The following is a 57498-nucleotide window of genomic DNA, read 5'->3' as shown; positions in this document are numbered from 1 at the left end:
CCACGACAGGCTGCGACGCTTCGGGCTGCCCCTGGAACAACCGGCTGGCGGGACGGAAATCGTCCGCTTCCGGTTGCGTGGCGAATTCCGATTCGGCACGGGCAATGGCTGAAGCCACGGGATCGACCTGTGCCTGCCGCGGCGCTTGTGCGGCCGCCGGCTGCGGACGAACCTGCGGCTGCGGTGCAGGTGCCTGGGTCGGCGCAGCAGCAGCCGGCTGCTGAACCGGCCGCGCCATGGTGCGAACCTCGTTCGGCAGTGCCTTTGCTGTACCAGCCGTATTCTCGATACCGGTCGCGACGACCGAAACACGAATCACGCCTTCCAGATCCTCGTCAAACGTGGCGCCCAGAATGATGTTGGCGTCTTGGTCGACCTCCTCGCGGATGCGGGTTGCCGCCTCGTCGACCTCGTAGAGCGTCAGGTCGCGGCCGCCTGTGATGGAGATGAGAAGCCCCTGGGCGCCCTTCATCGACGATTCATCGAGCAGCGGGTTTGCAATCGCCGCCTCTGCGGCGGCCATCGCCCTGCCCTCACCGGACGCCTCGCCGGTGCCCATCATCGCCTTGCCCATCTCGCGCATGACCGAGCGAACGTCGGCAAAATCGAGGTTGATGAGACCTTCCTTCACCATCAGGTCGGTGATGCAGGCCACGCCGGAATAGAGCACCTGATCCGCCATCGCGAAAGCGTCGGCGAACGTGGTCTTCTCGTTGGCGATGCGGAACAGGTTCTGGTTCGGAATGACGATCAGGGTATCGACGCATTTCTGCAACTCCTCGATACCGTTGTCGGCCAGCCGCATGCGTCGCTGGCCCTCGAAGTGGAAGGGCTTGGTCACGACTCCAACCGTGAGAATGCCCTTCTCGCGCGCTGCTTGCGCGACCACGGGCGCAGCCCCGGTCCCGGTACCGCCACCCATGCCGGCCGTGACGAAGCACATATGCGTATTGGACAGGTGATCGACGATCTCGTCGATGCATTCTTCCGCCGCCGCGCGGCCCACTTCCGGCTGCGAGCCTGCCCCAAGCCCTTCCGTGACATGGGCGCCAAGCTGGATGAGGCGCTCCGCCTTGGACATGGTCAGGGCCTGCGCGTCGGTATTCGCGACAACGAACTCAACGCCGCGCAAACCGGCGGTGATCATGTTGTTGACGGCATTGCCGCCACCGCCTCCTACACCGAACACGGTGATACGGGGCTTCAGTTCTGTGATGTCGGGTTTTTGAAGATTGATGCTCATGGTCCTGTCCTTGTCCGCCTTTCCGTCTCGCCGCCGCGTGCCGATGCGGCCTGTTTCTCTGAGGGCTCGCCGCCCCCGTATTTCGCCTAGAGGTTTTCCCTCAGCCATTGCCCCATCCGGCTCAACCGGCCGCCAGTACCGGTCAACTTCCGGCTCCACCTGGAATGCTTCATTGCACTGGTCTCCAGTCCTGCAACCTGGGGATAGATCATCAGGCCAACAGCCGCCGAAAACGCAGGCCCCTTGGCAGCCGCCGGAAGGCCGGCGACGCCGAGCGGTCTGCCGACCCGTACGTTCCGCCCCAGAATCCTGCGGGCAACCTCCGGCAGGCCATTGAGTTGGGAACCGCCACCCGTCAGCACCACCCGGCGGCCGACAACAGCGCCGAAGCCTGATGCATTCAGCCGGTCCCGGACATGCTCCAGCATTTCTTCCGTACGCGCCCGGATGATGCGCGTCATGATCGCGCGCGGCACCTGCTGCCCTTCTTCATTCTCGCTGCCACCATCGTTGATCGCCGGGATCATGACGACGTCGCGATCATCCGCCGCACTTGGCAGGGCGGAACCCTGCATTGCCTTCAACCGCTCCGCCGAGTCGACCCGAGTCGACAGGCCACGCGCCAAATCCATGGTGATATGCCGCCCGCCCATGGGAATGGAATCGCCATGCACGAAACGTCCGTTGGCAAAGACGGACATCGTCATCGTGCCACCGCCGATATCGATGCAGGCAGCGCCCATTTCGGTCTCGTCGTTGACGAGTGCCGCCAGACCGCTGGCATAGGGTGTGGCAACCATGCGCTCGACCGACAGATGACAGCGATTGACGGCCAGCTCCAGATTGCGCAACGGCGCGGCATCTCCGGTCATGACATGCATCTCGACGCCGAGCGTATCGCCGATCATGCCGAGCGGATCATGAATGCCGCGCTCGCTGTCCAGGGCATATCCCGTGGGAAGGGAGTGGATGACCTGGCGCTCCACCGCCTGGGCCTGACGTGCGCCGGCGTTCAGCACCTTGCGAATGTCACCGGCATCCACCTCTTCGCCACCCAGGTTGACGGTCGCGGCAAAAATCTCGCTTCTCAGGCGGCCGGCGGAAACATTGACGATCAGGGAGTCCACCATGATCCCGGCCATGCGTTCGGCCGCATCCACCGCATGACGAATCGCTTTTTCCGCGCCTTCGAGATCAATGATCACGCCCGATTTCACGCCTTCCGAGCGATGATGGCCGATGCCGATCACGCGGATGTCGTGAGTGCGTCCACGAAGAAGTTCACCCTCCTCCCGCGGCATGAGCCGCGCGATGATGCAACAGATCTTCGAGGAACCGACGTCCAGAACGGTAACGATTCCCGCCCGCCGCGCCGATGAACCGGAAGCTCCCGAAAGAAGGCTCATGTCCGCCCCCGCTGCTTTTCCTCTTTCAGGAGGCTTTCCATCCGCTCCCTGTATTCCTGCGACGCCGCCTCGCTGAGACGGACAGAGATACGCTCTTCCAGTCGCAAGTCCACAGCCACGATATCCTTGTCGAGCAAGCCCTGACGCGCCTGCAAATCGTCCAGGCGCTGGACCGCGGCAAGCTCGCCGCGCTCCGGCAGCTTGATGGTCACACCATTGGAAAGGATCAGGTTCCAGCGGCGATCGGCAATGCGGACATAGCCGCGCACACGCTCCGCGATCGCGGGAAAACGCTGCATGCCGGCGATGAACATGCCGGCTTTATCGGCGGCCCCCTCACCAACCACCAGCGGCAGGTCCGAGAACTTGCCCTCGCCATAGGGAGCGATGATCTCTCCATCGCGCTGGATGACCGCAACACTCTCTCCCTGCTGCCACAGGGCGAAGGGCTTGCGCTCGGACAGTTTCACCTGGAGCGTGCCCGGATAGACCTTCTGCACTGACGCTTCGCGAACCCATGGAAGTTCCGCGATGCGCTGCCGGGCTTCTTCCGGCGAAAACCCCGGCAAGGCGGTCCATCCGGTCAAACCGATCGCGCCCATGACATCGATCTCGGATGTCTCCGAATTGCCGGTGATGTCGATCTGGGAAATGGCGAAACCGGTTCCAGATGCAATCGTCGAAACGATGGCTGGGACATGCCCGCCCACGACTGAACCATAAACGACCGCGCCGGTCAGGAAACCGGCAGCCATGTAGCCGAAAGCGTGGCGAGGAACAACGACGTCGCCCGAAACGAGACGCGCGACATGACGGACAGGACGGCGCAGCAATCGCGGCAGCACAAGCCGCCCGGAAGCGCCGGCCCCGTCCGGGTGTCCCGGCCTCGCAATTCCCGCCGCTCCTCGCTTCAGCGCATGCACGATGCGTCCTCCACCATCCAACTTACGAACTCACCGAAACTGTGACCCGCATGCCGCGCCAGTTCCGGCGCCAGCGATGTTTCCGTCATCCCGGGCTGCGTATTGACCTCCAGCCAGATCAGCTCTCCCTTCTCGGAGTGCCGGTCGTCGTAGCGAAAGTCAGATCGGGTAACGCCACGGCACCCCAGAATCTGATGAGCCTTCAGCGCCAGTGTCTGTATTTTTTGGTAAATATTTGGTGAAAGCCGCGCCGGGCATTCATGCCTCGACCCGCCCGAGACATACTTGGAATCGTAGTCGTAGAACTGGTGGCCGACCGGAACGATCTCGGTCACACCGAGTGCCACATCGCCCATCACGGTGCATGTCAGCTCGCGGCCGTGAATGAAGCGCTCGACCATCACCCGGTCGCCATATTTCCAGTCACCGGAGGTAATGACCTGCGGGGGATGAGCTTGATCTTCCTTGACGATGACGACACCGAAACTGGAACCCTCGGCCACCGGCTTCACCACATAAGGCGGCCTCATGGGGTGAGCTGACGTGATGTCGAAGCGGTTCATCACACGCGACTCGGCAACGGGAATTCCAGCCACCTTGGCCAGCTTCTTGGATTTTTCCTTGTCCATGGCCAGGGCGGAAGCGAGCACGCCCGAATGCGTGTAGGGGATCTGCAGGTATTCCAGAACCCCCTGGATGGTTCCATCCTCGCCGAAGGGTCCGTGCAAGGCATTGAAGACGACGTCCGGACGCAAATCGGCAAGCACCTGCGCTATGTTGCGCTCCACGTCGATACGGGTCACGCGATAGCCTTCGGCCTCCAGCGCATCGGCGCAGGCCGTTCCCGAAGCCAGGCTGACGGGACGCTCGGACGAGAAACCGCCCATCAGCACCGCCACATGCTTGCCCGCCATCACAATCCCCTCTTTCGCGCCACGATCAATGCGCAACAAGCCGACGGCCGGACCGAATGTCCGGTCGCGCAACACGCGCGCAAACGCGACTCAATGGTGAAACCCCTGTCACCAAGGAATCAGAGAGTTGATTCCGTGGCAAGTCCGCAGGAAAAAAACCCGAATCGCATGAGTGCCCATGCCTTGCCGGACAATGCGGCCCAGAGCGTTAACAGTCCGTTTACCTTGTTGGACAAGCCGACCGGAAACGTCACGAAACGTTCATACCGGTTTCAGGTCTGGTCGCGGAAAAGCCATGCGAAGGCATCGGGACGGAAATCGACAAGACGGTAGACGCCGGAGGGATAAAGGTGATCCCGGTCGCGAAAATGCAGAACACCATCCGATGCCGGCCGGCATGTCCGCGAATCGCAGAATGCAGGCAAGGCATCGATCGCCTGAACGCCCGCGTTCGCGGCAGCGATCGTGTTCAGGAACGGCATCGTTCCGGAAAACAGACTGTCGGTTTCTTCCCGTGAGACATTGCAGGCGTCGGGCTTGCGCCCCAACCGGGACGCCTCGTGGATGCAGATGAGCGCCGGCTTGCCGAACCGGGGCACGGGTCCGATCAGAAGAACGCGAATACCGATATCGGTGAATTGGCGAACGAGCGACGTCATTGCGTTTCTGTCGGGCAATGTGCCGGGAAAAAAGGCCGACGTCATCACCACCGAACGCGGCCGTTTCGCACCGCTCATCAACTCGTCCAGAGCCGCTACAAGGTTCAAACAGCGGTGGTCCTCGTTTTTCCGTCGGGCTTCAGGCGTGAACCACTCGAGCCGGCATCCGCCGCGTGCAAGCGAAACCGTGTTCAGAGCGTGTTCGCCGGCAAGTTTCGCCAGCGCCGGAAAAAGCGCATCCGCGTGGGAATCCCCGAGAATGAGAACATAATCCCGGTTCACGCAATGCTCGGGAACGTGCCGAACAGTCCGAAGCCTGCAACCGGTATCGAGCGTACCCCGTCCCTCTGTGCCATAGGCCTGGTGTATGTGCCGTTCGTTGGCCAGATATCCAGCATATGTGACCGCACCACCAAAGGCCGCCACGATGAACACGGATGCGAAGCCGGCAGCGAATATGCGCCCGGCTGCTGCTTTGACATGCCCGCGTTTGCGCCAGCCGCGGACCGGTTTTTCGACCAGGAAGTAGCTTGCAATCGCAAGCATGAGTCCGAGCCCGACGCCAAGAAACAGGTCGGCAACGAGACTGGCTTCATTTCGCCACATGCGCCCGAAAGACAGAAGCGGCCAGTGCCAAAGATACCAGCCGTATGACACCAACCCGATGGCCACCGGGAGCCGGAAGGAAAGCAAGCGGGCAACCAGGATTTGAGGCCTGGCCAGCGAAGCGGCGATGACAAGGCATGTCCCCCCGACGGGCAACAGCGCCAGCCAACCCGGCCACGGATCGCTTTGCGAAACGCCGGCAATGGCAAGAACCAGAAGCCCGGCGCCAGCCAGCCCGATGATTTCCAGCATCATGCGGGGCATCCCGGCAAGGCTGGCCACCACCTTCGGAACGATCAGGCCGCCCGCCACGAATTCCCAGGCTCGAAAGGGCGTCAGGTAGAAAGCCGGATTGCGATCGCCGCCGCCCGTCCAGACGACGCACGCAGCAAATGACAAAGCGAAAATGGCAAGTGCTGCGATGACTTCCACCCGGCTTCTGCCGCCTCTGTTAAGCCCCGCGAGGACAATCAGGAGGACAGGCACGACGAGGTAGAACTGCTCCTCGACGGAAAGGGTCCAGGTATGCAGGAGCGGTTTCAATTGCGCAGAAGTGTCAAAATAGCCCTGCTCCAGGAAGAACAGGATATTCGAAATCATCAAAGGCGCGGCAATCGCGGACTTGGCAAAGCTTTCATAGGCATCCGGTATGAAAAGGACGAATGGCGCTGTCAGGTATGTGAATGCCAGGACCAGAAAGAAAACGGGCAGGATGCGCAATGTCCGGCGTGCATAGAAGCGCAGGATTGAGAAGTCGCCGAGCGCTGTTTCGCTGCGTATCTGGCCGACGATCAGAAAACCGGAAATGACGAAAAAGATGTCGACACCGGAAAAACCGCCGGAGAAGCCCGGGAAATGAGCATGGTTCAGGACGACTGCTATTACTGCAAGGGCACGAAGCCCGTCGACAAAGGGCATGTAGCCGGTAAATGCCACGGCGTCAGGTTGGCGGCCTTGACGCATCACGCCTCACCGCTTTCCATCGAGAAAAGGTGCGATCTCCTGCCCCGGAACGAAAGACCCCAGCCTTTTGATTTCCCAGTGCAAAGCAACGCCGGAGGCCGACAGGACCTTCGCACGCACCGTCTCGCCGAGCAATTCAAGGTCATGACCGGTTGCCGTGCCCGTATTGATCATGAAGTTGCAGTGAAGTGGCGACATCCGCGCCCCGCCGATCATCAGTCCGCGCCCGCCCGCCCGGTCGATTTCCTTCCAGGCCGACGACCCTTCCGGGTTTCGGAAAGTCGACCCGCCTGTCTTCTCCCTGACAGGTTGCACGGTTTCACGGTGGTGCTGCACGGCGTCCATGGCCGCCTGGATTTCGGCCTTTTCGCCCTGCTCGCCCCGGAACAGGGCTGACGTGAAGAACAGATCTACGGAAGCCTGCGAATGACGATAGGAATACCCCATGTCGGCATTGGTCAGGACATGAAGATCGCCCTTGCGGTCGATGGCACGCACCTCGACCACGCGATCCTTGGTTTCCACCCCGTTGGCACCGGCATTCATGCGCAGGGCCCCGCCGATTGCACCGGGAATGCCGTGATAAAAATGGAAACCGGCGATTTCCGCATCGCGCGCAGCCGCCGCAAGCATCTTGTCCGGAACCCGGACCCCGGCGCGCAGTTCTAGATCGCCGGCCCGCTCGATCTGGCCAAAGCCCTTCACCGCCGGCCTGATCACGAAACCGGGAATGCCGCCGTCGCGAACGAGCAGGTTCGAACCCACGCCAACGGCTGTCACCGGAATGTCTTCCGGGATCGCACGCATGAAAGCGGCAAGATCCTCCTCGTCAGCGGGCTGGAAAAGCACCTCCGCCATGCCGCCCGCGCGAAACCAGGTGATCGCATTCATCGCTGCATTGGGTGTCAATGACCCGCGCAGCCCCTCAAGGCGGCTGCCCAGCTTGGCCAGCAGGGCTTCACCATCCAGAACCTCCATCAGGCCGACTCGCCGTTGAGTTCCTTCGGCAAGGCATAGGCCCAGGCGGAGATGTTGCCCGCGCCGAGCAGGACGACATAGTCGCCAGCCTTCGCATTCTCCCGGACAAACGGCGCAATCTCGTCCGGTCCGGCAAGAATCCGGGCATCGCGATGGCCGCCAGCCCGGATTTTCTCGACAAGCGTTTCGGAACTCACCCCTTCGATGGGATCTTCTCCCGCCGGGTAGACCGGAACAATGCCGACCAGATCGGCATCGTTGAAACAGGCTGCGAAATCGTCGAAAAGATCGCGCAACCGGGTATATCGGTGCGGCTGTGCAATGGCGATCACGCGTCCCTGGCAGGCGTCGCGCGCAGCCCCAAGCACGGCCCGGATCTCGACCGGATGATGGCCATAGTCGTCGAAGACCTCCACCCCTTCCCAGGTCCCGGTATGGGTGAAGCGCCGCTTCACGCCGCCGAATGACAGCAAGCCGTTCCTGATATCTTCCGGTGAAATACCGAGCTCGTGGGCCACCGCAATGGCTGCGACGGCATTGGAGACATTGTGCCTGCCGGGCATGGGCAGCCGCAATCCGTCGAGACGCGTCTCGCTACCGGATTGACGCTCGCGGATCACCACGTCGAAAACGGAAACGGCCCCATCCATCCTGTGATTGGAAAACCGTATATCGGCTTGCGGGTTCTGGCCGTAGGTCAGAATCCGGCGGTCCTCGATCCGCCCGACCAGCGCCTGAACTTCCGGATGATCGATGCACATCACGCCGAAGCCATAGAACGGGACGTTCTCCACGAACTGCTTGAAGGCCTCGCGCACTTTCTCGAACGAGCCGTAATGGTCGAGATGCTCCGGGTCGATGTTGGTGACCACGGCAACGTCGGCCGGCAGTTTCAGGAATGTGCCGTCGCTTTCGTCGGCCTCCACCACCATCCACTCACCCTCGCCCATGCGCGCATTGGTGCCATAGGCATTGATGATGCCGCCATTGATCACCGTCGGATCAAGGTTTCCGGCATCGAGCAACGTGGCGATCATCGAGGTGGTTGTCGTCTTGCCATGCGTGCCGCCCACGGCCACGGCCTGCCGGAACCGCATCAATTCGGCAAGCATTTCCGCACGGCGCACAATGGGAAGAAAGCGCGCCCGCGCGGCCTGCAATTCCGGGTTGGTCTTGCGGATTGCCGTCGACACGACCACCACTTCCGCTTCGCCCAGGTTTTCCGCCCTGTGACCGATATGGACGGCGATACCCTTTTCACGAAGGCGTTGTACATTGGCATTGTCGGCCTGGTCGGAACCCTGAACAGTGTAGCCGAGATTGTGCAGCACCTCGGCTATGCCGCTCATGCCGATCCCGCCAATGCCAATGAAGTGCACCGGGCCGATATTCTGCGGCATCTTCATGCGCGCACTCCCTTACAAGTCCGGATCAAGTCCTGTTTCCCGAGGCAATAGCCTCTGCAAGATCGGCAAGCAACTGTGCGGCCTGCGGTTTGCCGGTTCGTTTTGCCGCATCGGCCATGGCAGAAAGGCTATCCGGGTCGGACAACAGCGACACGAGGCTGTCGGCCATGCTGGCAGGTGACAGGTCTTTCTGCTTGCAAACCACCGCACCGCCCTGGTCGACCAGCGCCTGCGCGTTGGCTGCCTGGTCATGGTCAAGCGCGTGCGGATACGGGACAAGCAGTGCCGGCCGGCCGACAACCGCGATTTCAGACACCGTGGATGCACCGGACCGGCAGATGACCAGATGCGCTCGCCCGATCCGGCCCGCCATGTCGTCGAAAAACGGCGAAACCTCTGCCGGCACACCGAGACGCTGGTAGGCATCCCGTACACGGACCTCGTCCTCCGGTCGTGCCTGCTGCGTGACGACCAGCCTCCGGCGCAGGTCCTCCGGCAGCAATGCGACAGCTTCAGGAACCGTGTCGGCGAAGAACTTAGCGCCTTGGCTGCCGCCGAAGACCAGCACGTTGAGTGGTCCGCCTACAGGCGGCACATAGGCCGCTTCCATGGCTTTCAGGACATCCGGACGAACCGGATTGCCGGTGACGTGGATCACGGGACCGCCACTGTCGGACTGCGGGTTGAGGAAACCGCCGGCAATGGCATTTACCCGTCTGGCCAACGCCTTGTTGGCGCGGCCCATGACCGCATTTTGCTCGTGGATCATGGTCGGCAGGCCAAGGCGCGTGGCGGCATAGAGCGGTGGCAGCGTGGGATAGCCGCCAAACCCGATCACGGCGCGCGGCTTGATTCTGGCAAATATTTTCTGTGCAACCCGGACGCCGCGCCACAGGGTCCAGAAGGTCTTCGCCAGCGCGATCGGGTTCTTCGAGCCCAGCGTGGCGGAGGGAATGACATGGATTTCGTCCGCCGGAAAATCCCCGGCATAGCGGTTGGCGCGCTCGTCTGTCGCCAGATGCACAGACCAGCCCCGCTGTTTCAACTCATGGGCAAGCGCCTCTGCCGGGAAAAGGTGTCCGCCGGTCCCGCCGGCAGCCAGCACCATAACGCCTTGGTCCATCATTCACTCCGCCGGCCGTGTCTGGTGCGCCGGGCGCACCGGCCATCCGATCTGGGTGCGCTTTTCAGGACGGACCCGCGTCAGGGCAAGAACCATTCCCATGGAGATCGCCATGGCGACAAGCGAGGAGCCGCCGTAGGAAATGAAGGGCAGGGTCATGCCCTTGGCCGGCAGCAATTGAAGGTTCACACCCATGTTGATGATGGACTGAAACCCGAAAAGCGTGACGAGCCCGGTAACGGCGAGACGCGTGAAACTGTCCCGTTCATTGAGCGCCATCGCCATGGCCCGCATGACCACGAAGGCGAACAGGGCGAGGATGACGAGGCAGAGAACGATCCGAATTCTTCTGCAGCAACCGCAAAAACGAAATCGGTATGGCTGTCGGGCAAGACCCGCTTGATCGTGCCCTCGCCCGGCCCCTGACCGAGCCAACTGCCCCGGACAATTGCTTCCAGGGCCCGGTCGACCTGATAGGTATCGCCTTCGCCCGTGATGAACCTGTCAATGCGGCCTGCGACATGCGGAAAGGTCAGGTATGCGCCGACAGCTCCCACGGCGCCTATCCCGCCGAGAACGAAAATCCAGAACCACGACAGGCCGGCCAGGAAGAACATGATGCCCCAGGTGGCCGTCACCAGTAGTGTCTGGCCGAGGTCAGGTTGTGCCACAAGCAGCGCAACGACCAGCCCCAGAAGGATGATGGCAAACAGGTTTCCCGGAATTTCGGGATTTCTCGCGTGTTCGGCGAACATCCAGGCGCAAATGATTACAAATGCAGGTTTAAGATATTCCGAAGGCTGGATCGAAACGCCGAACAGGTAAATCCACCGCCTGGAGCCCTTCACTTCGATACCCACGAACAGCGCCGCGACCATCAGCACGAGCGAGCCGACCAGCATGATCAGCGCGACGCGCCGGATATTGCGCGGGCTCAGGAACGATATTCCGATCATGGCAAGAAGCGCAGGGATCATGAACACGACCTGGCGCGTCACGAAGTGAAAGCTGTCGAGGCCGATCCGTTCCGCCACCGCCGGGCTCGCCGCGAATGAAAGGACAATGCCCAATACCATCAGGACAATGAAGGCCGATAGCAGCCATCGGTCAACCGTCCACCACCAGTCCGAAACCTGTCCCCGTTCAGCGCGGCTAACCATGGGTTTCCCCTCCAATCCGGGCTACGTTGCCCAAGCCAAGGACGGCCTCGCGAAAGGCCTCCCCGCGGACTTCGAAATTGCGGAACTGATCGAAACTGGCGCATGCGGGCGACAGCAGCACAATGCCTCCGCCCTGGCGGGCCGCATCAATTGCTGCATGCGCGACAGCCGTATCGAGGTCACCGGAAATCTCGTATGGCACGGAATCGCCGAGGGTGACCGCGAACGAGGCCGCGGCTTCGCCGATCAGGTATGCCTTGGCGATCCGCGAAAACAGCGGCCTGAGCGATTCGATGCCGCCGCTTTTCGGCAGGCCGCCGGCAATCCAGTGAATCCGCTCGAAAGACGATAGGGCAGGTGCCGCCGCCTCCGCGTTGGTCGCCTTGGAGTCGTTGATGAAGAGGACCCCTTCCCTTCGGCCCACCTGCTCCATCCGGTGGGCGAGGCCGGGAAAGCTTGTCAGACCGGCAACGATCTCTTCCTCCGAAAGGCCGCAAACCAGGCAGGCCGCAACCGCGGCAAGCGCATTCTGCGCATTGTGCCGTCCACGCAGGGACCCGATGCCCTCCAGCGTCGCGATCGTTCTTCTCGTGCCGTTTTGTGCAAGAACGAGTTCGCTGCCGTCTGCGAAAAGGCCATGGCCCAAATGCTTGGTAACGGAAATCGGAACAATGGAACGCCCATCCGCCTCAAGCCGGTTGGCTATCGCGCTGCACCAGTCGTCGTCGACACCGATGATGGCTGTATCGCTGCCCGCAACGAGCCTTTCCTTGATGCTCGCATAGTGCTCCATCGACCCGTGACGATCGAGATGATCAGGCGTCAGGTTCAGCAGGATACCCGCGGACGGATTGATCGAAGGCGCCAGATCGATCTGGTAGGAAGAACATTCGATGACATAGTGACGCTGCGGTTCCGGCTCTGCGAGGGTCATGACTGCCTGGCCGATATTGCCACCCATTTGCGCGTCCCGCCCGGCGGCGGCAATCAGATGTGCGACAAGCGCAGTGGTGGTGGACTTGCCATTCGTGCCGGTGATGGCAATGAAGGGAGCGCTCGGCGCGCGCCTGGCGCGTTCGCGGACGAAAAGCTCCACGTCGCCGATGATGGGAACGCCGGCCCCCTTTGCCAGATCGACGCTCCAGTGCGGGCGCGGATGGGTAAGCGGCACGCCGGGAGACAGGACAAGCGCATCGAATCGCGACCAATCCGGCAAGCGAAGATCGCCTGTCGTCACGCCGTCTTCGGCGGCCTTGGCAACGCTGTCGGGGTTGTCATCCCATGCGGTGACCCTGGCCCCGCCCGCCAGCAATGCATGCGCGGTCGCAAGGCCAGAACCGCCAAGACCGAAGAGCGCCACATGTCTGCCGGAGAATGCGGTGGCGGCGATCATCCGGTCACCTCAGCTTCAATGTCGAGAGGCCGATCATGGCCAGGATGAAGGCGATGATCCAGAAACGCACCACGACTTGGCTTTCCGTCCAGCCCATCTTCTCGAAATGATGATGGATCGGCGCCATCAGGAAGACCCGCTTGCCGGTCAACTTGAACCAGGCGACCTGAATGATCACCGAGAGCGCTTCGACGACAAAAAGGCCGCCGATGATGCCAAGGACGATCTCGTGCTTTGTGGCCACCGCCACGGTGCCGATCAGGCCGCCGAGCGATAGCGAGCCTGTATCGCCCATGAAGATGGCGGCAGGCGGCGCATTGAACCAGAGAAACCCGAGGCCTGCGCCGATCACCGCGCCGAGAACGACCGCCAGTTCACCGGTTCCCGGAACGAAATGGATTTGCAGGTAGTCGGCGAAAATCGCGTTGCCCGAGACATAGGCGATGACGCCGAACGATGCCGCGGCGATCATCACCGGCATGATGGCAAGCCCGTCCAGACCGTCTGTCAGGTTCACTGCATTGCCGGAACCGACAATGATGAGAGCGCCAAAGGGAATGAAGAAGATGCCCAGGTTCACAAGCCAGTCCTTGAAGATCGGAAAGGCAAGCGAGGAGGAAAACGGCTGCTGGCCGGCCTGCATGATGACCCAGCAGGCAATGCCCGCGATGAGGAATTCGGCGCTCAGGCGCGCCTTGCCCGAGAAACCGAGATGGGACTGCTTGGTGACTTTCAGGTAGTCGTCGTAAAAGCCGATGATGCCGAATGCCAGCATGACGAGCAGGACCACCCAGACATAGGCCGATGTCAGATTGGCCCACAACATTGTGGAGGCGATGATTCCGAATAGGATCATCAGCCCGCCCATGGTGGGCGTGCCCGCCTTCTTAAAGTGGGTCTGCGGTCCGTCTGCCCGGATCGGCTGCCCCTTGCCTTGCCTGACCCGCAAGGAATTGATGATCCTCGGGCCGAACAGGAAGACCAGAAGCGCCGACGTCACAAGCGCACCGCCTGTGCGGAACGTTATGTATCGAAAGACGTTGAAGACCGAGATCTGGTCGCTGAAATCGACGAGCTGGAAAAACATCGGTCAGTCTCCGCCGGTATCGGTTGATGATGCCGGCGGCGCGGCTTCGGGATGGGTTTCGAGAATGGCGTCGACGATACGCTTGAAGCCGATCCCGTTGGACGACTTGAGCATGATCACGTCCCCGCCCTTCAAAGTCTCGAGCAATGTCCGGCAGAGGTCCTCGACGGACTGAAAATGGCTTGCCGGGTAACCATCCGGAAGGGCATCGCGCAGTGCCGCCATCTCGGTTCCGGCAAGATAGAGATGGTGAAGGTCGGCCTCCAGCAAAGGCGCGGCCAGTTCGGCATGCTGTTTTGCCGAATGCTTGCCGAGTTCCAGCATGTCGCCCAGAACGGCGATGCGTCGGCCTGCATTGTCTACCGGTGTGGCTGCGAGAACGGACAGGGCGGCCCGGACAGAGGCAGGATTGGCATTGTAGCTCTCGTCGATCAAGGTGATATGCCCGCCTTCCGGATGCGCCAGGAGATGGCGCCGGCCGCGTCCCTCCTGCGCTTCGATGGCACCAAGGGCGCGTGCAGCATGGCCAAGGTCGGCGCCTGCCAGATGCGCCGCTGCCAGTACGGCAAGCGCGTTCTGGACAAGATGACGTCCGGGCGCGCCGATCCGCCCCTTGACCATCTCCGCACCGATCCGCGCCTTGAAATCCGAGCCGCTCGCGTCGAGGTGGCATTCGGCCAGCCGGTAGTCGGCCTTGGCATGTTCACCGAAAGACAGAACATGTTCGGCGCCTGCCTCGTGGGCGAGTTTCTCCAGAAGGCGATACTTGCCGTCATCGCGGTTGATGAGCGCGTATCCGCCCGGAACAATGCCCGAAAAAATCTCCGCCTTAGCGTGAGCGATCTCGTCAAGGTTCTTGAAATGCCCGAGATGCGCCGCCCCGATCATGGTGACGATCCCGATATGCGGCTTGACCATGTCCACCAGCGGCGTGATCTCTCCAGCGTGGTTCATTCCGATCTCGAAAATGCCGAAGGCCGTGGTTTCCGGCATCCGGGCAAGCGACAGCGGTACGCCCCAATGGTTGTTGAACGACTTCGATGAGGCATGGACAAGTCCCGACGGCGCGAGCGCGGCGCGCAGCATTTCCTTTGTCGTCGTCTTGCCGGCCGAACCGGTCACGGCAATCACCTGACCGCGAACGCGGGCGCGCGCTGCCCTCGACAGGCGACCCAGCGCAACCAGCACATCGTCGACCACGATCATGCCGATCTTGAGCCGGCCCAGTGCCGGCAGCTTGGCTTCGGAAACGACCATCAGGCCCGCGCCGGCAGCCATGGCCGCCGTCGCAAAATTGTGCCCGTCGAACTTTTCACCCTTGATGGCAAAAAAGGCCTCGCCCTTTTGCAGGGTTCGCGTGTCGATCGAAAGGCCGCTTACCCCATCGGGCAGGTCGCCGAACGGGCGGCCTTCCATGGCTTCGACCATGGCCTCGGTGGTCCACAACCAGTTCAAACCGACACCTCCTGCAATGCGCTGGCAATTTCCTCGCGGTCGGAAAAATGTCGTGTCTCGGTACCGACCGTCTGTCCGGTTTCGTGCCCCTTGCCCGCAACGATCAGTGTATCGCCGCCCCTCAGGCGCGAAACGGCTGTCCGGATGGCTTCGCGGCGGTCACCGACTTCCTCGGCGCCCGGAGCCGCCACCATGATCTGCCGCCGGATCGATGCGGGCTCCTCGCTCCTCGGATTGTCATCGGTAACGATGACCACGTCTGCGAGCCGCGCGGCGATTTCGCCCATGATCGGCCGTTTTCCCGCGTCGCGGTCTCCGCCACACCCGAAGACAAGGACGATCCGGCCCGTTGTGAACGGTCGCACCGATTCGAGCACGTTCTGCAGGGCCTCCGGCTTGTGTGCGTAGTCCACATAGGCCTGTGCGCCATCCTTCGTATGTCCGACGAGATCCAGGCGCCCGGGCGCACCCTTCAAATGCTCCAGTGCTCGCAAGGCGGTGGCGACCGGTGTTCCCGTGGCAATCGCCAGACCGGATGCCACAAGGGCATTGGCAATCTGGAAGTCGCCGGCCAGCGGCAGATCGATCTCGTAGGTCACGCCACCATGGACGATTTCGGCGCGTTGCCGGAAACGCTCATGTTCAGCCCTCTTGAGGCAAAGGAAAGCGCCCTTACGCCCGACTGTAAGCACGTCGAGGCCGGCTTTCCGAGCTGCGGCGACGGTAGGTTCGGACCATGCGTCATCCGCATACACAACCGCCGGGGAACCCTTGGCGAGCAGCGTATCGAACAGACGCATCTTGGCGCCATGATAGGCCTCGATCGTGGGGTGATAGTCCATGTGGTCGCGGCCGAGATTGGTAAAGCCGCCTGCCGCAAGCCGCACACCATCGAGCCGCCGCTGGTCCAGCCCATGGCTTGAGGCTTCCATGGACGCATGTGTCACGCCGGCATTGGCCAGTTCGCAGAGCAGCGTGTGCAAGGCAACCGGATCGGGCGTCGTCAGCGAGCCGTATTCCTCACGCCCGGGCGAAACCACACCTGTCGTTCCAATGGACGCCGAAGCGAAGCCAGCGTGCTCCCAGATCTGCCGCACGAATGCAGCGACCGAGGTTTTTCCGGCCGTACCCGTCACAGCGACCATGGTCTCCGGTTGTCCGGGATGGAAACGGGCGGCTGCAAGCGCCAGCGCCCGGCGCGCGTCTGGCACGCTCAGCACTGGCACTCCCATATCGCCGATCGAAATCCCATCCTCTGCGATGATCGCAACCGCACCTGCGGCAATGGCATCCCTCGCGAAATCCGCGCCTTTCGCCCTGCTGCCCGTCAGGGCAGCGAACAGGTTTCCGGGCGCGATCCTTCGGGAATCGGCACTGATTCCCGTCACATCGGTCTCATCCGCGCCCGAAGGCAGCAGGGGGAAGATATCGGCAAGTTCCTTCAACAGCATTGCAAATCAATCTCTTGGTCGCTGCGGAACAATGCCCGCCGGCGCAGAATCAGCGATAGGAAGCGAGCAAAGCCTCACTTTCATGACCGAATTCAGGCTTCACGCCAAGCAGCGCGGCGGATCGCCGGATGATGTTCGCCACGGTTGGCGCTGCATTCATGCCAGCCGTGGCACCGATACCTTCACGCTCCGGTTTCGGTTCATCGATGATCACAAGCACTACATATCGCGGGTCATCGATGGGAAAGGCCGAAAGAAATGCGTTGAACCGCTTGTTGGACGAGTACCGGCCGTTGACCACTTTTTCGGCCGTTCCGGTTTTCCCGCCAACGAAGTAACCCGGAACCTCGGCACGGCGCCCCGAGCCCTTTTCCACATTCAGGCGGAACAGGTAACGCATCTCCTGGCTAGCCTTTTCAGAGAGCACTTGTCTTGCCAGGCTGTCGGCTTCCTGTTGCGTACGCGGCAGCAATGTCGGCGGAATGAGCTTGCCGCCATTCAGCAGCGCAGCCGCGGCCACAGCCGTCTGCAATGGCGTGGTGGACATACCGTGCCCGTACGAAATTGTGATGGAATTGAGCTTCTTCCATTCCCTCGGTTCCGTGGGCGTTGCCACTTCCGGAAGTTCGAGGGTAACCCGGTCAAGCAGCCCCATGCGTTTCAGGAAGGCGCGGTGCCCCTCGATCCCGACGGCATCGGCCATTTTCGCCGTTCCGATGTTCGAGGAATAAATGAAGATCTCCGGAACGGACAGCACACGCCGCTTGCCATGAAAATCATTGATCGTGAACCCGGCAATCCGGATGGGCCGCGTTGCATCGAAATGGTCGTTGATGGAAACCAACCCCGAATCCAGTGCCATTGCGGTGGTGAAGGCCTTGAATGTCGACCCCATTTCGAACACCCCGGCCGACATGCGGTTGAGGCGGTCCTTGTCATTGGCATTGAACGGATTGTTGGGGTTGAAATCCGGCAGCGATGCCATGGCAGCAATCTCGCCGGTGTGAACGTCGAGAACAACCGCGCCGGCTGCAATGGCCTTGTAGCGGGCCATCGCATCTTCCAGTTCGTCCCGAACGATATGCTGGACCCGTTGATCGATGGACAGTTGGAAGGGTGCCAGGTCGTCGGCTGCCGCCAGGCCCGCGTCGCGCAGGTCGGCCAGCCCCTGCCCGTCTATGTATTTCTCGATCCCCGCAATGCCCTGGTTGTCGATGTTGACGAGGCCGAGGATATGGGCAGCGGTGGGCCCTCCGGGATAGAACCGCCGCTTCTCGGCGCGAAAACCGATACCGGGGATGCCGAGGCGATGGATTTGCGCCTTTTGCGCCGGCGTTAGCTCCCGCTTGAGCCAGACGAAACCCGCATCGCTTTTCAGCCGCCGGTAGGTTTGCTCATAGTCGAGATCTGGCAGCACGGTTACCAGTTGTTCGATTGCCTCGTCGGGATCGACGATATTGCGTGGCTCGGCAAAGAGAGAGGCGGTGATGATGTCGGTTGCCATGACATCGCCGTTCCGGTCGACGATATCGGGCCGCGATGCCTGTTGCCGCGCTATCGCGGGTCCGCCTTGCCGCGGCTCTTCCATGGCGAGCAGCGCAAGCCGGCCACCGATGACAGTGTAGATGCCCATGAAGACGGCCATGGTCATCAGCACGCGGCGCCGCGCCCTTCCGCCCGAAAACTTGCGTGCCCCCTGTACGACAATACGCGCCTCGCCCGACGGAGAGCCGGCGGATTTGCGGGTGAAAGGCATGCCGATCATGGTTTTACTGCTCCCGTCCGGACATTGTCCTGCCCAAGCTCCACCATGGCCTCGGACAGACCTTCGTCGCCCGGCTGGGCAATGGGTCGATCCGGCAGGGATGCGATGTCTCCGATCTGGATTGGCTCGACCGGCTCAAGCCCGAGTTCGTCTGCGAACTTGTCAGCCATCACCTGGATACGCGCCGGCTGCGTCAGCAGTGCCCAATCGGCATTGAGGATGTCGATCGTGTCCCGCTCGTGCCTGATCTTCTCGCTCAGCGCACGAATGGTGCGCTTCACCGATTCCGCCTCATGCTTCGTCTGATATGTGAATGCGGCTGCCCCCACCATCGCCGCAATCAGGATCATGTCGAATGTTCTGAACATGGTCATGCCCCTTGCGTCCTTCCTAGCCGTCGATCGCCGGCAGTTTCGGCAGTCCGAAAATCGTCCAGTCCGCTACCTCGGCCGGTGCATCCGTGCGGATGGCTGCTCGAAGCTTGGCCGAACGCGCGCGCAGATTTGCAGACGCTTCCGCTTCGGAAGCCATCACCACGCCGCCGGCCTTCCTGAAGGTCGCCGCCCTGGCAACTGTCTCCGGCATATGGCGCGAACCGCCGCCCGTGCCGGCGCGATCCTGTATGAACCGCTTCACGATCCGGTCTTCCAGGGAGTGAAACGTCACCACGACCAGCCGCCCGCCGGGCATGAGGCCGCGCTCGGCGGCAAGCAGCCCGCGCGCCAGCTCGCCGAGTTCATCGTTGACGAAGATGCGCAGCGCCTGAAACACGCGCGTCGCGGGATGGATCTTGTCTTTCGGATTGCGACCGATAACCGCCTCCACAGTGGACGCCAGTTCCAGTGTACGCTCGTAAGGCTTTTCCTCGCGCCGCCGTTCGATGGCCCGCGCGATGCGTCCGGCATGACGCTCTTCACCGAGAAACGAAAAGATGCGCGCAAGGTCGCCGGCCTTGAACCGGTTCACGACATCCGCGGCCGTCATGCCTGCCTGCGCCATGCGCATGTCAAGCGGGCCGTCCTGGCGAAAGGAGAAGCCGCGCCCTGCCTCATCCAGTTGCATGGAGGAAACGCCGATATCCAGGACCACGCCGTCGAGCGGCACCCCGGCAAGTTCGTCCAGCCTGGAGAACGGTCCGGCCTCAAAGCGGAACGCATCACCATATTCGCTGCGAAACAGGCCGGCCGTTCTGGCCGCATCCGGATCGCGATCCACAGCCACCACCCGGGCGCCAGCGTCGAGGATTGCACGGCTGTAACCACCCGCGCCGAAAGTACCGTCGCAAACGACCTGCCCCTCCCCCGGCTGAAGGGCCTCCAGCACCGCGGGCAACATGACCGGAACATGCCGCTGGCCGGTCTCCATGGAACCCGGCTTGCCCGCGCCTCCCGCCATCATGCTTCTCTCCCGTATCCGGCCTTGCCGCGTGCTTCTTCCGCCAGGTCCTGCCGCAATTTCAACAGCCTCGAACGCACCTCCCTCCGGTGTGCCGCAAACCGGCCCGGCTCCCAGACCTGAAAGAACTGGCCCCGCCCGACAAAGGCCACCTCGGAGGCTATGCCCGTATGCTCGCGGATGAAATCGGGCACCGTGAAACGTCCCTCGGCATCCACTTTCACGAATGCCCCGTCGCCATGGCAAAAGAAGGACATGTCGTCGGCCGTCTGGAGAAACGGGTCTTCCGCCCCAAGCCGCGCCTCGTAGCGATCCAGCAGGTCGAGCCCGCCCATATCGATGGCCGGAACATCCAGGGCACTCAGAGCGTACAACTCCTGGAAACCGCGCTTCTGCAGAACCGCCCGGAAATGCGCCGGCACGGAAACCCGCCCCTTCGCGTCGATCCGGTTTACCGCGTTCGACAGAAAACGGTCCATGCACCTTCCGGTCCGCCATCGCGGGCCGGCCCTCTCTTGCGCCGCATCCCGCAGGGCTTTCACCCTGCGCACTTCCACCGCCGAAATTCCTTGCCGTTATCCCCACACGGAAACACGTCCGCCGGGCACCGGACCCGGGCGGAGGATCATTCCGCAAACAAGAAACTGAAACTGATTGGCGATGTGTGTTCAGGGGTATCATGGGAGCATATGGGCGTCAATGGGAATTGCCTCCCCCAAAGCCACCGCGGGAGCGGTTCCGGGGCCTGCGGTCTACCGTTCGTTTTGGTTTATAAGGGCTTAAGATTAAGGAACCGTTAGGCTTTCGCGGCGCAACGAGGGCTTGCTCCGTTCCATGCGCCGCCATAGGAATTGCGCCGTGAACAATCGTCGCATGGACAGGCGGCATGGAGACAAGATGACCGAGACAGCCAACAGCCGCGCAGCACGTCTGCTGCATCTGAGAGCCGAGACCCTTGCCAAGGGCGATCCCGTCGCCCTGCCATTGACAATGGCGTCCATGTACCATCTGCCCGGAGATCCTTCCGGCCATGCGCAATACGGCCGCTTCTCCAACGCCACGTGGGAACATCTCGAAGCGGCGCTGGGGCTTCTGGAAAACGCCGGGGCGGCTGCATTTCCATCGGGCATGGCGGCGATTGCAGCCGTCTTCTACAGCATGCTCAGAGCAGGCGACCGCGTGCTGCTGCCATCTGACGGCTATTATACCACCCGCATCCTCGCGGATCGGTTCCTGACCCCGCTGGGCGTCACGTTCGACACCCGGCCGACGGCACGCTTCCTGGAGGGCGGATTTGCGGACTACCGGCTCGTCTTCATTGAAAGTCCGTCGAATCCGGGCCTCGACGTGTGTGACATCGCTGAGGTCGCCCGCCAGGCCCGTGCGGCTGGCGCGATCACCGTTGCCGACAACACCACCATGACGCCGCTGGGACAGCAGCCGCTCGACCAGGGCTGCGACCTCGTGCTTTCCTCGGATACCAAGGCGATGAACGGACATTCCGATGCCTTGTTCGGGCATGTCGCGACGCGTGATGAAGGCCTGCTTGCCGCGTTGAAGGACTGGCGGAAGCTGGCAGGCGCCATTCCCGGGCCCTTCGAGGCATGGCTCGTTCATCGCGGGCTGGAAACCCTTGATGTCCGCCTCGACCGCATGTGCCGGAATGCCGCCTTGATCGCCGGAAGGCTTCTTGAAATGCCGGGGGTCGTTTCGGTCCGGTATCCGGGCCTTGAATCGGACCCCGGGCACGCGATTGCCGCGCGCCAGATGCAGCGCTTCGGATTTCTGATCGGCGTAACGCTCTCCGATGCCGAATCCGCAGAGGCCTTTATCGATTCATGTCCGCTGGTGCAGCCCGCCACTTCCTTTGGCGGCGTTCATACTTCGGCAGAGCGTCGCGCGCGCTGGGGCGATGCCGTTGCACCCGGTTTCGTCCGCCTCTCCATCGGGTGCGAACCTGCCGAGGTTCTCTGGGGCGCACTCGCCAAGGCCCTCGGCCGCGGGACCTGACGAGGGAAAAATGTCAGCCGGCCTGTAAGCCGGGTTCTGTATGGCCCATGCCCGCGAGAGCATGGACGTGGCGACCATTCCTCTGGGACGCCCGTTGCCGGACGCCTCAAGCAACCAACCCGGACGACTGGGGCCGGAAACAGCCCTGGCTTTCGCCGCATCGTCCCTATTCGGTCTTGCTCCCGGTGGGGCTTGCCGTGCCGCCGACATTGCTGCCCGCGCGGTGGGCTCTTACCCCACCCTTTCACCCTTGCCCCGCCAGCATTCAGGCTCGATTGACCGCGCAGGAGCGGTTGAGCCGGAATGCAGGCGGGGCGGTTTGCTTTCTGTGGCGCTTTCCCTGGGGTTTCCCCCGCCGGGCGTTGCCCGGCACCGTGTTTCCGTGGAGCCCGGACTTTCCTCGATTGCGGCCTTTCGGCACTTGCAACCGCGGCCGCCCGGCCAGCTGACTCCCGTTCAATATCCGCTTGGGCGCCCGGTTCCAAGAAAAAAACCCGCCGGCGGGAAACCGGCGGGCCTTGCCCGTTGCTAGCCATCAAAGGCTCAAAGGTAGCGCTTGACCTTGGCGCAATAGTTGGCCGAGATCGGGTTCATGCGCTTTGCCCCATGGCCGGCATTGTATTTCAGGATCGTCCGGCACAACGAACCGCCGCCGAGTTTCTGGGCCTTGGCCAGATATTTCATTCCGAACTTGATGTTCGTTTCCGGATGATAGAGACCCTTGGTCGAGCCGCGATACCCCATCATGCGCGCGGTCGCCGGTTTCAATTGCATCAGGCCGATCTCGCCGGCTGCACCACGTGCATTCGCACGGAAATTGCTCTCGACGCGGACAACCGCGTGTGCCAGGTTCGAGGCCACGCCATATTCATTCGCATAGCGGTTGATCAGCGCTGAATATTTCTGCCCGGTGACAGGCTTGGCATAACCAGCCGTCACTTCGTGGCTCGTTTCCTTCGATGTCCGCTTCACCGATGAGGTCTTGGCGTTGCGGTCCACCGCTCCGGCATTCTGGTAGTGGGATGCAATGGGCCGATCGGATTCGGCTGAGGCCTGCGGAATTGCAACAAGGATCGCTATCCCGGCAGCAAAAGCCGCCGCGGCAATGTTCAGTCTGTTCATGATACCCCGATTTGGTTGGTCTGGCGCCAGCATATCCTCGCCAGCTGCCCTTGTTCTTCTACTCCTGTCGATGAAAAGGGGCGGTCACGCCGCTCGACCTTTCATGCCGGGGTTCTGACCGGAGGAAGCGGCTCCAGTAAGGCGCGTCCAATCACGTTTCGCGACAGTTTGTTTCGCAATGCAGCAAAGGCACTGGAAGGCTCAGGTAAAAACGTCCGGAAGCCTGGCAATCAGGGCGTTGAGCGTTTCGACAGTCGACGTGTCGGCAAGACCGTCGACCCGGCATGGGCGGTACCGGCGCTGGAAGGCGGCGACACAGGCCTTGGTATGCGCGTCATAGGTTCCGTTGATATCGATCCCGTAACCAACAAGGGCAAGCATGGACTGCAACGTCTCCACAGCCTCGCTCTTGTCGTCAGGCATCAAGGTTTCCCCCTCCTTGAAAGGAGCCGGATCGACATGGATGCAAAGGCCCGCAGCAGCCAGCCGTTCCCATGGAAACCGCTCGCCCGGATCGCATTTGCGACCCGGAGCGACGTCGGAATGTGCGAGAACATTCTGCGGTTGCATGGAATGGCGCGCCATGATGTCGCCAGCCAGCGCAACCACGGCATCGATTTGCGCTGCGGGAAAATCAGGCATGCCGCCGGCATGGCCCGGATTGACGATCTCGATGCCGATCGAGACAGAGTTGATGTCGGTTTCCCCTGCCCACCTCGCCTTGCCGGCATGCCAGGCCCGGTCGCTTTCGCGAACCATCTGGACCACGCGGCCATCCTCGTGAACGAGATAATGGCAAGAGACATTGCTTTCCGGATTGCAGAGCCAGCTCTCGGCGGCCTCGCCGGTTTCCATGCCCGTATAGTGCAGCAGAAGGATCACCGGGCCCTTGCCATCCCGCCGTGGTCCGAAATTCGGCGAGGTTCGCACCTCGGCCCCGGCATGATCTGGCCTGAAGCCCGTCATGCCGCAGCAAATTCCTTCTCGATTGCCGCGTAAGCGGCGTTGATGGCAGCCATTCGGTCATGCGCGATCACGATGAATTCCTCGGGAACGCCACGCGCCACCAGCCTGTCCGGGTGGTTTTCGCGCACGAGATCGCGATAGCGGGCACGTACCTCGGCAAAGGTTGCCCCCCTGCGAAGGCCGAGAACGGTATAGGGGTCGCTCTCCCCCAGATCGACATGACGCGATGAAATCCGGCGGAAGCCGTGCTCGTCAAAGCCGAAGATCGTGGAGACCCGCTCCAGGAAATCCATCTCGCTTTCATGCACGACCCCATCCGCCTTTGCGATGTGGAAAAGACCGTCGAGGATGTCTTCCATGACCGGGCAACCCGGCTCGCCGCTGCCGCACAGGTTTGTCATCTGGCGCGCGTAGACCTCGTAGCCCGCCACGTCACGCTTGGCCAGGTCGTAGAGCCGGGAGACATTGCGCCGTTCGCCTTCCGGCACGTGAAAGATTTGCTGAAAGGCGCGGATTTCATCCTGCGTCACCACACCGTCGGCCTTGGCCATCTTCGCCGACAGGGCGATCATCGCGATCGAGAAGGCGACACGGCGTCGGGTCTCCGGATCGCCCTCGAACACGGTGCGCACCGCTTCGACGACGCCGGAAAAGGCGCGGTTCGATGCGCGTGTGAACAGGGCGCCAAGATCGGTCCAGAGCGACATGATCCATGTTTATTCAATCGGGCGCCCGAACGAAAGTGAACTTTTTTCAAACTTTGCCGGCACGCAAACAAAGTGCCTGCCCATGGACCGCCTACATGCTTGCCGCCGCACGCGCCGCCTGGTCATACTGACCCGACAGGACCCGCATCAGCGCGGCCAGTTCCGCAAGGCGTTTCTCGTCGAGCCCGAGCTGTTTCATGCCGTCCACGAGCAGCGCCTCACGCACATCGCGGTATTTGAGGCAAAGCGCTTCGCCAGAACTGGTGATCCGTACCGTCTTCTCCTTGCCGCGCCGTCCGGCCTCGACAAGCTTCTGGCCCTCCAGCTTCTTCAGCGCATAGGTGACGACATGGGTGTCCTCGATATTGAACATCATTGTCAATTCGCCCAGGCTCTTGTCACGGGCGCGATGGTTGACGGCATGCAGGATCTGGACTTCCATGGCGGAAAGGCCCTCGCCCCCTGCGGCCGCCATGCAGCGGGCGATCCACCGGTGATAGGCATTCGTCTGGATCACAAGCGCGAATTCCATCTCTGACAGGGCCGGCATGGCCCCGTCGGCAAGATGAGCAGCCGAAACGACAGGTCGGGAAACCATGGCAAAACGCTCCTTTTCTCTCTGCATCAACAGCATCTACGATGATATTTTATCGATATATCGTTGACATAATCCATTCATCGTGACCTATTCGGAACCATGATGCAATGCTCCTCCTGTGCGAGACGAGATTGGGGAAAACGGACATGACCGAAGGCAAGTGGGATTTCTGGATCGATCGCGGCGGCACGTTTACCGACATTATCGGACGGGCGCCGGATGGATCATTGCATCCGCGCAAACTGCTTTCCGAAAATCCGGAAGCCTATCGCGACGCCGCCATTCAGGGCATTCGCGACCTTCTCGGCCTGAAGGCAGGCGAGCCGATTCCCTCCGGCCGCATTGACGACGTGAAGATGGGCACGACAGTGGCAACCAACGCCCTGCTCGAACGCAAGGGCGACAGGGTGGCGTTACTGGTGACGAAGGGATTTCGCGACGCCCTGCGCATAGCCTATCAGGCAAGGCCGGACATCTTCGCCAAGGAGATCGTGCTTCCCGAACAGCTCTATGAACAGGTCGTGGAGATCGATGAGCGCATGCTGGCCGACGGCACGGTGGAGACCATGCCTCAGGTCGAGCCGATCAACGCGGCGCTTCAGCGGATCCGGGACAGCGGCATCGATTCCGTGGCCATCTGCTTCATGCATGCCTGGAACTATCCCGCCCATGAACTGATGGCCGCCAGCGCCGCGTGGAACATGGGTTTCGGACAGGTTTCTGTTAGTCACTTGGTATCACCGCTGGTCAAGTTCGTCGGGCGCGGTGACACCACGGTGGTCGACGCCTATCTGACGCCGATCCTGAGCCGCTATGTCCGCCAGGTCGCGGATGAACTGGGTGCCGACATTGATGGCGATCCCGAAACGGCGCCCGACCCGGACAAGCCGCGCCTGATGTTCATGATGTCGTCGGGTGGACTGACGGCAGCCGACCTCTTCCAGGGCAAGGATGCCATTCTGTCGGGCCCGGCTGGCGGGGTGGTCGGCATGGTGGAGACCGCGCGTCTTGCCGGGTTTGAAAGGGTAATCGGCTTCGACATGGGCGGTACATCGACAGATGTGGCCCACTATGACGGCGACTACGAGCGCGCATTCGATACCGAGGTGGCAGGCGTGCGCATCCGCGCTCCGATGATGCGCATCCACACGGTCGCCGCCGGCGGCGGTTCGGTTCTGCACTTCGATCAGGGACGCTTCCAGGCCGGCCCCGATTCCGCCGGTGCCAATCCCGGCCCGGCCAGCTATCGGCGCGGCGGTCCGCTGGCCGTGACCGATGCCAATGTCATGCTGGGCAAGCTGCAGCCGGACCAGTTCCCTGCCATTTTCGGCCCGAACCAGGACCAGCCGCTGGATCGCGACATCGTCGCGCGAAGGTTTTCCGAACTCGCCGGACAGGCCGGAGACGGGAAAACACCCGAGGAGGTGGCCGAGGGTTTTATCACCATCGCGGTTGAAAACATGGCCAACGCGATCAAGAAGATCTCGGTCCAGCGCGGCTATGACGTGACCAAATACCTGTTGAACTGCTTTGGCGGCGCAGGCGGTCAGCACGCATGCATGGTTGCCGATGCCCTGGGCATGGAATCCGTTCTCATTCACCCGCTGTCCGGGTTGTTGTCTGCCTATGGTATCGGTCTGGCTGCCGTCTTCGCCTCACGCCAGCAAGCAATCCTGAAGCGCCTGGACGCTGCCGCCGTGACCGATATCCGCATGACCGCCGAACACCTGCGCAAGCAGGTCTATGGCGAGCTTGCCGGCCAGAGCATCCCGGAGGACGCCATCGGCTGGCGTCCGGTCCTGCAAGTTCGCTATGACGGTACGGACACGACACTGCCGGTTGATTTCTCGGCTTTCTCCGCCGAACAGGCAAAAAGCGAATTCGAGGCAGCGCACAAGGCGCAGTTCGGTTTCATCTATGATGACAAGCCGCTCATCATCGAAAGCCTGTCGCTCGAAGCCATGGACATCCGCGATCCAGGCAGTATTGAACACGAGCACGACGCATCCCCCCATGACGCAGAACCGGCCGAGATACGCAAGCTTTTCTCCGGCGGAAAATGGCATGAGGCAGCCCTGGTTCGCCGGGAAACGATGACGCCAGGCGCGCGCCTGAAAGGCCCCGCCCTCATCATCGAACCCAATCAGACGATCGTCATTGAACCGGGCTGGCAGGCGGAGATCACGACACGCGACCACGTGCTGCTGCGCCGTGTCGAGCGTCTGGAGCGCATGGCGGCGATCGGCACCACCGGCGCCGACGGCAAGGGCGCCGACCCGATCCTGCTGGAGGTCTTCAACAACCTCTTCATGTCGATTGCCGAACAGATGGGCGTGACACTGCAAAACACGGCCTACTCGGTGAACATCAAGGAGCGGCTGGACTTCTCCTGCGCCGTGTTCGACCGCACCGGCGCCCTGGTGGCGAATGCTCCGCACATGCCCGTGCACCTTGGTTCGATGGATCGTTCGGTGGAAACGATCATCAGGCTGAACGAGGGCGACATCCATCCCGGCGATGTCTTCGCCCTCAATGCGCCCTACAATGGCGGCACCCATCTACCCGACATCACGGTGGTGACACCGGTCTTCGATGATGCAGGCGAAACGGTTCTGTTCTGGGCGGCGTCGCGCGGACACCATGCCGATGTCGGAGGCTCGGCTCCGGGATCAATGACGCCACTGGCCACCACGGTGGATGAGGAAGGCGTCCTGATCGACAATTTCCGGCTCGTCGAAAGGGGGCGTTTCCGGGAAGCGGAACTGATCGCGCTGCTGACGGACCACCCCTACCCCGTTCGCAATGCACATCAGAATGTCGCAGACCTGAAGGCACAGATCGCGGCCAACGAGAAGGGAGTGGCGGAATTGCGCCGTATGGTCGCCAATTTCGGCCTCGATGTGGTCGAAGCCTATATGGGGCACGTCCAGGACAATGCGGCGGAAGCCGTGCGCGAAGTACTCTCCCGCCTTCCCGACCGCAGCGAATATGCCTACGAGACCGATACCGGCCAGACGATTTGCGTCAGGATCACGGTCGACCGCGACAAGCGCGAAGCCACGGTTGACTTCTCTGGAACGTCGCCGGTCATGAAGAACAATTTCAACGCACCGGAGCCTGTCACGCGCGCTGCCGTTCTCTATGCCTTCCGCGTCATGGTCGAGGGCAATATACCGATGAACGCCGGCTGCCTTCGCCCGATCAACATCATCATCCCGGACGGGTGCATGCTCAAGCCCGCCTATCCGGCCGCCGTTGTAGCGGGCAATGTCGAGACGTCGCAACATGTCACCAACGCCCTGTTCGCCGCCATGGGCGCGCTGGCCAATGCGCAGGGCACGATGAACAACCTGACCTTCGGCAATGACCGGCACCAATACTACGAAACGATCTGTTCCGGCTCGCCGGCAGGGGTCATGAATGATGGACGCGGATTTTCAGGCACCTCCGGCGTTCATACCCATATGACAAACTCGCGCTTGACCGATCCGGAGATCCTCGAACTGCGCTTCCCCGTCGTGCTGGAGGATTTCCACATCCGGCAAGGATCCGGCGGCAAGGGCAAATGGAATGCAGGAGACGGCACCCGCCGCACCCTGCGTTTCCTGGAGGAAATGGATTGCGCAATCCTGTCATCGCACCGCAACCGGCCTCCGCAAGGCATCGCGGGGGGTGGCGAGGGCCAGGTCGGAAAAACCGAAATCCGCCGTCTGGACGGAACAGTGGAGACACTCAAGGCCTGCGACCAGACGATTCTGAAAGCCGGCGAAGCCGTCATCGTGACAACTCCGACTGGCGGCGGTTACGCCAAGGCATGACGCCGGCGTGCCACGTCTCAAGTTCCTGGTTTCCGGCCTGTCTTTTACGGCCGGAAGCCTGTAGCGTTGCGCCGACATGAAGCTCGAACACAGTCATGAAGCGAAGGCCATTGCCGACCGGCTCGCAGAAGGCAGCAAGCCGTCCTATCTGCGTGACTTCGTCTATGGCGGCATAGACGGATCCGTAACGACATTTGCCGTTGTCGCCGGCGTCCAGGGGGCGGGACTGTCTTCGGGCATCGTGCTCATCCTGGGGCTTGCCAATCTGCTGGCCGACGGCTTTTCCATGGCGGCCGGCAACTATTCCGGCACGAAAACGGTCCTTGACGACATGGACCGTGTCCGCGAAATCGAAAAGAAGCATATCCGGCTCGACCCCGAAGGCGAGCGCGAGGAAGTCCGACAGATCCTCGCGTCCAAAGGTCTGGCCGGAACGACCCTCGAGGAAGCGGTCAGCGCTGTAACAGCCGACAAGGAAGCCTGGATTCATATCATGCTGACGGACGAGTACGGCATGCCGTCTGTCGCCCCGTCTCCCCTCAAGGCAGCGGCTGTCACATTTCTGGCTTTCCTCATTTGTGGCGCGGTCCCACTTCTGCCTTTCGCTTTCGAGCTTGGCCTTGGAGATCCTTTCCTCGTGTCCATTGTCATGACAGGCATGGTTTTTCTGGCCATTGGCGCGGCCAAATCGCGATGGTCGCTGGCGCCCTGGTGGCGCTCCGCCTTGGAAACATTGCTGATCGGGGCTGCGGCCTCCTCTCTCGCCTATGTTGTCGGAGTTCTTCTGCAAGGCCTTGCCTGAGATGAAACGCCCATGCGCAGCCATGGACAACACGCCTGTTTCCGCCTAAAATTAAATCGATTTAGAAAAACTCGCTTTTCCATGGAAGTGGCCCATGCCTGCAAAGCAGAAAATCGCGCTCCTGACGGCCGGTGGTCTCGCACCCTGCCTCTCGGCAGCGGTTGGCTGCCTCATCGAAAGGTATAGCGAAATAGCGCCGGACATCGAGATCATAGCCTACCGCTCCGGCTATACCGGACTGCTCAAGGGCGACATCCTGCCGGTAACGCCTCAGATACGCGAAAGTGCCAGAGCCTTGCTGCATCATGGCGGTTCGCCCATTGGCAATTCGCGGGTGAAGCTGACCAATGCAGCCGATTGCGAAAGGCGTGGCCTCGTCAGGAAAGGCGAAAATCCGCTGGATGCAGCGGCACGGCGTCTGGAAGCCGATGGCGTGACCATCCTCCACACCATCGGCGGCGACGACACGAACACGACCGCCGCCGACCTGGCCGCGCACCTCGAGGCCGATGGCTTCGACATGACGGTCGTGGGCCTGCCCAAGACGGTGGACAACGACATTTCGCCCGTTCGCCAATCGCTCGGCGCCCTGACTGCGGCGCAGGTCGGGGCGCGTTTTTTCGATCACGTTTCAAATGAACAAAGCGCAACACCGAACACATTTGTCGTTCATGAGATAATGGGTCGTCATTGCGGTTGGCTGACCGCCGCCACGCTGCGCGCCTACAATGAACGGATCGAAGGGCGGGCCTATTGCGAAGGCCTGATGATGAATCATTCGCTCAAGGATGTCGAAGCCGTCTATATCCCGGAAATGCCCTTTGAGATCGATGCAGAGATCGAACGCCTGTCCAAGGCGATGGCCGATACGGGCTATGCCACCATTTTCGTTTCCGAGGGCGCCTGTGTCGGGGAGATCATGGCCGAGCGTGAGGCACGTGGAGAAACCTTGGAGCGCGATGCCTTTGGCCATGTCCGGCTGGATTCGGTAAATGTCGGCGAGTGGTTTGCCAGCCGCTTTGCCCGGTCGATCGGCGCCGACAAGACCCTGGTACAGAAATCCGGCTACTATGCCCGCTCGGCGCCTGCCAATGCGGATGACCTGCATCTGATCAAGGGCATGGTTGACCACGCGGTTGCCAGCGCATTGGAAGGCCGATCCGGTGTCGTCGGCCATGACGAAGGCCATGGCGGCCAATTGAGAACCATCGAACTCGACCGCATCGCCGGCGGAAAGCCGTTTGATCCGCAAACAGCGTGGTTTCGGGACATCCTGGCGCGCACCGGCCAGGCATGACGCGAAACCCTCGAACAATCCGCTACTGCCCGGCCAGCGCCTTTACCAGCGCATCGACCAGACCCTGCGGCTGATAGTTGCGATCCGATGGTGTCAGGCCCATGCGCACCACCACGAGATCGCGCGACGGGATAACCGTGACGGTCTGTCCGTCATGCCCGCGCAGCCAGAACGTGTCGGCGGGCAGATCGAATGCCGCTTCCGGATCCTCGCCCCGCGGCACGCTGCCACGCGGACCCACAAGCCAGACATGGCGCCCGTAGGCATGGCCGCCCCAAGCGGTTTCCGAGGCAGACGCCGGCTCTGTCATCCAGTCCACGAAACCGGATGGAAGCAGCGAGCGGCCGTTCCACGCGCCGCGCTGAAGCAGCAATTGTCCGAAACGGGCCCAGTCCCGTGCAGTAGCGTACATATAGGAGGATCCGACGAAGGTGCCTGCCGCATCCATTTCGAAGGTGGCGCTGGACATGCCGAGCGGATCGAACAAGGCGCGCCACGGGTAGGACACTGGCGCCTCCACCGCACGCATCCACACATCCGACAGCATCACCGAGGTGCCGGAGGAATAATTGAAGCGGCTGTCGCCGTCCGGGTTTCCGTTTTCCGGATCATAGGGCTTGGAGGCGGCATAGGCCGCCATGTCGGGTTCGAGATAGAGCATGCGGGTCACGTCCGAGACAGTGCCGTAGCCCTCGTTCCAGGCAAGACCGGACGACATTTCAAGCATCGACGCAAGCGATATGTCGGCACGCGCGCTGCCATCCCAACTTTGGAACAGGCCGGTGCGGTCAAGTGAAAGACGTCCGTCCTTTACGAGGGTGCCAAGAATTGCCGCAGTCACCGTCTTTGTCATCGACCAGCCAAGCAGCGGCGTTTGGGGGCCGAAATCCTCGCCATAGCGCTCTGCGATGATACGCCCCCCGTGGACAACGACAATGGCCCGCATGCCCGGTCCGCCCAGAGCGCTGTCGTCGAGTATGTCCGCGATCTCCGGCGCCTGTGACGGATCGACCCTTTCTCCCTCCGGCCAGAGCTTGTCCGCCGCCCCGGTCACCGGCTCCCGGGACACGCCATCGGGCATGGAAACGTCCGCGATTTCGCCTTCGGGCAAGCTTGAACAGCCGAGCCGCTCTCCGCGCCAGACCGCCTCCCCGGTACCGAACAAGCCGAGCAGTCTTGCCGTCACGTGCGGTGGCGATGCTGTGCGGTCGACCGCGACATTGATTGCCTTGAATATCGGATGGCCAGGCGCCTGGACATCCGTTGCCATGACCACTTCTGGGCTGCGCCCGGCAATGAAGACGTTGGAGCAAACGATCTTGGCGGCGTAGTTGGTGGCGACCCGGATCATCGCCGGCGGTGCCACGGCCAGCCAGACGGCAGCCCCGAGCAGAGCCACGATCACCAGCCCGCCCAACCATTTTGCGATGCGCTTCATGACAGACCCTCCCGCCTCCATTTTCAAGGTGGGAGCGTTACCGACTGCGCCGAACAAAGCAAGGCGGCAAGGGGTGACGCAAGGCAAAGCTTCGCATACCGTCGGCATGTCGAAACCGGACCGAATGAACAGCCATGCGCCAAATCGCAGCCGTCGCCCTGCTCGCAATTTCGCTGACAGCCTGCACGAGCGGCAGCGTCGATCAGGCGCTCGACCTTCGGGTGTCTGTCAGCAGCCCGCGCTTCGCCGACAATGACCCGCATGACTGGTCGGGCCGGACACCTTGGCATTATCCGGTTCACGGTATCGACGTTGCCAAGTACCAGGGCATGATCGACTGGAGAAGGGCGAGACAGGCTGGCGTCTCATTCGCCTTCATCAAGGCAACCGAAGGCGGAGACCGGCTCGATGACCGTTTCCATGCCAACTGGAAGGCGGCAAGACAGGCCGGCATACCGCGCGGCGCTTACCATTTTTTCTATTTCTGCCGGCCGGCCTTCGAGCAGGCCCTCTGGTTCAGGAAGAATGTGCCGATCGATCGCAGCGCCCTGCCGCCGGTGCTCGACATGGAATGGAACCACAAGTCGCCCACCTGCACCTTCCGGCCGAAACCCGATGCGGTGCGCAAGGAGATGGAGGTTTTCCTGCGGCAGGTTGAACGTCACTACGGCAAGACGCCTGTCATCTACACCACGGTCGATTTCTACGAGGAAAACCAGCTCTGGAAGATACGTGGCCATCCCTTCTGGTTGCGCTCGGTCGCCGGCCATCCCTCGCAGAAATATGGCGAACAGGACTGGACATTCTGGCAATATACCGGCACCGGCGTGGTGCCCGGCATTCGCGGCGATACGGATATCAACGTCTTCCGCGGCAGCGAGGCCGAATGGAGGCGATGGGTTGCGGCAAACACACGCTGAACGCAACTCTGCCCAAGGGATTGCGACGCTCTTGCGCTGTATCAATTTGAAGTTGGAGCAGCCGGGTCTATAGTTTCTGTAATGATTGTATTCACGGATCTCGACGGTACGCTTCTCGACCACGAGACTTACGCCCTGGAAGCAGCGCGTCCGGCCCTCGCCGAATGCGCCCGACGCGCGATACCGGTCGTCCCTGCCACTTCGAAGACGGCTGCGGAAATAATCCCGGTCATGCAGGATGCCGGCCTCTCCGGCCCGGCCATCGTGGAAAACGGGGCCGGGATCGCCTGGCCCGGTGAAGAGACCGGAGACAGATCGCAATGGCAAGCCATTCGCCGCGCACTCGACGATCTGCCCGAAGACCTGCATGCACTGTTTCAGGGGTTCGGCGATTGGACATTGGCAGAGGTGTCCGCCCGAACCGGGCTTGCGCCGGATGCCGCACGCCGGGCGATGAACCGGCGGTTCTCCGAGCCGGGTGATTTTCTCGGCACAGCCGACCAGGAAGAGGCCTTCAAGGCCGCGCTTGCCGCCTCGGGCATCTCGGCGGTTCGCGGAGGGCGTTTTCTCACGCTTTCCATTGGCAACACCAAGGCTTCACGCATGCCGGAGATCATGGACATCCTGAAGGCCGATGGCCCGGTTGTCGCGCTTGGCGATGCACCCAATGACATCGCCATGTTGCTTGCGGCTGATATCGGCGTCATCGTGGCCAATCCGCAGCATGAAGCCTTGCCGCCATTGGAGGGCGAAGCAGACGGCCGCATAAGACGGACAAGCCTGCCCGGTCCGGCAGGCTGGAACGAGGCTGTTCTCTCGATCATTGAAACCTTTACCGAAACAGGGGACTGAACAAGTTTCATGAGCGATTTTCATCAGACCGGCGCAATCACGACACTGCACAACCTGACGCGGCGTCCGCTGGAAGAACTGGAGGCAGAAGTCGCGCGATTTGCCAAGATCCGGCCGGTCACGCTCACTTTGCCGTCGCTGTTCTCGGAACTGGAAGGAGACGCTCTTCCCCATATCATCGATGTTCTCAAGGATATTCCCTATATCTCTGAAATCTATATCGGATTGGACAGGGCCGACCGGGCGCAATTCGACTATGCGAAATCCTTCTTCTCCCGGCTTCCGCAGCATCATCGCGTCATCTGGAACGACGGCCCGCGCATGTCGGCCATTCACCACAAGCTCGATGCGGCCGGTCTTGCGCCGACAGAACGCGGCAAGGGATGCAATGTCTGGTACATGATGGGATACGCGCTTGCCGCTCAGCGCGGCAAGGTGCTGGCGCTCCATGATTGCGACATCGTCACCTATGATCGCGGTCTGCTGGCTCGCCTCATCTATCCGGTGGTCAATCCGGATTTTCCCTATCTCTTCTCGAAAGGCTATTATGCGCGCGTTGCCAGCAACACGCTCAACGGCCGGGTTTGCCGCCTTCTGGTCACGCCCTTTCTTGAGGCCCTGGAAATGACCTGCGGGACGCACAACTATACCCGCTACCTTTCCTCGTTCCGATATCCGCTATCCGGCGAATTCGCCATGAGAATGGAGGTCGTGCCCGATATCCGCATTCCCTCCGACTGGGGTCTCGAGATCGGCTTTCTGTCCGAGTTGCGGCGCAATACGTCGCAGCGCCAGATCTGCCAGGTGGATATCGCCGACATCTACGACCACAAGCACCAGGACCTGTCGCCCGAAGATGCCTCCAGGGGCCTGTCGCGCATGTCCACCGATATCGTGAAGGCGATTCTGCGCAAGCTGGCGACGGAAGGTCTCGTGATTTCGCGCGCATCCCTGCGCTCGGTCAAGGCCGCCTACTACCGCAACGCACTCGACATGATCGAAAGCTATCACGCCGATGCCGTTTTCAATGGCCTGACGCTTGACCGGCACAAGGAAGAGCAGGCCGTGGAGCTCTTCGCCGCAAACATCATGAATGCCGGCGAAGTCTATTTCGACAATCCCTCCGCCACGCCCTTCATCCCGAACTGGCGCCGCGTCTACGATGCCTGGCCGGATGTCTTCCGCGACATGGCGGCGGCCGTGGAAGCCGACAATCGCGATCGATGATGCCGGCGCCCTGGCCGTTCAGCGTTCCGGGAGGATGTTGGATATCCAACGGCATTGATAGGGCGCAAGCAGCACTTCGCCACGCGGTTCGTCCACCTCCTCACCGCTGAGCAGGTCGACCCATGGCTCGTTCTCGATCAGGTTTATTCGATCCAGCGGAACCACCTGCTCGCGCGCGGTGACATTGTGAAGCGCGAAGATCGATTGTGTCCTGTCTCCGCTTTGGCGCCAGAGCGCGAAGATGCCCGGCCCGAAATCCATCGTCATGTGCGTGGCATTGGGGTGGAAGGCCTTTTGCCGCTGCCGGATGGACAGCCTGCGCATCATCTCGCTGAAGACCATGGCGCTGTCGCTTTTCGGGTCCGCCAGACGCGCCTCCAGATCCCGGTAGTCCCACTGGTGCCTGTTGATGGAGCGATTGTGCCCGGTTTTCTCCACGCGGGCGAGATCGTTTGGCGTGGCGAGCAATGAGTGGATGTAGATGCCGGGAATGCCTTCCAGTGCGAGCATGATGGTTTGCGACACCATGAAACAGTCGAACCGAAGTGACGCGCCGCCGGGTCCTGCCAACAGGGCATCCCATAGCGAGACGTTGATTTCATAGGGCCGGACAGACCCGTCCGGCATGGCCCGCATGGAGACAAGGCCGCCAATGCCGCGAATGGCTTCAATCATTGAACTCAACTGAGCGTCGGTAAGGTAACCTTCCGCTGCCCGCACGCCGATACCGTCGTGACTGGCCGTGAAGTTGAAATAGAAGGAACCGGCGGGCGATGGCGGCATGCGCCTCTGCCAACGGGTCAGCACCGAGGCATCCCCGGTCAGCAGCGCGTGCAGGGTCAAGGGCGGCAGTGGGAAGTTGTAGATGCCGTGGGCTTCGTTGCGATTGCCGAAATAGGACAGGTTTTCGCGGTTGGGCACATTCGTTTCGGTAATGAGCACCATCGCCTCGCGGCTGTAATCGGCCAGCGTACGCATCAGACGGACAATCTCATGGGTTTCCGGCAAGTGAATGCAACTCGTTCCGATCTCCTTCCAGATGAAGGCCACCGCGTCCAGCCGGATGGTGGAGATGCCCTTGTCCAGGAACAGGCGAAGCAGGCGGATGAATTCGAGCAGCACGTCCGGATTGGAGAAATCGAGGTCAACCTGATCGTGACTGAAGGTGCACCAGACGTGGCGTATTCCATTTGCGGTTTCCACCTCGCGCAGAAGGCTTTGCGGCCGCGGCCTGACAACTTGCGTCAGATCGGTATCCGGCTCCACCTCGATGAAGTAGCCGCGCCCGGGCTCCTGCCCCTGCATGTATTGCACGAACCAGGGATGCAGGCTGGAAACATGGTTCAACACAAGGTCGGCCATGAGCTTGTGATGGCCCGCGATTCCGCTCAGGTGGTGCCAATCCCCCACCTCGGCATTCACCTTGGTGTAGTCGACGACAGCGAAACCGTCGTCGGAGGTCCATGGAAAGAAGGGAAGGACATGAACCCCGTTGATCTTGTTGCCGACATGACGCGTCAGGAAGTCATCCAGCAGCGTCAGGGGCGTGTTCTCACCATCGACGAGCGTATTGGCATAGGTGATCAGAACAGCGTCCTTTTCCGACCAGACCGGGGCATTCAGCTTGCGCCGCACAGGCCGGCAAGACGAAGCGCCCCCGTCCGGCCAGAACGCCTCCAGCACGCGTTGCGCCAGTTCGCTCGCGTCGCACCGGGGATAGATGAAGGCGAGGTGAGCCTCCAGGCGGGTACGCAAAAGGGCGGGAAATGGCATGCAGTCAAGATCCTCAATAGTCATTGTGCTGCAAATTTAAGCGCATTCCCGTCCGGATTAAAAGACGTGCAGAAAAAGCCCTCAAGCGCCCATTTGTTCAGTCCCTAATGTCCTCATCCTCATCCGGACTGTCTGGATCGAGCAGGCGCGTCGCACGCCAGAGGGTCAACTGCTCATTGATCGCATCGGCTGTGAAATGGCGCGCGCTTTCCTTATCATAACCACTGTCTCGCAAGTCGTCATAGTCGGTATAGCGATGGCGCACATGGGCAATGGTGGCAAGCCAGACCGCAATGGCCGGCGGCAGATCGCGCATGTGCCGCGCCGAAGACGCCGCGCGAATGGCCTCTATATCCGCATAGGGCGCCATTGGCAGGAGTGCCGTCAGCGCTTTTGCGATAGCTCTCTGGCGGCCGGTGCGCGCCGCCATCAGGCAGGCGCTCCCGCCCGTCCCGTTTCAGCATCCGGCACCGCGTCGATTGCAGGAATGTATGGCTTGATGTCGATGACCGGCGTGCCGTCCAGCACATCAATGGCATCCAGGTCCAGGATTCCTGCATCGGCATTCAGCTTCGTCAGACGCACGACATGGAGACCGACCGGATTTGGCCGGGCGGGCGACCGCAGCGCAAAGACCCCCTTCGCCGCTTCCGCATGGCGCGGATGCTGAACGACGAGATTGCGCGGCGAATGATGAAGCCATGTCAGGATGACGACATGCGAAACACCCTCAAGCCCCGAGAGCCCCGCCCTGTAAGGCCCTGCAAGGACAAGCCGCGCCGGTTTTCCGGCTTCACGCGCCCGGGTGAGGTTGCGAGGACATTCCTTGCGATCCCTCCACGGCGATTCCACATGCCCGATGAAAACCACATGGCCGTCGCCGGCCTCCTGCGCAGGATCGAAAGAGAGCGCCTGCTCCCCCTGCCGCTGCTCAAACATATATCTCCTCCTTCCGGAAAGAACGCACGACGCAAGCGGAAATGAAAATGCCGCATGCGGAACATGGGGCTTGTGCTGTCGGCAAAAATGACATAAACATATCTTTATATCTTTCTCGGAGTTCGACATGCTGACCAGGACGCGTATATCGCTGGACAACCTTGTTGATACACTCAAGGCCGCCGCCGAATCCAGCCGCCTGCGGATCCTGGCCTTGCTCTCGCGCGGCAACCTGACGGTTTCCGATCTGACCGAGATCCTGAACCAGTCGCAACCCAGGGTTTCGCGCCATCTCAAGCTGCTGATGGAGGCCGGCCTTGTCGAACGGTATCAGGAGGGCTCCTGGGCATGGTTCAGACTGGCCGACACGGGAAGGGCCGCCGATCTTGTGGAAACGCTGATCGCCCGCCTCGACATGGCCGACCTCCAGGTCGAACGGGATCTGGAACGGCTGGCGACAGTCAAGGCGCGGTTGCGCGAACAGGCAGCGGAATACTTCGCCCGCAACGCTGCGGATTGGGATGATCTTCGCCGCCTCCACGCCCCTGATGAAGCGGTCGAGAAGGCTCTCGTATCAGCCGTGGGCAAAACCCCGGTTCAAACCCTGCTCGATATAGGCACCGGCACCGGCCGCATGCTGGAACTGTTCGCGCCGATCTATCTTCGTGCGACGGGTATAGATGCTTCGCGGGAAATGCTGGCGGTGGCGCGGGCCAACCTCGACAAGGCCGGCATCACCCATGCCCAGGTCCGCCAGGGCGACATTCTGGCCCTGCCGGTGGACCGGGAGAATTACGACCTCGTGACCGTTCACCAGGTGCTGCATTATCTCGACGAGCCAGGACGTGCCCTTGCCGAGGCAGCCCGCGCGCTTCGCCCGGGCGGGCGTATCGTGATCGTCGACTTTGCACCCCATGCCCTTGATTTCCTGCGTGAGCACCATCACCACATCCGCATGGGCTTTTCCGACCAACAGATCGCGGACTGGCTCGACAGCGCCGGCCTCGACATGGCCGCGGCCGCGGAAATCGCAGCGCCCGGCGACAATCCCGCACAACTCACCGTCAAGCTCTGGATCGGCCAGGATCGCCGGACATTGGTTGCCGACGCCTCACAAACCCAGTCCTCACCGGAGATCGCCTGACATGGCCTCGCCCCGCTTCACTCGCACACCCCACGCTGACCAGCCGCTGAGCGTGTCCTTCGAGTTCTTTCCGCCGAAGAATGAAAGCATGGCTCAGCGTCTCTGGGAGACCGTTCAGCGCCTTGCCCCGCTCCGTCCGGATTTCGTTTCCGTCACCTATGGTGCGGGCGGCTCGACGCGGGAACGCTCCCTCGATGCCGTCCGGCGCATCATCGCCGAGACGGACCTTGACGTTGCAGCTCATCTGACTTGCGTCGATGCCACGCGCGAGGAGGTCGATACCGTCATCGACGAATTCGTGGCATCGGGCGTTCGCCGCTTTGTCGCCCTGCGCGGCGACCCCGCCGCCGGCGTCGGTGCCCAGTTTCAGCCGCACCCCTCCGGTTATGTCAACGGAGCCGACCTGGTGCACGGGCTGCATGCGAAGGGTGACTTCGATGTCTATGTTTCGGCCTATCCGGAAAAGCACCCGGAAAGCCCCGATTTCGCAACCGACATCGAAATGCTCAAGCGCAAGGTGGAAAACGGCGCAACCAAGGCCATAACCCAGTTCTTTTTCGACAACGACAATTTCGAACGTTACGTGGAACGCGCCCGCCGCGCAGGCATCTACATCCCCATCGTGCCGGGCATCCTGCCGGTCCACGCGTTCACGCAAGTGGCCAATTTTGCCGGACGCTGCGGCGCCAGTATCCCCCAATGGCTCGCCGATCGCTTCGAGGGTCTGGAACATGACGCGCAAACGCACCAGCTTGTGGCTGCGGCTGTCGCGGCGGAGCAGGTGCTTGACCTGATGGAACGCGGCGTCGACGACTTCCACTTCTACACGATGAACAAACCGGATCTTGTCTTCGCCGTGTGTCACCTGATCGGAATTCGCGCCAATACACCGAAACAGCCGGGCGCCAAGGCAGCCTGAGGCCGGCACGCGGAAAATTGCACGGATGCCAGTTACGAATCGGCATCCGCTCAGATGTGGCGTTCAATTTCAGGCTAGTCCGACAATCGCCTGCTCAGTCAGGGTACGACACCGATAACGAGCAGACCGATGAAGGCAAACGCGGCGAAAAACACGAGCGCATTGAGAGAGCGGGTCAGTCCCATTGCGATGTCCTCCTGTTTCTTTCTGCGCCTTGAATCTAGCCTCTTGCGTTCGATGAACAAGCAAATTCGTTGCTGCACTGCGGCGGAACGAACCGGGAAAATCACTGACCGTTGAGTCAACCTGCTGTAAATATGCGCCCTTCCCCAGCTCCAGGCGTGTGAATAAATTTTTGTTTCCCTGACCGGATCCTGGCAACGGTCACAGCAGGCGCCCGGCCCAGTTCGCCACGGACAGCAACAGCTTGTCACGCCCGAAGCGGCCAACCATCTGGACGCCAAGCGGCAAACCTGATTCCGTTTTCAGGCCGGGCAAATTGATGCAGGGATTGCCGGTCAAGGTCCACAGCTTGTTGAATTTCGGATCGCCCGTGGTCTCGAGTCCCTTGGGTGCAGCTCCTGGCGCCGAAGGCGTCAGCAGGACATCCACATGCTCGAAAAGCGCTGTTGCCGCCTTGCGTGCCCGGCGCGCCACCGAGCGCGCCTTGTCGTATTCGGGGGCGGGAATGGCTGCTCCGCGATCCAGGCACTCAAGGAGTTTCTGCGACAGCTGTGCCCGGTCATTGAGATGCTCGTGACACAGTGCCTGCGCGGCCTCGTAGTCCTGGATGACCGCATGGCAGTTCCGTGCATCCGTGAGGATCGCGGGTTCGACGATTTCGACAACGGTCGCGCCCGCATGGTCGAACCGGGCTGCGGCATCCTCGACCGCCTCGCGCATGAGTTCGTCTGCTTCATCCCAGATGGCCGTGCGATAGAGGCCGATGCGGATCTGTGCCGGATCAACAGAGGCCGGTTCCAGATCGCGATCCAGGATGCGCGCCGCGAGAAGGGCCACATCATCGACGGAAGCAGCAAAAAATCCGGCTGTATCGAGCGTCCAGGAAAAGGTCTTCATGCCGGTGGCCGGCGCCAGCCGGAAACCGGGCTTGAAACCGGCTACACCGCAAAACGCGGCCGGGCGAATCACCGAACCGCCGGTCTGCGTGCCAAGTGCCGCCGGGATCATCCCGGCAGCCACCGCCGCTGCCGACCCGGAAGACGATCCGCCTGGCGTATGCCCGGGATTGTGCGGATTGACTGTTGGCCCCGGGCGGAAGAACGCGAACTCGGTCGTCACGGTCTTGCCGATCACGCTTGCGCCGGCCTTCCGTGCCATGGCGACAATGGCGGCATCGGATCGCGGCTGCCACCCGGCATAGATCGGGGATCCATATTCGGTCGGCAGGTCGGCGGTATCGAAAATGTCCTTCACGCCGAGCGCAATGCCGGCCAGGGGACCGCTTGCCGGCTCAGCCAGCCTTTCCCGCGCGGTCACACAGGAAAAGGCACGCAATGTGCTGTCGCCGGCCTCGATGGCGTCAAGACTCGCCTCCAGCGCCACCCGCGCAGTCTTCTCGCCAGCCGCAACGGCATCGCAAATTTTTCGAACCGACAACATGGAAAACGCCCCCTCCCGGCAGTTGATCTGAACATGCTCTATCGCCGTCGCAACAGCCTCCCGTCAATGGTGACGAGACCCGTGGTGATGAGAACCAGCCCCGCCAGTTCGAACGCTTCGAGCCTTTCCCCCAGGAAGACGGCACCCAGCACGATGGCTGAAGCAGGCACGACAAGCGTGACGAGCGAGGCATTGGTTGCGCCGGCAGACCCGACAATCCTGAAATAGAGGATATAGGCGAAAGCGGTCGACAAGAGCGCAAGCGCTGTCACAGCGGCCCAGGTCTGCGCGCTCACGGCGAGAAGCCCCTCCGCGGTCACAACAAAAGGCATGACCGGAAGCATCACCAGTGCCGAAAAGGACAATTGGCCGACAGCGATATGTGATGGCGCGATCCCCTTCAGGCTACGGGCGAAAATCGCAGCGAAAGCATAGGAAAGTGCAGCGCCCATGATGGCGAATTTCGCCCATGCGGGCCCCCCGACACCGGCGATTGCCGAAGGGCCGACCATGATGGCGGCGCCGGCGATGCCCAAGCCGATGCCGGCAAGCTTGTTCGCGGAAATCTTTTCGTCCCGTGTCAGCATCTGCGCGGCAATCACCGTCCAGAAGGGCGTCGTCGCATTGATGACGGAGGCCAGGCCTGCGCCGATCGCCGTCTGTCCCGTGAAGATCAGGGAGAAAGGAATGACATTGTTCATGACCGACAGCATCAGCAACCGGCCGAGCATGCGTCGGTCTGCCCGGAACCGGTGCCCCGCCAGCAGCAGAAACAGGTGCAAGGCCATGGCCGCCAGCGAGACACGGAAGAAGACCAGCGCCAGCGGATGAAGTTCGGCAACCGCGATACGCCCGAAAAAGAAGGCAGCACCCCATACAAGGCCGAGAGTGAGCAGTTCAACCCAGTTGCGTGCGCTCATCAGCAGCGGGCTTGCGTCCAGTTCGGATTTTGCTGTCATGCGGAATCTCCCTGTCGCAACCGTTGCCATCGCAACGCGAAAAGCGCCACCCGAAACCTGCGGCACAGCCAGCCCCTTGTACCGTCACCGAGGCCTGTTAGGCTCCACCGAGGAGAGCGGAAGGAAAAGAACCCGATGCAGACCTTCAACACGGCACGTGAAGCCGCACTGGAATTGCGGCCGGATGTTCCTGTCTATTGTTTCCGTCCCCGTGTCTTGAAGGCCGATGCCCTTCGCTTCATGGGGCTGTTCCCCGGCCGCACAGCCTATGCGGTAAAAACGAACGGCGAGGACATGGTGCTGAAAGCGCTTGCCGAAGCCGGCATGGATTGTTTCGATGTGGCTTCCCCGGCAGAGATCCGGGCAGTCCGCTCGGTGTCGCCCGACGCCGAAATGCTCTACATGCACCCGGTCAAGGCCCAGTCGGACATCCGCCTGGCGCTTGAGGACTACAGGATCCGCATCCTGGCCGTCGACCATGAGGACGAGGTCGCAAAGGTGACCCGGATTGTGCGCGCGCTCGATATCGCCCCCGGCGACATCACCGTCTTCGTGCGCCTCCAGACAAAGGGGCACGCAGCCTATGAACTGTCCAAGAAATTCGGGGCAGCGCCGGCCCATGCCGTCGAATTGCTGCAGCGTCTCGACAGGATCGGTTACAAGGTCGGGCTGTGCTTTCATGTCGGCAGCCAGATCGAGGATCCCGACACCTACGAACGCGCCCTGCGCTCGGCCGACTGGGTGCGCAATCGCGCCGGCGTCGCTCTGGCAGGTCTGGATGTCGGCGGCGGCTTCCCGGCGGAATATGGCCACGACCCGCGCCGCAAGGCGCCCGACATGCCGTCGCTGGAAGACCTGATGGCCCGCCTGCGCGACGATATCCGCGAATGGGAATTCAATTCCCTGCCGCTGGTCGCCGAACCGGGGCGTGTCATTGTTGCCCGCGCCTTTTCGCTCATCGTGCGCGTGCTCATGCGCAAGGGGCGCCGGCTCTACATCAACGACGGCATCTGGGCTTCCCTTTCGGACAGCTGGACCGGCAAGATCACGCTTCCTGCGCGCTTCATAGCCGATCCGGCGATTCGCCACCGCAATGGCGACCCGCAGAAAATCGTGCCCTTCAAGGTCTGCGGCGCCACCTGCGACAGCGTCGATATCCTCTCGCGCCCCTTCTGGTTACCGGAAACCGTCGATACGGGGGACTGGATCGAGATCGGCCATATCGGGGCCTACTCGCTGTCCTTGCGGACGCGTTTCAACGGGTTCTACCCCGACACTTTCGTGGAAGTCGAGGAACCGTTCGACCACGGCGCTGCGCCGGAAGGCTTCGCTAGCCTTGAAACCATGGCGGACTGACGGTTTCCGGCGAGCGTCAATTCGCCACCTTGCGGGGATCCTTCCTCGCCCTATCTGTTGGTAAGGTTCGTTTCTTCACGAAACAAGTTTCCGTGCAGCAACGAGAACATTGCCCAGAGGGCGACAGGAGGGGTGTCATGCCCAAACTGGTACGCTTCGTCATCGTCAATTCCGCCATCGGCATCGTCATCGGATGGGCCGTGGCTTTCGGCGTGGTCTGGTTCAACATTGGCGGTTTCGGAGACCGTTTCCTGCACTCACACGACAAGCCGATCATCGCGCTCATCATGGCGCTTTCCTTTGGTATTACCTTTGGATTCGGCTTCCTGACCACGGCCGTCCTGCTGCTTCCGACCGACAAGGACGATTTCGACCGGATCTGAAGGAACAGCGTTTTCGCGCCCTGCGTGAGAACACGCCTCCATTCCGCCCGTATTGCGTTATGTTTGGACCTGCGGCGATTCAGATCGCCGATGCAGGACCGAGGAGACGCAATTGGAGCACGCGCATACCGCCTTTCCGCTGATCGAAATTGCCATGGTGATCACTGTCGCCGTGCTGCTGGGTCTCGGCCTGATGCGGATCAAGCAGCCGCCGCTGGTCGGTTTCATCCTGGCCGGCGTCATCATGGGACCGACAGGCTTCGGCTTCATTGCAACCTCTGACAATGTCACCGCTCTGGCGGAAATGGGCGTTCTGGTTCTGCTGTTTTTCATAGGCACCGAGATATCGCTTCGCGCCTTTGTGCTGTCACTGCGCCCGGCCGTCATCGTTGCAGGCGGTCAGCTCATCGTTTCGCTGGGTATCGGCTATTTGATTTCGCTGATGACCAATACCTCTCTGGCCGAGGGCGTGGTGCTCGGCTTCATCATGGCATTGTCTTCCACCGTTGTCGCCATGAAGATGCTCGACGACATGGGCGAATTGCGCGGCAGCGCAGGCAAGATCACGGTCGGCGTGCTGATCGCCCAGGATATCGCGGTCGTGCCGATGCTGATCCTGACCAGCGCGCTGGGCGGCGAAGCGGCAAGTGTCGGCGTCATCGCGGCCAAGATTGCCTTCGCAGTGGTCTTTCTTGGCGCGCTCCTGTGGTGGCTGGGCCGGCGTGGCAAGTTGATCCTGCCCTTCGCGGCGCAGTTGGAAGACAAGGTGGAACTTCTGGCTCTGGGCGCGCTTGCGGCCTGTTTCGGCGCAGCCGCCCTGTCCGGCCTGATCGGCCTTTCTCCGGCCTACGGCGCCTTTGTGGCCGGGCTCGTCATCGGCAATTCAAACCTGCGCGCCCGTGTCATCCCGGTCATCGAGCCGATCCAGAGTGTCCTTCTCGTCGTTTTCTTCCTGTCCATCGGCCTTCTGATCGATCTCGGTTTCATCGCTCTCAACTGGGTGGATGTGATCAGCGTGTCCCTGCTCGTCATCTTCGCCAAGACCGTGCTCAACGTGTTCCTGCTGCGCCTGACGGGTCATGACCGCGACACCTCGCTGATCGGGGGCCTTTCCATGGCGCAGATCGGCGAATTCTCCTTCGTTCTGGCGGCCGCAGGCCTTGCCAGCGGCGTCGTCAGCTCCGGCAACTACCGTCTCGCCATCGCGGTTATCGCCATCACGCTTCTGCTTTCCCCCGCCTGGATGTCGATCATGCATCGTATCGAGGATCTCGCGTCCGAAGGCTATTCCTCTTACCGCGAGGCGCTGGCGGAGGCCTATCACCACGAAATCGAAACGGCGGAGGAAGGGCTCTGGTGGTTACAGGTCCGTCGCCGCGCCCTGCGAATGGCCCGGACAAAGCGCCGCGCCGCACGCGAAGCCAGGCGCAACGCCAAGCCTTTGCCGGCGGAAAAGACCCAGGGTGGGCATTCAGCCAGCCAGGAACAGCCAGAGCAGGACGAGCAGGCTGGTCAGCGCACCGTTGAGGCCCATGGCGATGCCGGCGAAAGCACCGGCCGTGTCGGAAACCTGGAAGGCCCTGGCCGTTCCGATCCCGTGTGAGGCGACACCGGCGGCAAATCCCCGCGCAGCGAAATTCCGGATGCCAAGCAGGTTCATCAGCGGCGTGACGACGATCGCGCCCGTAATGCCGGTGAGTATGACGAGACCGGCAGCCAGGGCAGGCCAGCCGCCCAGTGAACGTGCCAGTTCCATGGCGATGGGTGCCGTAACCGATTTCGGTGCCAGGGACGCCAGCACTGGCGTCGGCGCCCCCAGCAACCAGGCGATGGCGACCGCCGAGCCGGCCGCGGTCACCGATCCCGCCAGGAGTGCTGCTGCCATGGCGCCGAGATTGCGGCGCACCAGGGTGAAGTTGCGCCATAGCGGAACCGCCAGCGCAACCGTGGCCGGCCCGAGCATGAAGTGGATGAACTGCGCACCGTCAAAATAGGTGGCGTAGTCCGTTCCCGTGGCCAGCAACAGCAGGGCGACCAGAGCAGCCGAGAGAAGTACGGTATTGGCCAACGGGTGCCGGTTGAGCCGCTCGGCCAGCATATCGGCTGCGACATAGGCAAGGAGCGTGATCGTCAACCACAACAGCGGCGAGGCAGCGAGATAGACCCAAAGATTCGAAACCGGCTCATTCATCGCAGCCGCCCTCCCCGCCCCTGGCAAAGAGCAGAAACACGCCAACGGTCACCAGCAGGGTCAATATCGTGGAAACAACCACCGCCAGGACAACCGCCAGACCGAAACGCGCCAGGACATCCCCGTATTGGACGATGCCCACGGCAGCCGGAACGAAAAGAAGCGAAAGATTGCGCAGGATCGCTCCCGAAACGGCATCGAGGCTCTCGCCAGGCTTGCCGCGCCACAGAAGCCACAGGAACAGAAGACCCATACCAAGAACCGGCCCCGGAAAACCCGTTCCGGGATAGGCCAGGCGAAGAGCTGCCACGATCGCCTCACCGGCCAGCTGACAGATCATAAGCCCGGCCAACGCCGCCGGAATGGAAAACCCGCCGGCCCGTGTTCTTCCTGTCATCGCCTCCATCCTTTCAAGGAAAAGGATGAACGGAGATACACCCCGCGTCTACAGGAACAAATGAAAAGGAACCTTTTTCGTAACGTAAAAAATGGCGATGCGGCATTTCTCAGCCGCGCCACACCCACTGCTCCGGAATCATCACGCTGGCACCAGCGCCCGCCTCGACCACGCCAGGCTTCTCCACCCAGGCCGTCAGGCCGCGCAGCCGTTTCGCCGCCTTGGCAAAAAGCAGCGAGGCATTGGCTATATCGTCCATGCCCGCGCGCTCGGCAACCCGCTTGCCGGCAATCCGGCAAGGACCATTCTGGTCATCGATCTTCAGCGTCGCGCCGCCGTCGAGGAAGATCAGCGTCCCGCGCGGCAGCATGGAAAGATGCTCGACGCCTTCGAGCACGATATTGGAACCGATCCAGCCCGGATCAATGGCGGCCAAGCCCATGCGCTGTGCAACGACCGCCAGTTCGCCGGGCGACACGATGGTGACCTGCCGTTCGTTCCGCATCTCCGTGCCACGCTCATACCAGGGCTCGCGACCGCCCGAACAGCGGTACTGGCCGTTATGGTGATCGCCTTCGATGCCTCCCCAGTTCAGTGTCAGGCGCTCGGCGGGCCGGGACTCGAAGTCGCCGCCATCAGCGATCAGAACGGAATGGACGACTGCACGGATGCGCCGACCGGGCACGATCTCCATTCCGTGGATGTCGGGGAAGAGCGGTTCGGTCATCGGCCTGCCTCACATTTACATTTTTTCCAGGAGTGCGCTGCCGATGGAATAGCCCGCACCGAAGGCACAGAAAAGGCCGCGCTCGCCGGCTTTCAACTCGTTCTTCGTGGCGTCGAAAGCCACCACCGCCCCGGCACCGGCCGTATTGCCAAGCCATGACAGCACCATTGGCGCCCGCTTCTCGTCGGCCTCATGCCCGAGGACGAGCTTCAGTATCATGGCGTTCATCCGCCCATTGGCCTGATGCAGCCAGTACCGGCGCATGCCTTCCGGGCTTTCGTCATTATCGGCCAAAAAATCGCGGATGAAGCGGTGAGCGGCAACGGTGACTTCCTTGAACACCTTGTTGCCGACCTGCGTGATGAGTCGGCCCTCCATGTTCACGACATCGAGTTCCTCCTGCGCCGCCCGGTTCAGGAAACCGAAATTGGAGCGGATGTTGGACGACATTTGCGTCCAGACCCGTGTATCCAGGATTTCGTAAGCGCCGGGCCTGGTTTCCCCGTCATCGAGCGCTTCGATGACGAGCGATACCGAAGCGTCTCCGAATATGAAATGCGTTTGCCGGTCCTTGAAATTGAGATGCCCGGATATGATTTCCGGCGTCACCACAAGCACACGCCGTTGGGCGCCGGAGCGTACGAGGCTTGCCGCAAGGTGGATGGCGGCACCGGCGGATGAACATGCCAGGTTCATGTCGAAACCGGCCCCGCTGCAGCCCAGTTCCTGCTGGATCTCGATGGCCACTGCCGGATAGGGCCTCTGCTGGTGCGAGGCTGAACAAATGACGAAATCGATGTCTTCGCCCTTGAGTCCGGCATCGGTCAGGGCCTTGCGCGCAGACTTGCAGCCGAATTCGGCCATCAGCGAGAGATCCTCGTTCGACCGCTCCTCGAAGCGTGGCGCCATACGTTCGGGATCCAGGACGCCCTCGGGATCCAGCATCCGCCGGGCCTTCACGCCCGAGGCGTATTCGATGAAGTCGGACGAGGAATAGGGAAGCGGTTCAAGTCCGGCGGCGAGGCGCTTCGGGTTTTCCCGGTCGACCCAGGCGTTGAAACTGGCAACGAGTTCGTCATTGGTGACGCTGCCCTCCGGGATCTCCGCTCCGGTTCCGGTAATCGCGACGCGCGGCATATAGACAGGTCCTTCCAGGCGAATCCATTTTTTTCACGAAGAGGATAGCGTCAAAGCATTGATGACTTGCAAATCGCTCTTGGCTGGCAGTTACAGCACAAGGATTCAGGCACGAGCATGACATGCCGTGCAAGTCCCTTGAAGCACCTCTATGAACTCGATCCGGAATGCTTCTTCCAGTCGTCGGCAATCCGCAGCACGAGCCCGGCGAACAGCGCTGCGATGATCATGTAAGCCGGCGCGGCAACGAAGACGAGTCCGGCCTGCGCATTCTCACCCGCCGGGAAGATGAACGTGCCAAGGAATGCCCAGGCCCAGAAAACGAAAAGCAGTGCCATCGCAGCCAGGGCAATACCCCGGAAAAGCGGCCTGGAAAGCCGCCTGCCGACGAACCAGAGGATCAAATAAGGCAGACACAACAGGAGGGACGCAATTCCGATCCCCGCAAGCCACGTCATGAAGGGCACATCGGAATCGCTGGGCCATATCGCGCTGGCGATTGACAGGACCGCGAACAACGCGGCCGCGACATGAAATACGCGGTTGTCCACCAATGCCGACACGCCCGGTCTCCTCGCTGAATTTCAGGCACCGTTTCCCGATAACCCGCACAAGCCCGGAAGAAAAGGCCCGGACGAAACCGTCCAGGCCCATGTTCCCGCGATACCGGCTCGCTCAGCGCGTCAATCGCTTGTAGGTCACACGCTTCGGATTGATGGAATCGGGACCGAGCCGGCGCACCTTGTCGGCTTCGTATTCCTCGAAATTGCCTTCGAACCATTCCACATGGCTGTCACCCTCGAAGGCGAGGATATGCGTGGCCAGCCGGTCGAGGAACATGCGGTCGTGGCTGATGACGACGGCGCAGCCCGCGAAATTCTCCAGCGCGTCTTCCAGCGCCGCCAGCGTTTCGGTGTCGAGATCGTTGGTCGGTTCGTCAAGCAGGATGACGTTGCCGCCCTCTTTCAGCAGCTTGGCCATGTGCACGCGGTTGCGCTGGCCGCCCGAAAGCGTGCCCACTTTCTGCTGCTGGTCGCCGCCCTTGAAGTTGAACGAGGAGCAATAGGCGCGGCTGTTCACCTCATGCCTGCCAAGCTTGATGACATCGTTACCGCCGGAGATCTCCTCCCACACGGTCTTGTTGCCATCCAGTGCATCGCGGCTCTGGTCGACATAGCCGAGCTTCACGGTCTCGCCGACCCGGATCGCGCCGGAATCGGGCTGTTCCTGGCCGGTGATCATGCGGAACAGCGTGGTCTTGCCTGCGCCGTTGGGTCCGATCACGCCGACGATGCCGCCGGGCGGCAGCTTGAACGACAGGTCGTCGATCAGGACACGGTCGCCATAGGCCTTGGTGATGCCCTCGGCCTCGATGACGACCTGACCGAGCCGCTCGCCCGACGGAATGATGATCTGGGCATCGCCCGGACGGCGCTCGCTGGCCGCCTTCACCAGTTCGTCATAGGCGCGGATACGCGCCTTCGACTTGGCCTGCCGTGCCTTCGGGCTGGAGGCAATCCACTCGCTCTCGCGCGCCAGCGCCTTCTGGCGGGCGGCCTCTTCGCGGCCTTCCTGGGCCATGCGCTTCTGCTTGGCTTCCAGGTAGGCGGTGTAATTGCCCTCGTAGGGAATGCCGCGGCCCCTGTCGAGTTCGAGAATCCAGCCTGTCACATTGTCAAGGAAGTAGCGGTCATGCGTGACCATCAGGACCGAGCCGGGATATTCGCGAAGATGCTTTTCCAGCCAAGCGATGGTCTCCGCGTCCAGATGGTTGGTCGGCTCGTCCAGCAACAGAAGGTCGGGCTGCGAAAGCAAGAGCTTGCAAAGTGCCACGCGCCGCTTTTCGCCACCGGAAAGATTGTCGATCGTGGCATCCGGCGGCGGACAGCGCAGCGCTTCCATCGCCATTTCCACCTGCGAGTCGAGGTCCCACAGGTTCTGTGCATCGATGATGTCCTGGAGTTGCGCGCCCTCTTCCGCCGTCTCGTCGGAATAGTTCATCATCAACTCGTTGTAGCGATCGAGAATGGCCTTCTTCGCGGCCACGCCCTCCATCACATTGCCCATGACGTTGAGCGCCGGATCGAGTTCGGGCTCCTGCGGCAGGTATCCGCAGGTCGCTCCTTCGGCCAGCCAGGCTTCGCCGGTGAATTCCTTGTCCAGCCCGGCCATGATCCGCAGCACCGTGGACTTGCCGGCGCCGTTCGGCCCCAGAATGCCGATCTTGGCATCCGGATAGAAGGACAGATGGATGTTCTCCAGCACCTTCTTGTTGCCATACGCCTTGTTGAGGCCGGACATGTGGTAGATGAACTGGCGCGCCATGGCGTCACTGCTCCGTTTGGAAACTGACGGGAAAGATTGCCTGTCACATAGGCGAAACGGGCTTTCGGAGCAATGGGGGCGCGCCCGATCGACGCCGGGCGCCTGTCACACCGTGCTTGACGCAGTCACGTCCGCCGCGCACTCTCTCGCCATGACAGCCCGTCCGTTCACTGCCCGCACACTTGCCTCGCCCACCGGCGCGACCCTGAACCTCTACCACCGGGAAGCGGAAGGTGACCCGGTGGGCGTCGTACAGATCAATCATGGGCTGGCCGAGCATGCCGCCCGCTACGCGCGGTTTGCCGATGCACTCGCCCGCGCCGGCTTTCATGTCTATGCGCAGGATCACCGCGGTCATGGCGCAACCGGCGTTCCCAATACCCCGCAGCGCATGTTCGCCTGGAAGGACGGCAGCCAGAAGGTGATTGCGGATGTCGACATGGTCCATGACCTGATCGCCGGACAGCACCCGGACCTGCCCGTCATCGCCTTCGGCCACTCCATGGGTGGCCTCATAACGCTGAACTATGTCGCGAAGCATGCCGGCAGGCTCGCTGGCGCGGCCGTCTGGAATTCGAACTTTTCCGCCGGGCTGCTTGGTCAGGTCGCGCGCGCGATTCTCGCCTGGGAACGGTTCCGCCTCGGCTCGGACGCTGCTTCGCGGATCCTGCCCAGGCTCACCTTTCAGGCCTGGAACCGGCAGTTCGATCAGGCCCGCACCGGATTCGACTGGCTGTCGCGCGACGAGGCGGAAGTGGACAAATACGTTGCCGACCCCCTGTGCGGATGGGATGCGACAGTCGCCATGTGGCAGGACCTCTTCGGCTTCATTTTTGCCGGCGCAGACGACGGGAACCTTGCAGCCATTCCGCGCGATCTGCCCTTTCATCTGCTCGGCGGCGAAAGGGATCCGGCCACCGATGGCGGCAAGGCCGTTACGCATCTTCGCGACCGACTGCAGCGTCTTGGTTTTGCCCATGTCGAATGCGCCATCCTGCCCGGGACCCGTCACGAGAGCCTCAACGAGATCAACCGCGAAGAAACCACGCAACGATTCATCGACTGGGCCAGAAGAACCGCCATGCGGCAAGGCTGAAAGCCGGTGGAGCCTCACGCCGTCATCTGCTACCAGTCAATCGCCCTCTTTCTCGCGATTCATCGGCCGGAACCGGAACAATGTTTGCTGACCTCTTCACGATCGAGCATCTGACCACCTTCCTTGTGCTCACAGCACTGGAAACCGTACTCGGTTTCGACAACCTGCTGTACATTTCCATCGAGGCAAAACGGGTGGCCCCCGAGCGACAGGCCTTCGTGCGCAAATGGGGTATCATCCTTGCCATCGGACTGCGCATCGTTCTGCTCTTCGTGGTCCTTCAGCTAATCCAGGCATTCCAGGATCCGCTTTTCACCGTCAACATCCCGCCCTTCGTGGATGGCGCGGTCTCCGGCCATGCGCTGATCGTGCTCGCCGGCGGCGTCTTCCTCATGTACACCGCCATGAAGGAAATCCTTCACATGATGAGCCTTGAGGAACATGATGCGGAGCAGGACAGGAAGGCTGGAAAATCAATTGCGAGTGCGCTGTTCTGGATCCTCGCCATGAACCTTGTATTCTCGTTCGACACCGTCCTCTCGGCCGTTGCGCTGACGAAGAACTTCATCGTCATGACGGCCGCCATCATCGTTTCGGGCGCACTTATGGTGCTGATGGCCGACGCGGTCGCCAATTTCCTCAAGCGAAACCGGATGTACGAGGTTCTCGGCCTTTTCGTTCTGCTTCTGGTCGGTATCATGCTGATGAGCGAGGGCGGCCATATCGCGCATCTGCATTTCTTCGGCTACGAAGTCACGGCCATGTCCAAGGCCACCTTCTATTTTGTCCTGGTCACGATGGTTCTGGTGGAGGTGGTGCAGGGCCGCTACCAGCGCAAGCTGCTGGCGGAGAAGGAACAATTGCTTGCGCACAAGAAGGCGGCCGCAAACCATGGCTGATGCACCCCTGAAAGGAATCCGCGTCATCGAGCTGGCGCGCATTCTCGCCGGTCCATGGGCGGGTCAACTGCTGGCAGACCTTGGCGCCGATGTCATCAAGATCGAAAAGCCCGGCGACGGCGACGACACCCGCCATTGGGGGCCGCCATTCGTTACCGGCGCTGATGGCGAAAACCTGTCGGCGGCCTATTACCATTCGGCCAACCGCGGCAAGCGCTCCGTTGCCATCGACATCGCCACGCCCGACGGTGCCGAAACGGTTCGCAAGCTTATTGCCGGGGCCGATGTCGTCATCGAGAACTTCAAGGTCGGCGGCCTGAGGAAATACGGCCTCGACTATGAAAGCGTGAAGGCCCTCAATCCGCGCCTCGTCTATTGCTCCATCACCGGGTTCGGCCAGACCGGCCCCTATGCGCCACGCGCCGGCTACGATTTCATCATTCAGGCCATGGCCGGCATGATGTCGATTACCGGCGAACCGGGCCGTGAACCGCAAAAGGCCGGTGTCGCCATTTCTGATATCTTCACCGGGCTCTATTCGGTCATCGCCATCCAGGCAGCCTTGCGCCATGCAGAGAAAGCCGGTGAAGGCCAATGGATCGACATGGCGCTTTTCGACACCCAGGCAGGCATATTGGGAAACCAGAACCTCAACTATCTCGTTTCCGGGGTACCACCGAAACAGATGGGCAATGCCCACATGAACATCGCGCCCTACGAGGTCTTTCCCGTCAGCGACGGCCACGTCATCATTGCGGTCGGCAATGACGGCCAGTTCCAGCGCCTCTGCAAGCTGCTGGGCGCCGATGACCTTGCAAGCGACCCGCAATTCCAGCGAAACCCCGACCGGGTTGCCGACCGTGACCGCCTGCGCCAGGGCATCATCGGTTACATGAAGCGCTGGACCAAGGCGGACATGCTCGCCGCCTGCGAAGCCAATGCGGTCCCCGCCGGACCGATCAACAATATCGCCGAGATGTTCGACGACCCGCAGATCCGGGCCCGCAAGATGCGTTTCGATCTTCCCGATCAGGCCGGCACGGAAATCCCTCAGGTGCGCGCGCCCATCCTGCTGCCCGCCTCGCCGCTCAATTACCGGCGCCCCTCCCCCCGCCTCGGCGAACATACGGCAGAAGTCCTTGGCGAACTGAAAGAAGACAGCGAATGAAGACCGGTGGACAACTCATCGTGGATTGCCTTGAGGCCAATGGTGCCTCCCATGCGTTTCTCGTTCCCGGCGAAAGCTTCCTGGCGGTTCTCGATGCCCTTCACGATTCCACGATACGACCGGTGGTTTGCCGGCAGGAAGGCGGAGCGGCCATGATGGCCGATTGCCATGGCCGCCTTACCGGCGAGCCGGGCATCTGTTTCGTCACGCGCGGTCCGGGCGCAACCAACGCCTCCGCAGGCGTTCACATCGCGTCGCAGGATTCCACGCCGATGATCCTGTTCATCGGCCAGATCGCACGCGGCATCCGCGAACGCGAGGCTTTTCAGGAAGTCGATTACAAGCGCTTTTTCGGCGACATGGCCAAGTGGGTCGCCGAAATCGACGATGCGGCACGCATTCCCGAATTTGTCACCCGCGCCTATGCCACGGCGACATCGGGCCGCCCGGGTCCGGTCGTACTCGTCCTTCCCGAAGACATGCTGACGGATGCCGTGGATGCGCCCGAGCCGATGCCTTACATGCCGGTCGAAACCGCACCGTCACCTGCAGCCATGGATGCTCTTTGCGGCTATCTGGAGCGTGCCTCGCGTCCCTTCGTGATCCTTGGCGGGTCCGGCTGGACGCGTGAGGCTGTCTCTCACTTCCAGTCGGCCGCCGAGAAATGGGCCCTGCCCGTCGGTGTGTCCTTCCGCCGCCAGATGCTCTTCGACCACCTTCATCCCTGCTATGCCGGCGATGTCGGCATATCGATCAATCCGTCCCTGGCGGCGCGAACCAAGGAAGCGGACCTCGTCCTGCTTGTTGGCGGCCGCATGTCGGAAATGCCGAGCCAGGATTACACGCTTCTCAAGAGCCCCTATCCGGACCAGACGCTCATCCATGTGCATGCCAGCGCCGAGGAACTGGGCCGCGTCTATCGTCCCTCGCTCGCCATCCATTCCAGCCCGGCGGCCTTTGCGGAAGCCTTCGCAGCGCTGACACCGCCCGCCGCGCCGCCGGTCTGGGCCGACGAGACACCGAAGGCCCATGCCGATTACCGCGCCTGGTCCACACCGCCGCAAACAGGCCCTGGCGATGTCGCCATGGGTCCGCTCATGGCCCATCTGGAAGAGGTTCTTCCGCCAGACGCGATCCTCACGAATGGCGCCGGCAACTACGCCACATGGCTGCACCGCTTCCACCGCTTCCGCCGTTTTGCAACGCAGGGCGCACCGACTTCGGGTTCCATGGGCTATGGCGTGCCCGGTGCCGTGGCCGCCAAGCTGCTGTTTCCCGAACGCGAGGTGATTGCCTTTGCCGGCGACGGATGTTTCCAGATGACGGGGCAGGAATTTGGCACGGCCATGCAGCATGGTGCCAACATCATCGTTCTCGTCGTCAACAACGGCATATACGGCACCATCCGCATGCACCAGGAGCGCGAATATCCGGGCCGTGTGTCGGGAACCGACATGGTCAATCCGGATTTTGCCGCCCTCGCGCGCGCCTATGGCGGCCATGGCGAAACGGTGGAAACCACGGAGGACTTTGCACCGGCTTTCGAGCGCGCCCGCGCGGCCGGGAAGCCGGCCATCATCGAGATCCGGCTGGACCCGGAAGCCCTGACGGTATCGCGAACCCTCAGCGACATCCGGGCAGGAAAATAGTCAGAAGCCCAGATACCAGAGCAGGGCCGACAGCGTGGCGAAGGAGAAAACCGTGGTGCCCGTCAGCGCCACGGCCGAGAGGTCTTCCTGCCCGTTCGCCTGCGCGAGAATCGTGTAGATCCCGAAAATTGGCAGCGCGCCCGTGATAATGAGCGCCTTCACCCCCAGTTCGTCCAGCGGCAGCAGACCGCTGGCCAGCACCAGCGATGCACCGGCCAGGATGGCCAGTGGGTGAACAAGCAGCTTGCCTGCGATGACCGGCACCGCGTCCTTCCAGAGCCCGCCCACCGAAAGGCCGGCGAGCGTCCCGCCGATGACGAACAGCGAAACCGGCGCGGCCGCCCCCGCGAAAAGGCCGACGGTACGGGTCAGCACGGAAGGCAGTTCGAAGGGCAGGAGCGAAGCGGCAAGCCCCAGAGCCAGGGCGATGACCAGCGGGTTGCGGACGAGGCGCCCGGCCGCCATCAGGAACGCCGTTACCGGGCTTGCACCCTTTTGCTGGCTCGCCAAGGCCAGAAGAAGCGGGATGATGACCGCGTTTTCCACCAGCATGTTCAGCGCCAGCACCACGCCGGCAAAATCCGGATAGATCAGCATGCCGAGCGGATAGCCGACGAAGCCGGAATTGGGGCAACTCATGCCCATGGCGCTGATTCCGGCCCTGGCCGCGCCCTGCCCCCGCACGAGCCGGGAATAGGTATAGCCCAGCGTCACCATGATGAGTGAGCCGAGCAGATAGGCGACCATGTAGCCGGGCCGGATGATCTCGCCGAAAGGTTTGGTGGAAAGGGCCGAGAACAGAAGGGCCGGCAGTGCCACGTAGAGCACGAACCCGCCAAGCAGTCGCATGTCGGAGGCCTTGAACAGACCGGCCCGCACAGAGAGGAAACCCGCCAGGATGGCGAGGTAGATCGGCCCGGTAATCGACAGGATGGAAAGCATGGGCTGAAAACCGGTCAGGACGGTGGGACACGTATTCGCCATACCCGCCTAGCATGACCGCCCTGCGGCCCAAAGCCGATCAGCGGTTTGCGGCGCAAAACCAATACGCCCGCCATCATTTCAATGGCGGGCGCATGTTTCGGTGAGCGGGGATGCGGATCAGACCGCGTCGAAATCCAGCACCAGC

At 61.8% G+C, this 57498-nt stretch carries 49 protein-coding genes, 1 other RNA gene and 2 pseudogenes (2 of these 52 running past the window's edge); 16 read left to right on the top strand and 36 right to left on the bottom strand.

Translation table 11 applies throughout. The features are described from left to right. From ftsZ to mraZ, 17 genes and pseudogenes are all read right to left on the bottom strand, one after another. Positions 1 to 1243, bottom strand: the 5' portion of a protein-coding gene (gene ftsZ, locus R3D65_RS10940; protein ID WP_371275250.1) for a cell division protein FtsZ. It extends 485 nt beyond the left edge of the window; 1243 of the gene's 1728 nt are visible here — the first part of the coding sequence; it begins with the start codon at positions 1241 to 1243; its stop codon lies beyond the left edge, outside the window. Between the two features lie 86 nt (positions 1244 to 1329). After that, a complete protein-coding gene (gene ftsA / locus R3D65_RS10935; RefSeq protein WP_371275249.1) occupies positions 1330 to 2649 on the bottom strand; it encodes a cell division protein FtsA in 1320 nt (439 codons plus the stop codon). Continuing rightward, positions 2646 to 3572 carry a cell division protein FtsQ/DivIB gene (locus R3D65_RS10930; protein WP_371275248.1) on the bottom strand — a complete coding sequence of 309 codons (927 nt, stop codon included), beginning with the start codon at positions 3570 to 3572 and terminating at the stop codon, positions 2646 to 2648. The genes ftsA and R3D65_RS10930 overlap by 4 nt, the downstream gene beginning before the upstream one ends. Then, a complete protein-coding gene (locus R3D65_RS10925) occupies positions 3560 to 4486 on the bottom strand; it encodes a D-alanine--D-alanine ligase (RefSeq protein ID WP_371275247.1) in 927 nt (308 codons plus the stop codon). The genes R3D65_RS10930 and R3D65_RS10925 overlap by 13 nt, the downstream gene beginning before the upstream one ends. Before the next feature lie 272 nt (positions 4487 to 4758). Next, positions 4759 to 6714: an acyltransferase family protein gene (locus R3D65_RS10920; RefSeq protein ID WP_371275568.1), complete on the bottom strand. Its 1956-nt coding sequence runs from the start codon at positions 6712 to 6714 to the stop codon at positions 4759 to 4761. A 6-nt stretch (positions 6715 to 6720) separates the two neighbouring features. Continuing rightward, positions 6721 to 7695, bottom strand: coding sequence for a UDP-N-acetylmuramate dehydrogenase (murB, locus tag R3D65_RS10915; protein WP_371275567.1), 975 nt, complete (start codon positions 7693 to 7695; stop codon positions 6721 to 6723). Beyond that, positions 7692 to 9098 (bottom strand): UDP-N-acetylmuramate--L-alanine ligase, encoded by a 1407-nt coding sequence (gene murC / locus R3D65_RS10910; protein WP_371275246.1) that lies wholly within the window; start codon positions 9096 to 9098, stop codon positions 7692 to 7694. Before murC ends, murB begins: the two co-directional genes overlap by 4 nt. Positions 9099 to 9123: 25 nt before the next feature. After that, positions 9124 to 10221 (bottom strand): undecaprenyldiphospho-muramoylpentapeptide beta-N-acetylglucosaminyltransferase, encoded by a 1098-nt coding sequence (murG, locus tag R3D65_RS10905; protein WP_371275245.1) that lies wholly within the window; start codon positions 10219 to 10221, stop codon positions 9124 to 9126. Positions 10222 to 10224: 3 nt separating this feature from the next. Then, positions 10225 to 11381, bottom strand: a pseudogene (gene ftsW, locus R3D65_RS10900) (putative lipid II flippase FtsW). Next, positions 11374 to 12774, bottom strand: coding sequence for a UDP-N-acetylmuramoyl-L-alanine--D-glutamate ligase (gene murD, locus R3D65_RS10895; RefSeq protein ID WP_371275244.1), 1401 nt, complete (start codon positions 12772 to 12774; stop codon positions 11374 to 11376). The pseudogene ftsW and the gene murD overlap by 8 nt, the downstream one beginning before the upstream one ends. A 4-nt stretch (positions 12775 to 12778) precedes the next feature. Then, on the bottom strand, positions 12779 to 13861 hold the full coding sequence (gene mraY / locus R3D65_RS10890) for a phospho-N-acetylmuramoyl-pentapeptide-transferase (protein WP_371275243.1): 1083 nt from the start codon (positions 13859 to 13861) through the stop codon (positions 12779 to 12781). A gap of 3 nt (positions 13862 to 13864) precedes the next feature. Further along, on the bottom strand, positions 13865 to 15316 hold the full coding sequence (locus tag R3D65_RS10885) for a UDP-N-acetylmuramoylalanyl-D-glutamyl-2,6-diaminopimelate--D-alanyl-D-alanine ligase (RefSeq protein ID WP_371275242.1): 1452 nt from the start codon (positions 15314 to 15316) through the stop codon (positions 13865 to 13867). Continuing rightward, positions 15313 to 16767, bottom strand: a complete 1455-nt coding sequence (locus R3D65_RS10880) for a UDP-N-acetylmuramoyl-L-alanyl-D-glutamate--2,6-diaminopimelate ligase (RefSeq protein ID WP_371275241.1) — start codon at positions 16765 to 16767, stop codon at positions 15313 to 15315. Before R3D65_RS10880 ends, R3D65_RS10885 begins: the two co-directional genes overlap by 4 nt. Positions 16768 to 16816: 49 nt before the next feature. Beyond that, on the bottom strand, positions 16817 to 18532 hold the full coding sequence (locus R3D65_RS10875; RefSeq protein WP_371275240.1) for a peptidoglycan D,D-transpeptidase FtsI family protein: 1716 nt from the start codon (positions 18530 to 18532) through the stop codon (positions 16817 to 16819). After that, a complete protein-coding gene (locus R3D65_RS10870; protein WP_371275239.1) occupies positions 18529 to 18906 on the bottom strand; it encodes a hypothetical protein in 378 nt (125 codons plus the stop codon). The genes R3D65_RS10875 and R3D65_RS10870 overlap by 4 nt, the downstream gene beginning before the upstream one ends. 16 nt (positions 18907 to 18922) lie before the next feature. Beyond that, entirely contained in the window at positions 18923 to 19930 is a 1008-nt protein-coding gene (gene rsmH / locus R3D65_RS10865) for a 16S rRNA (cytosine(1402)-N(4))-methyltransferase RsmH (protein WP_371275238.1), read from the bottom strand. Further along, positions 19927 to 20406 (bottom strand): division/cell wall cluster transcriptional repressor MraZ, encoded by a 480-nt coding sequence (gene mraZ, locus R3D65_RS10860; protein ID WP_371275237.1) that lies wholly within the window; start codon positions 20404 to 20406, stop codon positions 19927 to 19929. Before mraZ ends, rsmH begins: the two co-directional genes overlap by 4 nt. 418 nt (positions 20407 to 20824) lie before the next feature. On the opposite strand from mraZ, the gene R3D65_RS10855 reads away from it, so the two are divergent. Next, positions 20825 to 21937, top strand: a complete 1113-nt coding sequence (locus R3D65_RS10855) for a cystathionine gamma-lyase (RefSeq protein WP_371275236.1) — start codon at positions 20825 to 20827, stop codon at positions 21935 to 21937. Positions 21938 to 21946: 9 nt separating this feature from the next. Here R3D65_RS10855 and rnpB read toward each other — a convergent pair. The 5 genes from rnpB to R3D65_RS10830 form a co-directional block, all read right to left on the bottom strand. After that, positions 21947 to 22386: RNase P RNA component class A (rnpB, locus tag R3D65_RS10850), an RNA gene on the bottom strand. Between the two features lie 94 nt (positions 22387 to 22480). After that, entirely contained in the window at positions 22481 to 23059 is a 579-nt protein-coding gene (locus tag R3D65_RS10845) for a lytic transglycosylase domain-containing protein (protein WP_371275235.1), read from the bottom strand. Positions 23060 to 23260: 201 nt separating this feature from the next. After that, positions 23261 to 24025 carry an N-acetylmuramoyl-L-alanine amidase gene (locus tag R3D65_RS10840; protein ID WP_371275234.1) on the bottom strand — a complete coding sequence of 255 codons (765 nt, stop codon included), beginning with the start codon at positions 24023 to 24025 and terminating at the stop codon, positions 23261 to 23263. Continuing rightward, complete coding sequence (locus R3D65_RS10835) at positions 24022 to 24732, bottom strand: TerB family tellurite resistance protein (RefSeq protein WP_371275233.1); 711 nt, start codon at positions 24730 to 24732, stop codon at positions 24022 to 24024. Before R3D65_RS10835 ends, R3D65_RS10840 begins: the two co-directional genes overlap by 4 nt. Positions 24733 to 24823: 91 nt before the next feature. Next, on the bottom strand, positions 24824 to 25330 hold the full coding sequence (locus R3D65_RS10830) for a winged helix DNA-binding protein (protein ID WP_371275232.1): 507 nt from the start codon (positions 25328 to 25330) through the stop codon (positions 24824 to 24826). A 146-nt stretch (positions 25331 to 25476) separates the two neighbouring features. Here R3D65_RS10830 and R3D65_RS10825 point away from each other — a divergent pair, with 146 nt between their 5' ends. The 3 genes from R3D65_RS10825 (at position 25477) to R3D65_RS10815 (ending at position 31247) form a co-directional block, all read left to right on the top strand. Continuing rightward, a complete protein-coding gene (locus R3D65_RS10825) occupies positions 25477 to 29148 on the top strand; it encodes a hydantoinase B/oxoprolinase family protein (protein WP_371275231.1) in 3672 nt (1223 codons plus the stop codon). Between the two features lie 76 nt (positions 29149 to 29224). Beyond that, positions 29225 to 29950: a VIT1/CCC1 transporter family protein gene (locus R3D65_RS10820; RefSeq protein ID WP_371275230.1), complete on the top strand. Its 726-nt coding sequence runs from the start codon at positions 29225 to 29227 to the stop codon at positions 29948 to 29950. A 94-nt stretch (positions 29951 to 30044) separates the two neighbouring features. After that, positions 30045 to 31247, top strand: a complete 1203-nt coding sequence (locus R3D65_RS10815) for a pyrophosphate--fructose-6-phosphate 1-phosphotransferase (RefSeq protein ID WP_371275229.1) — start codon at positions 30045 to 30047, stop codon at positions 31245 to 31247. A gap of 22 nt (positions 31248 to 31269) precedes the next feature. Here the strand turns inward: R3D65_RS10815 and R3D65_RS10810 are convergent, their stop codons facing one another. Further along, the gene (locus tag R3D65_RS10810; protein WP_371275228.1) at positions 31270 to 32685 is read right to left on the bottom strand and encodes a serine hydrolase domain-containing protein; all 1416 of its coding nucleotides are present in this window, start codon (positions 32683 to 32685) and stop codon (positions 31270 to 31272) included. 134 nt (positions 32686 to 32819) lie between these two features. Here R3D65_RS10810 and R3D65_RS10805 point away from each other — a divergent pair, with 134 nt between their 5' ends. The 3 genes from R3D65_RS10805 (at position 32820) to R3D65_RS10795 (ending at position 35684) form a co-directional block, all read left to right on the top strand. Then, positions 32820 to 33605: a GH25 family lysozyme gene (locus R3D65_RS10805; RefSeq protein ID WP_371275227.1), complete on the top strand. Its 786-nt coding sequence runs from the start codon at positions 32820 to 32822 to the stop codon at positions 33603 to 33605. 81 nt (positions 33606 to 33686) lie between these two features. Next, positions 33687 to 34457 (top strand): HAD-IIB family hydrolase, encoded by a 771-nt coding sequence (locus R3D65_RS10800; RefSeq protein ID WP_371275226.1) that lies wholly within the window; start codon positions 33687 to 33689, stop codon positions 34455 to 34457. 9 nt (positions 34458 to 34466) lie between these two features. Beyond that, positions 34467 to 35684, top strand: coding sequence for a glycosyl transferase (locus R3D65_RS10795; protein WP_371275225.1), 1218 nt, complete (start codon positions 34467 to 34469; stop codon positions 35682 to 35684). A gap of 18 nt (positions 35685 to 35702) precedes the next feature. On the opposite strand, the gene R3D65_RS10790 is transcribed toward R3D65_RS10795, so the two are convergent. The 3 genes from R3D65_RS10790 to tsaA all read right to left on the bottom strand — a co-directional run bounded on the left by R3D65_RS10790 (position 35703) and on the right by tsaA (position 38396). Then, on the bottom strand, positions 35703 to 37457 hold the full coding sequence (locus tag R3D65_RS10790; RefSeq protein WP_371275224.1) for a sugar phosphorylase: 1755 nt from the start codon (positions 37455 to 37457) through the stop codon (positions 35703 to 35705). A 97-nt stretch (positions 37458 to 37554) separates the two neighbouring features. After that, the gene (locus R3D65_RS10785; RefSeq protein WP_371275223.1) at positions 37555 to 37887 is read right to left on the bottom strand and encodes a DUF2293 domain-containing protein; all 333 of its coding nucleotides are present in this window, start codon (positions 37885 to 37887) and stop codon (positions 37555 to 37557) included. Beyond that, positions 37887 to 38396 (bottom strand): tRNA (N6-threonylcarbamoyladenosine(37)-N6)-methyltransferase TrmO, encoded by a 510-nt coding sequence (gene tsaA, locus R3D65_RS10780; protein WP_371275222.1) that lies wholly within the window; start codon positions 38394 to 38396, stop codon positions 37887 to 37889. Before tsaA ends, R3D65_RS10785 begins: the two co-directional genes overlap by 1 nt. Before the next feature lie 127 nt (positions 38397 to 38523). On the opposite strand from tsaA, the gene R3D65_RS10775 reads away from it, so the two are divergent. Then, entirely contained in the window at positions 38524 to 39540 is a 1017-nt protein-coding gene (locus R3D65_RS10775; protein ID WP_371275221.1) for an ArsR/SmtB family transcription factor, read from the top strand. Position 39541: 1 nt separating this feature from the next. Further along, positions 39542 to 40459, top strand: coding sequence for a methylenetetrahydrofolate reductase [NAD(P)H] (metF, locus tag R3D65_RS10770; RefSeq protein ID WP_371275220.1), 918 nt, complete (start codon positions 39542 to 39544; stop codon positions 40457 to 40459). Positions 40460 to 40843: 384 nt separating this feature from the next. Here the strand turns inward: metF and R3D65_RS10765 are convergent, their stop codons facing one another. Together R3D65_RS10765 and R3D65_RS10760 are read right to left on the bottom strand one after the other, a co-directional pair. Beyond that, positions 40844 to 42082 (bottom strand): amidase, encoded by a 1239-nt coding sequence (locus R3D65_RS10765; protein ID WP_371275219.1) that lies wholly within the window; start codon positions 42080 to 42082, stop codon positions 40844 to 40846. A gap of 38 nt (positions 42083 to 42120) precedes the next feature. Beyond that, the gene (locus tag R3D65_RS10760) at positions 42121 to 43041 is read right to left on the bottom strand and encodes a DMT family transporter (RefSeq protein ID WP_371275218.1); all 921 of its coding nucleotides are present in this window, start codon (positions 43039 to 43041) and stop codon (positions 42121 to 42123) included. A gap of 135 nt (positions 43042 to 43176) precedes the next feature. Here R3D65_RS10760 and R3D65_RS10755 point away from each other — a divergent pair, with 135 nt between their 5' ends. The 3 genes and pseudogenes from R3D65_RS10755 to R3D65_RS10745 form a co-directional block, all read left to right on the top strand. Beyond that, entirely contained in the window at positions 43177 to 44397 is a 1221-nt protein-coding gene (locus R3D65_RS10755) for an alanine racemase (protein WP_371275217.1), read from the top strand. 137 nt (positions 44398 to 44534) lie between these two features. Continuing rightward, positions 44535 to 44780, top strand: a complete 246-nt coding sequence (locus tag R3D65_RS10750) for a hypothetical protein (protein WP_371275216.1) — start codon at positions 44535 to 44537, stop codon at positions 44778 to 44780. 154 nt (positions 44781 to 44934) lie between these two features. Then, a pseudogene (locus R3D65_RS10745) lies at positions 44935 to 45963 on the top strand (cation:proton antiporter); the annotation flags it as partial. Positions 45964 to 46251: 288 nt separating this feature from the next. Here the strand turns inward: R3D65_RS10745 and R3D65_RS10740 are convergent. The 6 genes from R3D65_RS10740 to ettA all read right to left on the bottom strand — a co-directional run bounded on the left by R3D65_RS10740 (position 46252) and on the right by ettA (position 51557). After that, the gene (locus tag R3D65_RS10740) at positions 46252 to 46971 is read right to left on the bottom strand and encodes an LrgB family protein (RefSeq protein WP_371275215.1); all 720 of its coding nucleotides are present in this window, start codon (positions 46969 to 46971) and stop codon (positions 46252 to 46254) included. Next, positions 46964 to 47311 carry a CidA/LrgA family protein gene (locus R3D65_RS10735; RefSeq protein WP_371275566.1) on the bottom strand — a complete coding sequence of 116 codons (348 nt, stop codon included), beginning with the start codon at positions 47309 to 47311 and terminating at the stop codon, positions 46964 to 46966. The genes R3D65_RS10740 and R3D65_RS10735 overlap by 8 nt, the downstream gene beginning before the upstream one ends. Before the next feature lie 166 nt (positions 47312 to 47477). Then, positions 47478 to 48095 (bottom strand): MOSC domain-containing protein, encoded by a 618-nt coding sequence (locus R3D65_RS10730; RefSeq protein WP_371275214.1) that lies wholly within the window; start codon positions 48093 to 48095, stop codon positions 47478 to 47480. Between the two features lie 15 nt (positions 48096 to 48110). Next, positions 48111 to 49232, bottom strand: a complete 1122-nt coding sequence (locus R3D65_RS10725; protein ID WP_371275213.1) for a beta-ketoacyl-ACP synthase III — start codon at positions 49230 to 49232, stop codon at positions 48111 to 48113. 149 nt (positions 49233 to 49381) lie between these two features. Continuing rightward, on the bottom strand, positions 49382 to 49570 hold the full coding sequence (locus R3D65_RS10720; protein ID WP_371275212.1) for a hypothetical protein: 189 nt from the start codon (positions 49568 to 49570) through the stop codon (positions 49382 to 49384). A gap of 337 nt (positions 49571 to 49907) precedes the next feature. Continuing rightward, on the bottom strand, positions 49908 to 51557 hold the full coding sequence (ettA, locus tag R3D65_RS10715) for an energy-dependent translational throttle protein EttA (RefSeq protein ID WP_371275211.1): 1650 nt from the start codon (positions 51555 to 51557) through the stop codon (positions 49908 to 49910). Between the two features lie 151 nt (positions 51558 to 51708). On the opposite strand from ettA, the gene R3D65_RS10710 reads away from it, so the two are divergent. From R3D65_RS10710 to R3D65_RS10695, 4 genes are all read left to right on the top strand, one after another. Further along, positions 51709 to 52653: an alpha/beta fold hydrolase gene (locus R3D65_RS10710; RefSeq protein ID WP_371275210.1), complete on the top strand. Its 945-nt coding sequence runs from the start codon at positions 51709 to 51711 to the stop codon at positions 52651 to 52653. A gap of 80 nt (positions 52654 to 52733) precedes the next feature. After that, the gene (locus R3D65_RS10705) at positions 52734 to 53552 is read left to right on the top strand and encodes a TerC family protein (protein WP_371275209.1); all 819 of its coding nucleotides are present in this window, start codon (positions 52734 to 52736) and stop codon (positions 53550 to 53552) included. Then, positions 53545 to 54720, top strand: coding sequence for a CaiB/BaiF CoA transferase family protein (locus R3D65_RS10700; RefSeq protein ID WP_371275208.1), 1176 nt, complete (start codon positions 53545 to 53547; stop codon positions 54718 to 54720). Before R3D65_RS10705 ends, R3D65_RS10700 begins: the two co-directional genes overlap by 8 nt. Continuing rightward, positions 54717 to 56369 (top strand): thiamine pyrophosphate-binding protein, encoded by a 1653-nt coding sequence (locus R3D65_RS10695; RefSeq protein ID WP_371275207.1) that lies wholly within the window; start codon positions 54717 to 54719, stop codon positions 56367 to 56369. Before R3D65_RS10700 ends, R3D65_RS10695 begins: the two co-directional genes overlap by 4 nt. On the opposite strand, the gene R3D65_RS10690 is transcribed toward R3D65_RS10695, so the two are convergent. Together R3D65_RS10690 and paaE are read right to left on the bottom strand one after the other, a co-directional pair. Further along, positions 56370 to 57353 (bottom strand): AEC family transporter, encoded by a 984-nt coding sequence (locus R3D65_RS10690; RefSeq protein ID WP_371275206.1) that lies wholly within the window; start codon positions 57351 to 57353, stop codon positions 56370 to 56372. 117 nt (positions 57354 to 57470) lie between these two features. Further along, a protein-coding gene (gene paaE, locus R3D65_RS10685; protein WP_371275205.1) for a 1,2-phenylacetyl-CoA epoxidase subunit PaaE crosses the window boundary here: on the bottom strand, positions 57471 to 57498 show its 3' end. Its footprint extends 1049 nt past the window's final position; the window shows 28 of its 1077 coding nt (coding positions 1050-1077); its start codon lies beyond the right edge, outside the window; the stop codon is at positions 57471 to 57473.

The organism is Zhengella sp. (assembly GCF_041397485.1).
Lineage (GTDB): Bacteria > Pseudomonadota > Alphaproteobacteria > Rhizobiales > Rhizobiaceae > Zhengella.
This window is presented reverse-complemented; position numbering and strand designations above follow the sequence as displayed.

Excerpts from the sequence above, each read along its gene's own strand:
- ftsA (WP_371275249.1), bottom strand. The coding sequence starts at position 2,649 with ATGAGCCTTCTTTCGGGAGCTTCCGGTTCATCGGCGCGGCGGGCGGGA.
- R3D65_RS10925 (WP_371275247.1), bottom strand. The coding sequence starts at position 4,486 with ATGGCGGGCAAGCATGTGGCGGTGCTGATGGGCGGTTTCTCGTCCGAG.
- R3D65_RS10920 (WP_371275568.1), bottom strand. The coding sequence starts at position 6,714 with ATGCGTCAAGGCCGCCAACCTGACGCCGTGGCATTTACCGGCTACATG.
- murC (WP_371275246.1), bottom strand. The coding sequence starts at position 9,098 with ATGAAGATGCCGCAGAATATCGGCCCGGTGCACTTCATTGGCATTGGC.
- murG (WP_371275245.1), bottom strand. The coding sequence starts at position 10,221 with ATGGACCAAGGCGTTATGGTGCTGGCTGCCGGCGGGACCGGCGGACAC.
- murD (WP_371275244.1), bottom strand. The coding sequence starts at position 12,774 with ATGATCGCCGCCACCGCATTCTCCGGCAGACATGTGGCGCTCTTCGGT.
- mraY (WP_371275243.1), bottom strand. The coding sequence starts at position 13,861 with ATGTTTTTCCAGCTCGTCGATTTCAGCGACCAGATCTCGGTCTTCAAC.
- R3D65_RS10880 (WP_371275241.1), bottom strand. The coding sequence starts at position 16,767 with ATGCTGTTGAAGGAACTTGCCGATATCTTCCCCCTGCTGCCTTCGGGC.
- R3D65_RS10875 (WP_371275240.1), bottom strand. The coding sequence starts at position 18,532 with ATGATCGGCATGCCTTTCACCCGCAAATCCGCCGGCTCTCCGTCGGGC.
- R3D65_RS10870 (WP_371275239.1), bottom strand. The coding sequence starts at position 18,906 with ATGACCATGTTCAGAACATTCGACATGATCCTGATTGCGGCGATGGTG.
- rsmH (WP_371275238.1), bottom strand. The coding sequence starts at position 19,930 with ATGATGGCGGGAGGCGCGGGCAAGCCGGGTTCCATGGAGACCGGCCAG.
- mraZ (WP_371275237.1), bottom strand. The coding sequence starts at position 20,406 with ATGGACCGTTTTCTGTCGAACGCGGTAAACCGGATCGACGCGAAGGGG.
- R3D65_RS10855 (WP_371275236.1), top strand. The coding sequence starts at position 20,825 with ATGACCGAGACAGCCAACAGCCGCGCAGCACGTCTGCTGCATCTGAGA.
- R3D65_RS10845 (WP_371275235.1), bottom strand. The coding sequence starts at position 23,059 with ATGAACAGACTGAACATTGCCGCGGCGGCTTTTGCTGCCGGGATAGCG.
- R3D65_RS10840 (WP_371275234.1), bottom strand. The coding sequence starts at position 24,025 with ATGACGGGCTTCAGGCCAGATCATGCCGGGGCCGAGGTGCGAACCTCG.
- R3D65_RS10835 (WP_371275233.1), bottom strand. The coding sequence starts at position 24,732 with ATGTCGCTCTGGACCGATCTTGGCGCCCTGTTCACACGCGCATCGAAC.
- R3D65_RS10830 (WP_371275232.1), bottom strand. The coding sequence starts at position 25,330 with ATGGTTTCCCGACCTGTCGTTTCGGCTGCTCATCTTGCCGACGGGGCC.
- R3D65_RS10825 (WP_371275231.1), top strand. The coding sequence starts at position 25,477 with ATGACCGAAGGCAAGTGGGATTTCTGGATCGATCGCGGCGGCACGTTT.
- R3D65_RS10820 (WP_371275230.1), top strand. The coding sequence starts at position 29,225 with ATGAAGCTCGAACACAGTCATGAAGCGAAGGCCATTGCCGACCGGCTC.
- R3D65_RS10815 (WP_371275229.1), top strand. The coding sequence starts at position 30,045 with ATGCCTGCAAAGCAGAAAATCGCGCTCCTGACGGCCGGTGGTCTCGCA.
- R3D65_RS10810 (WP_371275228.1), bottom strand. The coding sequence starts at position 32,685 with ATGAAGCGCATCGCAAAATGGTTGGGCGGGCTGGTGATCGTGGCTCTG.
- R3D65_RS10805 (WP_371275227.1), top strand. The coding sequence starts at position 32,820 with ATGCGCCAAATCGCAGCCGTCGCCCTGCTCGCAATTTCGCTGACAGCC.
- R3D65_RS10800 (WP_371275226.1), top strand. The coding sequence starts at position 33,687 with ATGATTGTATTCACGGATCTCGACGGTACGCTTCTCGACCACGAGACT.
- R3D65_RS10795 (WP_371275225.1), top strand. The coding sequence starts at position 34,467 with ATGAGCGATTTTCATCAGACCGGCGCAATCACGACACTGCACAACCTG.
- R3D65_RS10790 (WP_371275224.1), bottom strand. The coding sequence starts at position 37,457 with ATGCCATTTCCCGCCCTTTTGCGTACCCGCCTGGAGGCTCACCTCGCC.
- R3D65_RS10785 (WP_371275223.1), bottom strand. The coding sequence starts at position 37,887 with ATGGCGGCGCGCACCGGCCGCCAGAGAGCTATCGCAAAAGCGCTGACG.
- tsaA (WP_371275222.1), bottom strand. The coding sequence starts at position 38,396 with ATGTTTGAGCAGCGGCAGGGGGAGCAGGCGCTCTCTTTCGATCCTGCG.
- R3D65_RS10775 (WP_371275221.1), top strand. The coding sequence starts at position 38,524 with ATGCTGACCAGGACGCGTATATCGCTGGACAACCTTGTTGATACACTC.
- metF (WP_371275220.1), top strand. The coding sequence starts at position 39,542 with ATGGCCTCGCCCCGCTTCACTCGCACACCCCACGCTGACCAGCCGCTG.
- R3D65_RS10765 (WP_371275219.1), bottom strand. The coding sequence starts at position 42,082 with ATGTTGTCGGTTCGAAAAATTTGCGATGCCGTTGCGGCTGGCGAGAAG.
- R3D65_RS10760 (WP_371275218.1), bottom strand. The coding sequence starts at position 43,041 with ATGACAGCAAAATCCGAACTGGACGCAAGCCCGCTGCTGATGAGCGCA.
- R3D65_RS10755 (WP_371275217.1), top strand. The coding sequence starts at position 43,177 with ATGCAGACCTTCAACACGGCACGTGAAGCCGCACTGGAATTGCGGCCG.
- R3D65_RS10750 (WP_371275216.1), top strand. The coding sequence starts at position 44,535 with ATGCCCAAACTGGTACGCTTCGTCATCGTCAATTCCGCCATCGGCATC.
- R3D65_RS10740 (WP_371275215.1), bottom strand. The coding sequence starts at position 46,971 with ATGAATGAGCCGGTTTCGAATCTTTGGGTCTATCTCGCTGCCTCGCCG.
- R3D65_RS10735 (WP_371275566.1), bottom strand. The coding sequence starts at position 47,311 with ATGATCTGTCAGCTGGCCGGTGAGGCGATCGTGGCAGCTCTTCGCCTG.
- R3D65_RS10730 (WP_371275214.1), bottom strand. The coding sequence starts at position 48,095 with ATGACCGAACCGCTCTTCCCCGACATCCACGGAATGGAGATCGTGCCC.
- R3D65_RS10725 (WP_371275213.1), bottom strand. The coding sequence starts at position 49,232 with ATGCCGCGCGTCGCGATTACCGGAACCGGAGCGGAGATCCCGGAGGGC.
- R3D65_RS10720 (WP_371275212.1), bottom strand. The coding sequence starts at position 49,570 with ATGGCACTGCTTTTCGTTTTCTGGGCCTGGGCATTCCTTGGCACGTTC.
- ettA (WP_371275211.1), bottom strand. The coding sequence starts at position 51,557 with ATGGCGCGCCAGTTCATCTACCACATGTCCGGCCTCAACAAGGCGTAT.
- R3D65_RS10710 (WP_371275210.1), top strand. The coding sequence starts at position 51,709 with ATGACAGCCCGTCCGTTCACTGCCCGCACACTTGCCTCGCCCACCGGC.
- R3D65_RS10705 (WP_371275209.1), top strand. The coding sequence starts at position 52,734 with ATGTTTGCTGACCTCTTCACGATCGAGCATCTGACCACCTTCCTTGTG.
- R3D65_RS10700 (WP_371275208.1), top strand. The coding sequence starts at position 53,545 with ATGGCTGATGCACCCCTGAAAGGAATCCGCGTCATCGAGCTGGCGCGC.
- R3D65_RS10695 (WP_371275207.1), top strand. The coding sequence starts at position 54,717 with ATGAAGACCGGTGGACAACTCATCGTGGATTGCCTTGAGGCCAATGGT.
- R3D65_RS10690 (WP_371275206.1), bottom strand. The coding sequence starts at position 57,353 with ATGGCGAATACGTGTCCCACCGTCCTGACCGGTTTTCAGCCCATGCTT.